Genomic DNA, 45,012 nt, shown 5'->3' with positions numbered 1-45,012 from the left:
ACCGTTGCACCGTGAATGGCACACAATAGCGCTCCACCTAAGACACCTGCCACTCCCATCATGTGGAAGGGGTTAAGTGTCCAGTTGTGGAACCCTTGGAAGAACAGCAAGAAGCGGAAGATTCCGGCGACGCCAAAGCTCGGAGCAAAGAACCAAGAGGATTGCCCCAAGGGATACATCAAGAAAACACTAACAAATACCGCGATTGGCGCACTGAAGGCAATGGCGTTGTAAGGACGAATGCCCACAACACGGGAAATTTCAAATTGCCGCAGCATGAAGCCAATTAAGCCAAATGCACCGTGCAGAGCGGTAAATGTCCAGAGTCCACCGATTTGACACCAACGGGCGAAGTCGCCTTGGGCTTCAGGTCCCCACAACAGGAGTAGGGAATGACCGAAGGTATCAGCGGGGGTGGAAACTGCCACGGTGAGGAAGTTACAGCCTTCCAAATAGGAAGACGCCAAACCGTGGGTATACCAAGATGTAACAAAGGTTGTACCCGTCAGCCAAGCCCCAACCGCCAAGTAGGCGCAGGGGAGCAGGAGTAGACCTGACCAGCCGATAAATACAAAGCGATCGCGCTTAAGCCAGTCATCGAGTGCGTCAAACCATCCTCTTTGGCTGGGAGCGCGTCCGACAGCGATTGTCATAACGTGTAGATCTCCAAGAATTTATAAGTACGAAAGAAAAGACTTCTCACTTGGTCTACTGACTTAGGCAGTGCCTAAGCAGATAATTGACCAGATTGTGAGTAAAGTTTACTTTTCTTTACGGTCTTGAACTTATATTAAAAGAAATTTTCAAATTTTGCCAGTGTTATTCGTCATTCGTCAGGGAACAGGGAAGAGTAGAGACGTAGCATGCTACGTCTCTACACCCTCTCCATCTCCCTCATCTCCCCCATCTCCCTCTACTCCCGTCTAAGATAAGAGGGAGAGTATCGCGCTTGAGAGAAGCATGTTCACGATTGACTTGACTTTGCAAAACACGCCCTTTCCTTTATCCGTGCAACGGAAGTCAGCAGAAGCGGCGGAAAAAACCTACCAGAAAATTATGGAAGCGATGAGTTCTGGGAAACCGGAGTTATTAGAATTAACCTGTGAACACCAGTCCGATAAGAAAATTGGCGTTCTCACCAGTCAGATTAGTGCGGTGATGATTTCTCAGAAATCTGGTGCTGTGGGGACAGGGCGTACACCCGGTTTCTTTGCCTTAGCCGAAGACAAACAGTAGTTAACCCATTGCCAACGTCATGGTTCAAACCGCAATTACGGTACGGGATCTATGCTTCAGTTGGTCTAACGGAGCATCGGTTTTAAACGCTTGCTCTCTTACTGTTCCCAAGGGTGAATTTTGGATGCTCTTGGGGACGAATGGCAGTGGTAAATCGACGTTGCTGCGGTTGCTGGCTGGATTATTGCTACCTGATTCGGGTGAAATAGAGATTTCGGGATTAATGGGATTTGTCTTCCAAAATCCTGACCATCAGCTGGTTATGCCAACTGTCGGTGCAGATGTAGCGTTTGGACTGGTGGAGGAGAAGCTGTCGATCGCCCAAGTTCGTGCGAGAGTTACCGAAGCCTTAGCCGCCGTTAATCTGCTGGATTTACAACGACGCCCGATTTATGCCCTCAGTGGGGGACAAAAACAGCGTATTGCTATTGCGGGTGCGATCGCCCGTCAGTCTGAGATCCTTTTATTGGATGAGCCAACCGCTTTGCTTGATCCCGATACTCAGTTAGATTTGGTCGCTCAAGTGCAGCGCCTCGTCAAAAGTCGCGGATTAACCGCCCTTTGGGTGACCCATCGCTTGGAAGAGTTGAATTACTGCGACGGCGCATTTTTACTGGAAAACGGTCGGGTAGTAGCACAGGGAGAACCGGAGCGACTCAAGCAACAACTCTTGGGTGAGACAAAACTGTCATCATAAATTAACATAAAGAGGAGATTGAGAAAAATTAACAAAAAATATTAAATTAGCCTTGAAAAATGCCCTCTCCCCCACCCCAGGTTGTTTTACTGGTTGATGGTTATAACATCATCGGCACCGAGTCGAGTTTGACTAAGACCCGCGATCGCCATGGACTATTGGCAGCGCGGCAAGAATTAGTTGAGGTTTTAATTAACTATAGTGCCTTTCGCGGCTATAAAACTAGAGTTGTCTTTGACGCTCACTATCAACCGACTGGAACGCGCCACGAAAATATAACCCCCCATGTATCTATCTGCTATACAGACTTTGGTCAGACCGCCGATAGCTACATTGAAAAATTTTGTGCGGCTGTTCGCAGTAAACCGAAGCCATTCAGTCAACGATTAATTGTGGCGACTTCAGACCGGGCGCAACAGCTAACTGTTACAGGGTATGGGGCAGAATGGATGTCCTCGCAACAGTTAATTAGTGATGTTCATTGCATCAGTCGTCGAGTACGTCGCCGACAACGACCGTCAAAACAATCTCGCGGTCGTTTTTTAGTGCATTCCCTTGACAAATCAGCCCAACAACGGTTAGCTCAATGGCGTCAGGGTATTCGCTGATACAGGGAAACGTCGCTCCCTCTTGAATTATGAACAAATCAATGTAGCTATTCAGAGGCTGTCTCGAAAAAGGTTGTTTGGGACGCCGATAGAATCCATTGGCACAAACAATGAGGCAATGAACATTACTCAGTATAATTGGGTAGAACCCCAGCCCCAAAAAAGACATCAGCTAATCTCAGCTATTCTCAATTCTCTAGACGAGATCGTTTGGTCAGCGTCAGCCCACACCTATAAGCTACTGTATATTAATCAAGCTGCCGAGACTATTTTTGGCAGAACCCTTTGTGAACTGTATGATCAACCAACGCTATGGCAGTTAATCATTCATCCCGATGATCGCCAGCGAGTTCAGGAGAAATTTCTGACTCTAGAAGAAAATGGGCATCAAGCCATAGAATACAGAATTGTCAGACCTGATGCACAAGTGCGTTGGATATGTAATCGTGTCTGTGCGATCGCGGATGAAACAGGTACTGTGATTCGGATAGATGGGATTGCTACTGATATCACCGAACGCAAACAACTCGAAGCCCAACTCTGCCCCGAAAATGACCTACTCCAGGGCATCATGCAAACCAGTGTCGCCGCGATTACCGTCGTTGATGCTCAAGGTAACATTATCTTTGCCAACGCGCGATCGCAGCAAGTCCTCGGTTTGACGCAATCGGAATTAGTCGAACGTCAGTACAACTCTCCCAAATGGAAAATTACTGATTTTCAAGGCGGACCCTTTCCAGAGGAACAACTCCCCTTCCAACAGGTGATGGAAACAGGTGAACCCATTTTCGATGTCCAGCACGCGATCGAATGGGCGGATGGAACTCGTAAATACCTTTCGGTTAATGGCGCTCCCTTAAAAGATGCCGACGGAGTTATCACCCATATTGTTTTCTCGGTTACTGATATTAGTCATTACAAAACAGTAGAAGAACAGTTATGCCACGATGCTTTACATGATAACTTAACCAGATTACCGAATCGTAATCTATTTATGGAGCGGGTTAACCATGCGATTAAATTAGCCAAACGGAATCAGGATTATTTATTTGCGGTTCTGTTTCTGGATTTGGATCGCTTTAAAGTAGTGAATGATAGCTTGGGGCATGATGTCGGGGATAAACTCCTAATTGCCACCGCCCGTCAGCTAGAAAAGTGTGTACGCACCACCGACACCGTTGCCCATTTAAGTGGCGATGAATTTACGATTCTCCTAGAAGATATCAAAGATATTAAAGATGCCACTCGTGTAGCTGAGCGGATTCAGGCAACCTTAAAATCCCCCTTTCACCTGAATAATCATGAGGTATTTACGAGTGCTAGTATTGGCATTGCCCTCAGTTCCACAGGATATGAGCGCAGCGAAGATATCTTGCGGGATGCTGATATTGCCATGTATCGAGCCAAAGAACTCGGCAAAGCCCGTCATGAAATCTTTGATAAAATTATGCATGCTCGCGCCCTAGAATTATTGACCTTGGAAAATGACTTGCGACGAGCATTGGAACGGCAGGAATTTGAAGTTTATTATCAACCGATCACTTCATTAGGAACAGGGACGCTAACTGGATTCGAGGCACTGGTGCGTTGGCGACATCCCGAACGCGGTTTAGTCTCTCCAGCCGAGTTTATCCCAGTTGCTGAAGATACTGGACTGATTATTCCTCTGGGAGAGTGGGTACTCTATGAAGCTTGTCGTCAACTGCGGATGTGGCAAACCCAATTCCCCACACCAGAACCCTTGAAAATTAGTGTCAATTTATCGGGCAAACAGATTAAGGAGCCGGATCTAATTGAGCAAATTGATCATATTTTAGCAGAGACAGGGTTAGATGGCAGTTTTTTGAAGCTAGAAATTACTGAAAGTATCTTAATGGAAAATGCTGAAACCGTCACCAAGATGCTGCTGCAATTGAGAGCCAGACATATCCAGTTATCCGTGGATGACTTTGGCACAGGATATTCGTCCTTAAGTTACTTACATCGATTTCCCGTGAATACGCTCAAAATTGATCGTTCTTTTGTTAGCAAGATGAATCCGAAAAATCGCAATACTGAGATTATCCGAACGATTATCACTCTCGCTCATAGTTTAAGGATGGATGTGATTGCTGAAGGTGTAGAAACTCTCGAACAATTGACTGAATTAAAACTATTAAACTGTGAACAAGGACAAGGGTATTTATTTTCTAAACCCTTAACTAAGTGTGCCGCCGGACTTTTATTAGGCGGAATTCCTCAATGGTAAACTTTTATAGAGTGTAGGGTTGTAGGTTGGGTTGACGCAAGGAAACCCAACGGAATATAGGGCTAATGTTCCCTATTACTGGACTGACACAGCTAAAATTGTGGAATAGATTTTACCATCGAATCGGGCGCACGTCTGTGCGCCCCTACGGTTTCCGTGCGTAATTCTAATCCACCAATTAAGGTGTGCCATGCCACTACTGGACTGACACAGCTAAAATGATGGATTAGATGTGACGATTGAATCGGGCGCAAGTCTTTGCGCCCCTACAGTTTCGGGGCTAATGGTTAATTCATCAAATAAGGTGTGCCACGCCACTAATGGACTGACACAGCTTCCCTATCCTCACCGCAATCCTGTTCAATACACCCTATTCTCTTAATCTAAAGAGCGGTTGAATCTCCTGTCCTGATTCCACAGTAATTGAGACAAAATTCGGGCAATATTCGCCGCATCATCAACGCCGCGATGGTGTGTACCTTGCAACGACAGTTTGAGCAAAAACAGGGCTTTTAACATACCAACTTCCTTCGGTAACGAATGAGCCAGCGCAAACCATGTCTTCACATTGATATGTCGTGAATCAAATGGATACTCAACGCCAAAGGATTGGCATTGTTTTTGAAATTGATTTTTATCATACTCCCCATAACTCGCCCAAACTCGTTGATGGGATAAATACCGTTTTTGCAGACGTTCACAGGCTTGAGCAAAGGACATGCCTTGCTCCACTTGTTCCTGAGTTAATGTCGTTAGCTCAGTACAGAATTCACTCACCGTTGAGCGTGCTGGTTTAACCAAGATACTCTCTGTCTTAACAGCGGAATGGGAATGGCAATCCAGCAGACAAACGCCAATTTCGATAATTTCGCTTTCTTGTCCCGGTGGCGGTTTTCCTTGCCAGCACGTCGCTTCGACATCAATAACCAGAATTTGGTCGATTTTTCTAGACATGGTTCTGCTGCTTCTCCCTAAGCTCTTACAGGAGCAAGAGCAATCCGCAAGAACATTCTCTTGCTTCCCCTGCTTTCCCTGCTTCCCCTGCTCCCCCTGCTTTTAGCGCTTAAGTTGACACCAATGCTGTCAACCCCGCCCCGACAACCTGGCTTACTTTGCTTTATTATGTATGTTTTCAGCCAAGTCCGTCATAAACGCCCTCAGACGCTAAGATGGGACTAATTTAACTTAACCGACATTTGAGATTTTAGAGAAATTGCTATCTGAGCCACTGATTTCTACCAAATTTCCGGGTGATATCTTCAAACTCGCCAATGGGTTAACCGTCATTCACCAGCATTTACCGGCAACACCTGTCGTTGTGGTTGATGTCTGGGTGAGGGCTGGGACAATTGTTGAACCCGATGAATGGTGCGGGATGGCTCATTTTTTGGAACACATGATTTTCAAAGGGACACAGCGACTGGTTCCTGGCGCCTTTGATGCAGTGATTGAACGTCATGGAGGGCTGACAAATGCGGCGACGAGCCACGATTATGCCCATTTCTTTATTACCACCGCCGCCCAATACCTTGATGAAACCTTACCCCCATTAGCGGACTTACTGTTATCGCCAGCAATTCCTGACATCGAATTCGATCGCGAACGAGATGTGGTTCTAGAAGAAATTCGCTCTTGTTATGACAATCCTGATTGGTTAGGTTTTCAGGCACTCTCAGAAATAATATACCAATATCACCCCTATAGGCGCTCGGTTTTGGGTAGCGAAGAACAATTGAGGGCGCACACGTCTCAGCAGATGCGCCGTTTCCATGCGAATCACTACCAACCGGAGAATATGACGGTGGTGATTATTGGCGGGGTAGAACAAGAATCAGCGCTAAATTTAGTCAATCAGTCTTTTGCCTCGTTTGTCACTCCTCGTGATTGTCCCCAATTCATCGCCGAAGCTGAACCCCCAATGACGGAGATTCGGCGTCAGGAACTGTATTTACCCCGAATTGAACAAGCCCGTCTATTTATGGCTTGGGTGGGACCGGGTGTAGATCAGTTAAAAGATGCTTATGGTTTAGATTTACTTTCAGTATTATTAGCCGATGGACGCTCATCCCGGTTGGTGAGACAATTGCGGGAAGAAGAACGACTGGTTCAAAATATTGGCAGTGGTTTCTCACTCCAGCGAGATTCGAGCTTGTTTACCATCAGCGCCTACCTTGATCCTGAGCATGTAGAACAAGTCGAAGCCTTGATTTGCCAGCATCTATTAGACCTACAGCAGACACCGATATCCTCTGAAGAAATCCGTCGCTGTCAGCGATTATTGTGTAATGACTATGTTTTCTCTACCGAAGCTGCTGGTCAAATCGCTGGATTGTATGGCTATTACAACACGATCGCATCCGCAGAATTAGCTGTCACCTATCCCGTGCAAATTCAACGACTGACGCCAGTAGACTTGATGCGCTTAGCACAACGTTACCTTTCTCCTTATCATTATGCCGTAACTGTTCTTAAACCCGTGAGTGAAGATTTGCTGATGGGAGAATTGTTTTGAGTAGAGACGCGCCATGGCGCGTCTCTACATGGTGCGTCTGTAGGGGCGGGTTTGACGACTATCGTTTCTTATCCTTACCCAGATGCGACTAAACCCACCCCGACCAAATTTTGAACTTTGAATTATCGATTATGCCTTCTAGTCTAACTGCCTCACCCCAACAGTCCATTATCCATCGCACGGTTTTAGATAATGGTATTGTCGTTATCGCCATCGAGAATTCAGCCGCTGATATTATTGCCTCTCGCCTATTTTTTCGCACGGGTAGCCAAAGAGAACCACGAGATAAGGCGGGATTAACCCATCTCCTAGCGGCTGTCTTGACCAAAGGTACCGACGAACTTTCCTCGATTGAAATTGCCGAACGAGTCGAATCAGTTGGCGCTCAACTGCATACCGATGCTGCCACGGATTACTTTATATTATCGCTGAAAACGGTATCTTCCGACTGGCTGGATATGTTAAAGCTAGCGGGGCAGATTTTGCGATCGCCTAGTTTCCCGGAAACCGAGGTAGAATTGGAACGCTATCTGACGATTCAGGATATTCGTTCCCAAAAAGAACAACCCTTTAGCGTTGCCTTTGAGCAGTTGCGACGGGCATTATATCAGGATCACCCCTATGCTGTCTCGGTATTGGGTACAGAAGCCACGGTTCCTGAATTGTTACCCACGGATTTAAAAGACTATCATCAAACGTATTTCCGCCCAGATAACCTAGTGATTAGTGTCGCGGGGCGAATTTCACCGGAAGCTGCCGTAAAGCAGATTGAGCAAGTCTTTGGCGATTGGCAACCGCCCTCAACTCCGTTACCAACACCCACGTTACCCTTAATTACTCCTCAACCGTGCCGCGTTGTCACCCCCCAGGAAACCCAACAATCGGTGGTAATGTTGGGGTATTTAGCCTCATCAGTTACTGATCCAGATTATGGGGCGCTAAAACTATTGAATACCTATCTGGGGAATGGGCTTTCGAGTCGCTTATTTGTGGAATTGCGGGAAAAGCGAGGGTTAGCTTACGATGTTTCGGCGTTTTACCCGACGCGCCAGTGTGATTCTCTATTTGTCGTGTATATGGGAACCGCCCCAGAAAATACAGTAATCGCGATGGAGGGATTGCGGACAGAAGTAGAACGCCTTTGCAGCTTCAGGTTGAGTGAAGCGGAACTGCAAGCGGCTAAAAATAAACTTCTAGGTCAATATGCTTTAGGAAAACAAACCAATGCTCAACTTGCCCAGATTTATGGCTGGTATGAAACCCTAGGATTGGGCATTGAGTTTGACCTGAAGTTTCAGCAGCAGATTGCCCAAGTGACGCCAGAGATGGCACAAGCGGCGGCACAGCGTTTCTTTGGGGAACCTTATATTTCTTTAGTCGGTCCGACTGAAGCGATTAACCAGATCGTTTGAGATCTGATATTGAGATCCCCAACTTGTCGAAGAAGTCGGGGATCTGTACAATTAGTTGGATACATATTTAAGGATAGTCACCGGACCAGCATCTTTGAGACTCTGCATTTGCTGGGAATTGCGAACCAACAGCGCCCCGGCAAAGCCAAGTGAATTTATTGAAATCGACTCAAACTCTTCTTGCGATCGCGGCACAAGCAGCATCCATTCTCGTGTGGCTAGCAGGTTGTAGGGGGCGGATTGTTTGATTCCCTGGTGTGGCTTACCTACAGCATCTAAAAGCTTGTGATAAGCGTCCAGAGTGGCTTTTGCGGCAACGTCTGGTGTGTCTATCCAACCAGGATCGAATCGAGTTAGGGCATGAACGAAGGGAAAGCTGGGTATTGTACCTATTGAACCCTGAAAATTAGCCGATGCGATCGCGGGTTCGATGGGTAGCTTGGATGTCTCCGGTGTGAAGGGTAAAGGGACAAGTTGTAAATGTTTGTGTCGCTGACTCGCCCCTGCTATTTTGCCGCCGTTATAGAAGGCTAAACCATCAATTTCTGCTAAACTTGCCCACATTGCCTGAAAATCGGATAACGTCAGCCAATTATCTTGGTCTTCATACTCGCGGGTGACGATCAGGAGGTGATAATCAACCACGTTGAATTTATTTAACAGACACAGGTGAGTGTCGGAAATATCCGCCACGAATAAATCCTCCTCATAAGGAAGAAAAGGGTTAAAGTTAGCTTTTTTCTTCTTTTGCTGCTTCTTGTCCTTAGCTTTGCGATTCAGGTTAGAGACAATCCGCACCAGAAAGCGAATTCCATCCTGTTCGACAAACTCACACTCAGTTGCGATGGGTTGCAGTGCGCCGCAGTGGAGGGCGTGTTCGGTTGTCTCTAGAACCTTTAACCATAATGTACCCGGTTTTAGGGTTCGTGTTTTCTGTTCAGTGGGTTTTTCTGGGGGCATAGTCAATTGTTATATCAGCCGTATGCGAATCTAATCTAGACGATTTGATGAATTTTGCCCAGAACTAAGAACAGTTTGTAGTCAGCGCTGTCTTCGCTTCTGGCACGCTTCGTGCCTACTACGAACCTAGATTAAGTCGGGAATTTTAGAGTTGAGAGTTGAGATTTCGGATTTGCTTGCGAAAGGTTCGTAAGGCAGGACTTCTACCGATCGCGCTACTTTGGGTGAGAACCTCTGCTACGAGGTCTAAAATCGGTAGTCCTGGGAATGTAGGACTGGTGGAAACTGACTGATATTGTCCTGATTGTAAGGTGTAAATCTTAAGTTCGCCGCGATCGCACAGCCAAAGTTCGGGAACTCCTAAGCTAATGTAACCCTCCATCTGAGTTTTCGAGGTAACATCTACTTCAATAGCCAGATCGGGCGGTGGATCAACCGATAAATCGATGCGCTCTTTACCCACCATAACTTGATGATTTTGGATGTAGAAACATTCATCCGGTTCAATGCCATAACCCATTTCTTGACATTTGAAGGTGGTTGAACCAAAGCATTCGCAGTCTATTTCTAATTCTTCTAATATAATTTTGACTAGATCACCAATAATCGATTTTTCTCGCTCATATTTGGGTAATGGTATCCGGATTTCTAATGTTTTCTGGCTGTAGGCAATTCGAGCGGTGCGTTTTTCACCCAGCTCGTTCAAGATTTGTTCAAATTCTGACCAATCGACATCATGGATCAACAATCGTTGACCGGGGGGTACGTCGAGTTGTCGGAGTTGGAGCGTGACCATGATGCAAAATCTAAACCTCTATCTTCTAGTGTAAGGAGTCGGGGGTCGATTATTTGAGCAACCGTCAAGAAAATACCCAAGTATTTCTGCCGTGATGCTTAGGGAGCGATCGCGCTTATAATTTAGATGATGGGGAAGCGGTACGGACTAATGAGCAACCATCCAAATTTTGACCAATACGGCTATCATATTATTCAAGAGTTAGGATGCAACCGCGAAGCCGGACGCATTACTTACTTGGCAACTGCCCTCAAACCAGACCAAAAGGTTGTAATCAAAGAGTTTCGCTTTGCCTTGGCGGATGCCAGTTGGTCAGGCTATAAAGCCTATCAACGGGAAATTGAAGTTTTGCAACAACTGGATCATCCCCGCATTCCTCGTTATTTAGATTCCTTTGAAACACCACAAGGCTTTTGCCTTGTGCAGGAGTATAAAAATGCCCCATCCTTAGCCGAACGACGTAGCTTTACTCCCGAACAGATTCAGCAAATAGCGGTGTCAGTCTTAGAAATTTTAGTTGACTTACAAAGGCGGGTTCCGCCAATTATCCATCGGGATATCAAACCCGAAAATATCTTAGTGGACAAGCATTTGAAGGCTTATTTGGTAGATTTTGGCTTTGCTAGGATTCGGGGTGGGGAGATGGCACTCAGTAGCGTGGCAGCGGGAACTCCTGGATTTATGCCACCGGAGGAACAGTTTGGTCGTCCCCTGACGGAGGCTTCTGACCTTTATAGTTTAGGAGTAACGTTAATTGGCTTACTCACAGGCACGCGATCGCTCAATATCAGTAATTTAATTGATGATAACTATCGGTTTGATATCAAGAAATTAGTTCCAAAACTTAATCCTAGCTTTATCGCCTGGTTGGAGAAGATGGTAGCACCGAATGTGAAACATCGCTTCCAGAATGCAGAGATTGCGTTGGAGGCGCTTAAGTCAAAACGGTGGGTTGGTAAAGCTAATCGCGTCGAGAGTTTAGTCGGTATTATTAAAGGGAAAACGCTAACGTATGTTGTGGGGTTAGCCACCTTGGGTATTGTTGTTTGGGTGGGAACAACTGTTATCACTCCTCAGCCAGAAAAGCAGTTGCTGGAATCTCAGCCCGAAAGACAGTTGCTGGAGTCTCAACCAGAGAAGCAGTTGCTAGAAAGAAACAGATGTCTAGGATGTAATCTGCAGGGTGCTGACTTAGAGTATGCTAACCTGACGGGTGCTGGACTTGGGAATGCCAACCTCAAAAATGCCAATTTGGAGAGCGCTGGACTTGGGCATGCCAACCTCAAAGATGCCAACCTGGAGGGTGCTAACTTGGCGAGTGCTAACTTGGCGAGTGCTAACCTTAAAGATGCAAACTTGGAGGGTGCTAACTTAGCGGGTGCTAATTTGATAAACACCTCTTTAGAGGGAGCCAACCTCAAAAATGCCAATTTGATGGGTACCAACCTTAAGTATGCCATCCTGTGGGATGCTGACCTAGAGGGTGCTGATTTGACTAATGCTAACCTGACAGTTGCCCACTTAGGGAATGCTGATCTGGAGTATGCCAACTTGCTGGATGCTAACCTCAAAGGTGCCAACCTCAAAGGTGCCAATCTCAAAGGTGCGATTATGCCTGATGGAACCCAACATCCCTAGATGAAATGTGTGTCGCAAGCAGGGTAATTTAGAAGCAAGTGTTTTGGCTGTCTTGTCAACGTTTTGAGACACAAAATTTGTGTCTTGCTTCTATCGTTTCATTCCTCCCAAATACAACACCGACATTGCTGCGCGATCATCCCATGAGAACTTCTGTTGATGCCAGATGCTGTAATATAACCGGGTATTGCCCCAGACAAAAGGACACATCAACTTATAATTATGCAACCTACTACTAATAACTTAAGGGGAAAAGTTAAAACGACCCTAGTTATCACTAATCGTATTGATCAAGCCAATGCCGAAGAGGGTCTGATTCCTGCTGATCGAGTGCGGTCTATCACCTTAACTAACGTTTTAGTCGATACAGGAGCCACAACCTTGTGTCTGCCTAAATCTATTATTAATCAGTTAGGATTAAAACTCCTTAAAGAAGTCAATGTCGCCACAGCTACAGGAATTGGCAAAGCGAGAATCTTTCAAGATGCCAAAATCTCTCTGTGTGGACGGGAGGGAACGTTTGAATGTTTGGAACTTCTAGGAGGAAGTGATCCCTTACTAGGCGTTATCCCACTGGAAGCATTGGGAATTGAACTGGATTTGAAAAATCAAACCTTAAAACTATTACCCATTAGCCCCACTGAAACGTATTTTACCATCCTTTAAGTAGCTGCGATTGTTAGTAAAGCCTTGAAAATCAAACAAAGGTACGTTGCGCCTGGGTCAAGATGTCTTGGTTAGGGTTAAAAAGACAAGTTGTATATTTTTGTATTACTTATTCTCCATTTTATTCGCTTTCTATTACCTCCTGTAATTGTAAAACCAGCAAGGGAAGATTATTTTTAATCGCTCTCCAAATTATCTCTAATTCTACCTGGAAGTATTCGTGAAAAATAATATTTCGCATATCCCCCATCAATCGCCAAGGGATCTGGGGGTAGCGCGATTGGATTTCAGGGGGAATATTTCTAGCCGCCTCACCAATAATGCCAAAGTCGTAGAGAACAGCTTTAATAATAGTTCGGTTTGCCATGAAATCTTCAAATTCCATTCCCTCTGTCCGTTGTAAAATTTCGGCAATGGATTGCAGAATATCTTGAATGCGTAGCTGCCAATCTCTAGAAGGCACGGATGACATCCTTTAGTACAGGTTCCCGCAAATGTTCCCTTAACGCCTTCTGGGTTCCCATATCTACAGAACACCCCAAAATATCTTCTAAATAAAGTCGCACGGCTATGAATTCAAATAGTCCCACTGGTCGATTAAACTCTACCAAGAAGTCTACATCACTATCTGGACGAGCTTCATCCCGTGCGACTGAACCAAATAACTCAAGAGACTTTACACCCATCTCCTGTAACTGTTCTCGGTGTGCCGCAATAATTGCGATTACCTCATCCCTTTTCATCATGGATTTAAGTCAAATGGCACGGACTCATACCATTATACCAAATTCATCTAAATAACTAACCTTAAATAACTAAGCAACACATTGGGTTTACAGGGATTGAGAGACAGCGTTAGGCGTAGTTACCGCCCGTTAGTCGCCCTTGGTGGAATTGAGCCAGGGCGAGTGAGTGCCGCGATCGCACAAGGAGCAAAAGCTGTGGCTGTGATTGGTGCTGTGATGGCGGCACCAAATCCTGCTCGTGTTGTTCAAACATTACTCCAAGAATGCTGAAATTTAGGAGAAGAATGGCTACGATTAGGTATTAAGGATTTCCATCAAATTAGGTGTACCATACGACTACTGGATTGACACAGCTAACATTGTGGAATAAATTTGACCATTGAATTGGGCGCACGCCATTCGCCCCTACAGTTTCAGGATTTAATTCTCATTTATCAAATGTTGATGAGGGAAACCAGAGAATAATTGAAATAAGCGATCGCGACTCCAAATCCTCGACGGATAATCAAAATCCCCCAGTTGGATGAATCCGTTGGGTGACGTGTTATCACCTATGGAGCTTGTAGATTGAAAATAGCTGATAGCAAGATCCTCGCACCACCCATACCGGGCTGACTATATTTCTGAAATGGATGAGGTACATAAATTTGCACACAAGCCTCTATCCGTATCAAATTAAAGCTGGAAATGCCTTTGTGCGGCTGGAGCCGCGAGCGTCCAAAACCACATTCCCTTCTCCAAACTGGGAACGAGAGTATGCCTATAAACCTTCACGTATGACATTAGCACTCGAAGTAATTTCTCTGAGCAAACGTTACGGTTCTCACCAAGCCGTTAATCGCTTGAGCCTGCAAATTCCCCAAGGCTCATTTTATGCCCTCCTTGGTCCCAATGGCGCTGGCAAAACCACGACATTACGCATGGTGGCGGGACTCCTGAAACCCGATGACGGGGATGCTCTTATTTTAGGTCACAGCATTACCCGTACTCCCCGCGCCGCTAAACAGGAATTAGCCTATCTCCCCGAAGATCCCTTACTTTACGATAAACTCACAGCATTAGAATATCTAGAATTTGTTGCCGGATTGTGGGGTATCCCGGCGAAGGAAGCGCAATCTCACGCCAAAACTCTGTTGCAGCAACTCTCCCTCTGGGATGTACGCACTGACTTAACTGAAACCTTCTCCCGAGGGATGAAGCAAAAACTGGCTCTAGCTGGTGCTTTTATTCACCACCCCAAAGTAATTATCCTAGATGAACCCCTCACCGGACTGGATGCGGCGGCGGCTCGGTTAGTCAAAACGATGTTAGTGGACTATGTGCGACAGGGCAATACCGTAATTCTTACCACTCATATCATGGAAATTGCCGAACGCTTGGCAGAAGATATTGGTATTCTCAATTACGGTCAGTTAGTCGCTGAGGGGACATTGGATGAACTCAGAAAGCGTAGTGGTGAAGCTGGTGGAACGTTGGAAACTGTCTTTCTGGAGTTAACGCAGAATCAGGAGGTGAAAGTATGAACGTTGCCACATTACCCTGGCTATTGCACCATGAATTGCACCTGTGGTGGCGTGAGTTGAACAGTAAACCGGGACTGAAAACCTGGGGAATTGTCCTGGGATTTTTGAGCCTAGTTGTACTGGTTCCCCTGTGGTTTGCTTTAACGGAGATACGCCAAACCCTTTCCGTTTCCTCTATCCCAGCGCCAGCTATCTGGGTAGCTGTCACCGTCTGGCTAATCGGATTTTTCATCGCTTTTACTCAAGCCATGAGTCAGAGTGTGGTGGCTTTGTTTGAGCGAGGAGACTTGGATTTACTGGTATCTTCACCGATGTCCAGTAAGGTCATTTTTGCCAGTCGCCTGTTGGGTGTGGCGTTGAAGATTTTCCTGAGTGATGGTCTGTTCATCGTTCCCATCAGTCTTCTCGCACTCCTCCTCGGCGTTCCTCAACTGTTGGGCGTTTACCCAGCATTTATCGGTCTCGCCTTAGCCACAACCAGTTTAGCCATGCTTCTGACTCTGTGGTTGGTGCGCTGGCTGGGGGCGCGACGGGCGCGAACCTGGTCACAAATTCTCACGGCTAGTTTAACCGCTCTACTGTTTTTGCTGTCCCAACTCCCAAATGTCCTCAGGAGTATAGATGTCCCTACCGCCGGAATCGGGTCACAGCTGCGTCCTCTATTCAGCCCAGGGAATCCTTTAAGTGCAGAGAGTATCGTCTGGTTTCCCGCCAGAGCGATGTTTTTTGAACCCGTTTCCGTGCTGCTGACGCTGTTGGTGAGTGCTGGATTAACCTGGCTGGCGGTGGAGGTTTTGCATCATTCCTTTATCACGGGGACGCAAGAGTCGATGACTCACAAACGTAAGCAACGCCGTCCCCAAGCATCGGTTCGCTTTACCTCGGGTTTTCACCAGATGGCGTTGTTTAAGGAGTGGCGGATTATCTGGCGTAATCCTTATTTGCTCTCCCAAACCTTTCTCCAGATGTTATTTTTAATCCCCGCCCTGATTATTGTCCTGCGGGGTTCCCAGGAACAAATGCTGGCAAGTTTAACCACCTTTGTCGCCACAGTAGTGTCTATTGTCGGGAGTGCCTTAGTTTCGTCCTTAACCCGCATCTGTGTCTCTGGAGAAGAGGCACCCGATTTGTTGAAGGCTTCCCCGGTTCAGGGAACCACGTTGCGCCAGGTTAAATTATTAGCAGCTTTAATTCCCGTCTGGATACTTTTCTCTCCTATTTTTATCATTTTGCTGGCTAAAGGTGAACCCTGGTGGCTAGCGCTGCTGGTTTTTTTGGGAGCGACGAGTTGTAACGCGATATTGCGCCTGTGGAATTCGCACTCTGTACCTCTGGCGAAAATCTTTAAAGGGCATAAGGAACGTCAAGGGGATGTCATTTTAGGGATGCTGGAAGTCGCCTCTGTAATGACTTGGGGGTTTTTGGGCTTTCAAGCGGGTCAGGGGCATATCGGATTAGCGGCGATCGCGCTGGCGGTGATTGGTGGTTTTATTGCGATCGCGTATTGGCGCAGTCGTCAGCTTGGTAGTTCATTAGGGTTTTGACTCAGGTGGTGAGGGAACAGGGAACAGTTTTCTGATCACACCTTGATGGAAAGCAGAAGGCAGAAGGTTTTCAGGAAACAGTATCCCAGGAATCAAGACGGTTGAACCTGTTGCCGTACCCAAGCGCGAAATGCCTGTTCTGCTTCTACCCCATCGTTTTGATTTTTAATCCCATTTCGACCACTAAAATGCGAATAAATAATTCAATGAGTCGAGCCGCAAATTCGTGGTCTTCTAAGGGCATAGTAATTTCCAGAACACCAAGATTGTACGTGAGGCGGGCAGCTCGATTTTCGCCTAAAGCGTGGAGGATTTGTTGGTAAGCTTGCCAGTTGAGATGGTGAAAGGTTACTCGCTTTTCACCAATAGGTTGGGAACGGGTTGGCAGGGGAACTGAACTAACCATGGTAGTCGTTGGATATCGCTTGTTTTCTATTATTTTCTATTTTTTATCTCAAAATAAAACCTAATTCCTACAAAAGGCTTGCCAATGACGAATAATTATTCTGCTCTACCCTTTGCTCTTTTACTCATTACTGACCAAGCTGCTTGTCATCGGGCGGGTCGAACTGTAGAACAAACGCTAACAAGTATCATCAATACCATTAATCCTCAGCGTGTTGCTATACTTATCCGTGATAAAAAAGCGGCAATTTCAGAGATTGCTACCACAATTAGTAACCTGAAACCGCTAACTGACTCGACGGGTGTCTTGTTGCTCGTACACAGCTATCCTCAATTAGCATTAGAATACAATCTAGCGGGAGTTCATCTATCATCAACGACAGCTATTGCACCTGTACGTCAACAACTTCCACCTGAGATGCTTATCGGAGTCTCGCGTCATGGAACCGATGCACTGGATCAGGATGATATTGGTTTGGCTGACTATGCGACGATCAGTCCAGTGTACTCACCTGTGTCAAAACCAGAGGATCGACGCAATACATTGGGCTTACAGGGGTTGAGAGATAGCGTTAGGCGTAGTTATCGCCCTTTAGTTGCCCTCGGTGGAATTGAGTCAGGGCGAGTGAGTGCCGCGATCGCACAAGGGGCAAAAGCTGTGGCTGTGATTGGTGCTGTGATGGCAGCACAAAATCCGGCGAGTGTTGTCCAAACATTACTCCAGGAATGCTGATCAATGTCGCTGCTTTACATGAAAGTTTCGTTCCCCGTTACTATACTGCTCGATCAGTTGAGAAGCACCGCTTACCTTTGACATTTAGCTATCCCTGTTTTGTTGGTTGGAAAACAAGCTGACGATGAATTGGTTTACGCATAAAGGTATAGTCTGAGCTGGAACACTCTGTACCGCTATCATTGAGGGGCTGTTATCTCACTGTTCAATCAAGCTAGGGCGTGGGAAACTGAATGCGCGATCGCGGCTACCTTCATTTATATTAATCAACAGATTTGAGTTGTACCAGTAACGCATTTAGAATCAAATAAAGGGACGCCGCCCCTGGGTCAAGATGTCCCGCACTTCGCTCGGCTAAATAACTGGCTCTTCCTTTCTTGGCGACTAAGGGAATTGTATTTTGTTTCCCAGTTTCAGCCGCTGCTACCGCCTTTTCTAACCCGGCGATCGTTCCATCACCGGAAGCTACCGCTTGCTTAAACGCCTCAGACGCGGGTAAGAGTGCATCCAGCATTGTCTTATCCCCCAGTTGTGCTTTCCCCCGTTGCACCACTCCATCCACGGCTGCTTGAAAAAACGCCACCAAATCCTGATTCGTGAGTTCATGCTTCCCCGCTACCGCCGCACTCGCCCGTAAAAATAGAGTGCCATATAACGGTCCACTGGCACCTCCCACTGTAGAAATTAACGTCATGCTCACGGTTTTCAACACAGTACCAATATCTTTATCCGCCACACCAACTAATTGAGTGAATACTTTTTGGAACCCTCGGTGCAGATTAATTCCGTGATCAGCATCCCCAATTGCTGCATCCAATTCGGTCAGATAGTCTTTATTTTCCTCGATGACAACAGCGACTGACTGTAACCACTGAATAATTTGTGCTTGGCTTATCATATTGAAACCTTAATTAATTAAATTTATAATCGTATAATTAAAATGCTCAAAGGCAACAGGAAATAACTCCTTTAAACGTACATCAACTTTTCTATTTGCGTTCAAACAAGTGAATCATAGGATTGTTATCCTCTAATAATTGCTCCAGTGACTGGGATGCCTCAGCCTTTTGACGAACGTGAGCATCAATAAAAAGACCAATCACTTCAGCCATAACATCACGAATTTTATTTTCTGGTTGAGTTGCCGGAAAATCAAGAAAAGCTTGACCTGTGGTTGAGTCAAAGGGTTCAGCAATAGAAAAATGATTACTCCCTTCTATAACGACTAGATAATTGTCATTTCTTCCTCCAGTAATCGCTTCGGAGAATGTCCGAACAACTGACGTTGTGGCATCTGTTGAGGTGATACCATAACGATGACTACTGTGAGCAATCACGCCATCGCATGTACCGCCCATAAGCAGTAAAGGAGTTAAATCAGGTAACGGTAAAATCGTCCCAGGTTTATACCCCATGTTTACCCCTCCCATGGTATGAACGCCATAGGCAAATGCGGCGACAACTTGGGGAAAAAATTGGGGGTTTGCACTTTCAATAGCGACTCTACCACCAGCGGAATGTCCCCCTAAAATAATCTGCTGGAGATTCAGCATTCCCGCTAGAATTCCTTGAGCTTGTAACTGTTCCAATTCAGCCAACAGCGCTGGTAAAGCCGAAGTTGAGGGACGAGTTCCGTAGGTTTCTGGTGTCCAGGAGGTCAGATCAACTCCAGGAGTCAAGCTGACGATTCCCGGTATATTTTCTGCTACCCAGTTAAATGTAACCACAACCAATCCGCGTTCGGCTAACTTCACCGCCAGCCATTGATAAATCTCTAGGCTACAATTAACACCGCTAAAGAAAATTACCACCGGAAAGGGGGCTTGTTGTGAGTCCACAGGGACAGTTCCCCAGTTGCGTTCTAGTTCACCCCCCGACATCTTGGCTGGATAGGTAATTTTCAGGTGAATTGTATTGTAAGGAGGTTGAGCCGTATCAACTTGTACCGCTCTAAAAAAAGCACGAATTGTCATAATTATTCTTGTCTTATACTTTTGGACGATAACTCTAAATCCCCCAACGCCAACAGGGTGTTTTTACGGGTGCATCCCAATATTTAATCAGCTCATCATCCATCTTAAGTAGAGTAATCGAACATCCCTGCATTTCCAGAGAGGTAATATAGGAACCCACGAAGTTTCTAACAATCTTCAGTCCTTTCTTCTCACATATTTCTGCCAGCTTACGATAGACGATATACAATTCCGACAAAGGTGTACCCCCCATACCATTGACAAATGCCAAAACAGAATCCCCCTGCTCAAAAGGCGAGTCAATCAGTTCTCTGTCTACCCATTCTCCCTGTTGTTGATTCCACTCCCGCACGGTGCGCTGATAGGCTGAATCTTCGATAATTGACAACGCCAACATTTCTGTAATTTCATCCGCCGACTTGATCGACATTCGTTGTCGCCCCGGTTCTCCATGAATCCCAATTCCCACTTCTATTTCTGCTTCAGATAAATCAAACGTAGGACTCCCCTTAGCCGGAGTTGTACAAGAGGTTAACGCCATACCCATACTGCGTCCATTCAGATTCACGCGACGGCAAAGTTCAGCCAATTGCTGTAAATTGTACCCTTGTTCAGCCGCTGCACCACATATTTTTTCCGCTAATACCGTTGTACCAACGCCGCGACGCCCTTGAGTATAAAGACTATCTTTAACCGCCACATCGTCATCAATTAAACTATTAAAAACCGGGATACCTTCTGAATATGCTAGTTCCGCCGCCATCTCGAAGTTCATCACATCGCCGGAATAGTTTTTGACAATATTAAGAACCCCAACGCCACTATTCACTCGTTTGATCGCTTCTAACATTTGATCCGGAGTGGGAGAAGTAAAAATTTCACCCGGACAAGCCGCATCTAACATACCCATACCAACAAAACCACTGTGCATAGGTTCATGTCCACTCCCGCCCCCAGACACTAATGCGACTTTACCGGGAATTGGCGCATCAGCACGATAAATAAAATGTGGATCAAAATCAACCTTAATCAGATCAGGATACGCCAATGCCATCCCTTCTAGACTCTCTCTGACTACATTATCCGGATTATTAATCAGTTTTTTCATCAGCTTTTAACTTTTAAAATTTAATTCTTAATCCTTCACGCACGTCGCTCAAAGACATAGTTTTGAGTTCTATCATTCCCAGTTATTTTTGAATATAAAATTTTGATTCAAATCATTTAACCCCCTCTGCGCCCCTCTGCGCTAACCTCTGCGCCCTCTGCGTTAAAAAACCACAACATTGATAGAATCAGACAAATACCATAAATTAACCCATTATTTTCAACCGCCCCGCCACATAGCTTTTCACCGCCTCAGCCGAATCAAACTGTAACACCTCCGGCGCGATCGCATCAACGTCTGCCATTGTCCAGAGAGCAAGCCCCGCCTTAATTCTGGGTATCGCGGCTGGATTCAGACTCAACTCATCCACACCTAACCCCACTAAAATGGGTATCGCTAAAACATCCCCAGCTAACTCCCCACAAACAGCAACAGAAATCCCCACTTTATGGGCAGCCTTTACCGTCTGCTGAATCATTCGCAGCACCGCAGGTTCAAAGGCATCAGCTAAGGCTGTTACCTGAGTATTCGTGCGGTCAGCCGCCATGACATATTGACTCAAATCATTCGTGCCAATACTGAAAAAGTTTACCTCTGCTGCCAGTTTATCCGCAAGGGCTACCGCTGCGGGAACTTCTACCATAATCCCAATTTCAATGGTCTCATTAAAGGGAATCTCTCTTTCGCGTAAATCAGCCTTCACCTGGGCAATTAGCTGTTTCGTGGCGCGGATTTCCCCGACTGAGGTAACCATGGGCAATAAAAGTTTAATCGGATGTTCATGACTTGCCCGAAGAATGGCACTCAACTGAGTTTTAAATAAGTCGGGACAGTCGAGTAATACTCGAATTCCCCGCCATCCTAAAAAGGGATTATCTTCTTGAGTTTTATCCAGGTAAGGGAGAGACTTATCGCCGCCAATATCTAGGGTACGGATAATCAGAGGATGCGGCGAAATAATTTGGGCGATCGCGCGATAGATTTCTTCCTGTTGTGCGGCTGTTGGTGCTTCCTCTTTCTTCAAATACAGGAATTCACTTCGTAGTAATCCTACCCCATCTGCACCATTGGATTGGGCAAGTTGGGCATCAGTGACATTAGCAATATTTGCCATAACGTTTATCCGATGTCCATCGCGGGTGCTAGCGGGTTGTTGGGCTTTGGCTTTTAACGCTGCTGCGGTGGCTAACTGCTTGTCTCGCAGGGTTTCGAGTTGCTGAATTTGGGCAGTATCGGGTTCTATCCAAATCTGACCCGTTTCTCCATTTAAGCCAATTACTGTACCATTTTCTAGGCGTAATAGGTCATATCCTACACCCATAACCGTGGGAATACCCCGCGATCGCGCTAAAATTCCTAGATGAGAGGTTGCGCCTCCAGTGGCGGTACAAATCCCCATAATGTTTGTTAAATCAAGCTGCATCAGTTGTGAGGGACTTAAGTCGTTTGCCACTAAAATAGTCGGATTTGATAATTGAAGAAGCGGTAATTCTTCCCCGATCAGCAGCCGCAGTACCCGTTGTCCCACATCCGCAATATCAGCCGCCCTAGCTTGTAAATAGGAGTCTTCTATCTCTTGATAAGAAATAATTGTCTCATTGATAACCGCTTGCCAAGCAGCAACAGCACTTTTTTGTTCATCAAAAACATGTTGATGAATCGCATCCAGTAATAGGGGATCAGACAAACAGAGTAAATGAGCATCAAATATGGCAGCTTCGGCTTCTCCAGTTACCTTTGCTGTCTTTTGACGGATTTGCTGAATCTCAGATTTAGCGGTTGAAAGGGCTGTCTGTAATTGTTGCCATTCGGCTTCAGGATTATCCGTGAATTGTGCGGCAACGGGGAGGGAGAATTGAGACAGGATACTCTCATTTTTTTTTCCATCCTGTAAGGAATCAACCGGATAGAATAGAATCGGTGCGATCGCGATTCCTGGGGAGACGGGGATACCGGATAAATTATGGGGAATTGACGGTTGAGAATCGGAATATCGGGATTTGCTGTCTGATTCGGTAAATTGATCAGGGTGAGGGCGCAAGCCTTGCGCCCCTACCGCCCCTACCGCCCCGACATTTTGAATGGAGTCTGACTCACCAAATTTATTCTCCACCAGTTGTTGTAAGGCACTCAAGGCAGCGGCTGCATCACTTCCGGCGGCAGATATGGCTATTTCATCTCCCTGACGCACCCCTAAAGTAACCACCTGATTAATGCTTTTGCCATTAACTTTTTCAGTTCCTTTGGTAATATTTTGTAACCCGATTTGAGACTGAAATCGGGAACTTGTGGTCACAAATTGAGCGGCTGGACGCGCATGTAATCCGAGGGGATTTTGCACCATTAAATGTATTTCCTGGGTGATTTCTGCCGATTCTATCGGTGATGGTTTCGGTGACACTGAACTTGGATGTTCAACCGATAACTGAGAGGCTTTGGCTGTTAAGGCATTCTGGGCTGCTGCGATTACCGCTTCCAAACTTGCTCCCGTAGCGGCTTGCACGGCGGCGGCGATGGTTCCTTCTACCAGGGGGGCTGCACATAATTTTACATTGGCTTGTTGCTCTGTTGTCAACAACTCCCATGCCATTTCTGCACTGAGGACAGCGCTACCCAAGTCCATCAGCACCAAGACCCCATCTTGACTATAAACGGATGCGATCGCCTCTTGAATTGCCATCACATCTGTACCCAAGGGATTTTCAGCATCATCGATTCCGGCTGCACTAGCCAGAGGTACGGCGTTTTGTACCATTTGCCTTGCTAATTCTTGCACTCCTGCGGCGAGGAGGGCACTGTGAGAAACAATGACTATTCCGACCATACTCCTACATAAAAGCTACTCAAAGCCAATTAACCCTAGTCAAACCTAAGCTTAATGTTACCGTCATTTGTCCTTTGAACTGTTGGATGTGATATTATTCATCTCCAGGGGGTAGAGGTTCAGGTCGTACTGTTAATTCCAAGGTTTCACCATTCCGTTGTACTTCTAAGAGTAAAGGATTATCAACACCATTGGCTTCAACTAACTGCTGAACGGTTTCCGCCTCGGTCACGGATTGATTGTCAATTTCTTGGATAACATCACCCGCTTGTAATCCCGCTTCATCAGCCGGAGAATTCGGTACAACCCGAACAATCAGGATGCCGTCGTCTAAAGAGCGGCTGTTCGCTTTTCCGGTTGCTTCTGGCTCAAACGATTGGGATGGCGATCGCAGGATTTTGATTTCATGCTGCTTTATTCTCCTTATGGTGCAAATGAGTCGTATAGTTCTTGTTTAAGATTTAGCGGTTCACCGCCGTATTTGTCATCTGTCTAAAGAGTTCTATAGTCTAGATTAGAGCTAACCCCGTTCAGGGCGATTGAAATCGCGGCTACTTGAGAATTAATTTCTGACTGATTAATTAAATAAAACCGGCTTATCTTGGTTTCCGATGAAGTACAAGTTTTCAGTCCGCGAAGGCGGACTTTGTTTGTGTAGCTGCGAATTCCATTCGCCCAATTTGGTTTAAAATTGTGGGAGAGATTTTATGATTGAATCGGGCGCACGTCGGTTTGAATCGGGCGCACGTCGGTGCGCCCCTACGATTTACGGATTACCCAGCATAGGTAACTAATGTAGCGGATATTCATCAAATTATACATAACAATGGATAAATGACTAATGACCCATAACTGATGGATATCCAACTCCTCCTAATTACCCTATTTGCTGCTACTCTCACCATGCTGGCGACAGGTTTGGGTGCTGTACCCTTTTTCTTTTTTCCTAATCTATCCTCACGTTGGTCTGAACGCGGTTATGCTTTTGCCAGTGGGGTTATGCTTGCTGCATCGGTTTTTGACCTGATTTTTCCGGCAATTCAACGCGGCGGTTATATACAGGGGGTCATTGGGTTAGTTGTTGGTACTATCTTTTTTATTATCAGCGAATCCTGGCTAGGCGATCGCGAACCGAAAATTGGAGAAATCCGGGGAGCTTCCGCACGGCGAGTGCTTTTAATTCTGGGAACGTTGTTTATTCATAGTTTCCCTGAAGGTGTAGCGGTGGGTGTGGGATATGGTGCGGGTAAAACTTCCTCACAATTAGGTCTTTTGTTAGCCCTGGCAATTGGCATCCAAAATATCCCCGAAGGCGTAGCGGTTGCTCTGCCTTTGCGGGCTGAAGGTGTGCCTGTTTCCCGTTGTATTCTTTGGGCAATTTTTTCCAGTTTACCTCAACCGATCGCAGCTATTCCAGCTTTACTCGCGGTGTCGTTATTCCAGCAGCTATTGCCTTATGCTTTAGCATTTGCGGCGGGAGCGATGGGTTTTCTGGTATTTACTGAGTTAATTCCAGAAGGGTTAGAAGGGGGGCGTCGCCAGGAAACAGGAATTATTATTGCGTCGGGGTTTTTGCTGATGATGCTGATTCATACGTTGGTTTAATTGGTCATTGGTCATTGGTCATTGATCCTTTGTCCTTTGTCCTTCGTCAGAGTTTTCGGTGACTCCCTTTTTAAAGTTCAATTTTTCCCTACACCCTACACCCTACACCCTACACCCAGTAGTACCTTCAAGTCCCTTGTCACCCCCTCAGCCCTCACCCTCTCACCCCCTCGCCCTCTCACCCCATCTCCCCAATACTTATTCAGCAGACCCTACTTAGCTTTTTTGTATCGCCGTAGCCCTTTATCCAACTCCATTGCCCAAATCACAATCGTACTCATGGCGAGACTGATGCCTAAATCATACAGTGACAACCCTGTGGTAGTAAAAATATCCTGTAAGAAGGGGACATATACCACCGCCAGTTGTAATAAAAAGGTTAAAATAACCGCGCCTAACAAGGGCTTATTTGAAAGTAAATTTAAACGAAATATGGATTCTCGCTCCGATCGCATGCTTTGAGCCAAACCGATGCGGGAAAATGTCAATATACTAAATACCATCGTTTGCCAAGCCGCTTGACCCGTAAACCAATAGTGATAATCAACGACTAATAAAACCAGTCCCAGCAGTAACCCAATCCAAACAATATCTCGACCAACCCCCCGACTAAAGATACTCTCTTGCGGATTATGAGGTGGACGGGACATGACATTCGGCTCCGCTGGTTCGACGCCTAATGCCAATGCTAACAATCCATCAGCCAATAAATTAATCCAGAGAATTTGTAAGGGAAGCAGCGGTAAAGGCATTCCTAAAAATGGCGCTAAGATAATTACCCACAGTTCACCACAATTCCCGGTTAATGTATATTTAATAAACTTACGGACATTATCGTAAATCACTCGTCCTTCTTGAGTCGCTGCTACAATCGTGGCAAAGTTATCATCCAACAGCACCATATCGGCGGCTTCTTTCGCCACATCTGTACCCGTTAACCCCATGGCTACGCCAATCTCAGCTTTTTTCAAAGCAGGTGCATCGTTGACACCATCCCCTGTCATTGCCACAACCTGTCCCCGATTTTGCAGCGCTTGGACAATTTCTAATTTGTTCTGGGGTGAAACTCTGGCATAAATAGACACCTGATCAACTTTTTCGGTTAACTCTGAGGCGGATAGTTTTGCCATATCCTGACCTGTTAGCATTAAACCATTGGTAGAAATACCTACGTCCGAGGCAATATGGCGAGCGGTTAGGGGATGATCACCAGTAATCATGATTGGACGAATTCCCGCTTTCTGACAGGTCAAAACTGCCTGTTTAACTTCCGAACGGGGCGGATCAATCATGCTAATCATACCGATGAAAATCAGGTCTTTTTCGAGAATATCCTCGTCTCGTTCTAGGGGAAGTGTGGCGAGGAGGTGAGAGTCTACAGGACGAACGGCGATACCCAGGACACGGATGCCATTTTCAGCCAGTTGGTTGTTGGCATGAGAAATTTGCTCATACCAGCTATTATCTAATCGAGTAATCTGATCATCGAGCCAAACCTGGCTGGAAATCTCTAAGAGACTATCAACCGCACCTTTGGTAAAGGCAATATAAGGCGTATGATTAAACCGTAATTCCCAAGGCTGAAGCCAACTTAATTCCTCTGGACGTTTATCGGCGGTGGTGGGGAGTTCGTGAACTGTAGTCATCCGCTTGCGTTCCGCGTCAAAGGGAACCTCGGTGATTCGCTCAAACCCATGATCTATATCCGTTTTCCATAAACCAAAACGGGTGGCGGCGACAATCAGAGCGGTTTCTGTGGGATCTCCGAGAACCTGGATTGGGTTGGCTCGCTCCAGATGGAACTCCACGATCGCATCATTACACAGCGTCGCCGCCGTGAGTAGTAAGGCGGCTGTGGGTTCTTCTTTTAACAGTTGCGACTGTTCATCCTTTTCCGAGGGCATCATTAACGCATCGAGTTCTGGCATGGTTAACTCAATTTGCTGCCCAATCATGTCCAGACGAGTCACGGTCATTCGATTTTGGGTGAGGGTACCGGTTTTGTCTGAACAAATCGTGGTGACTGAACCCAAGGTTTCTACAGCGGGTAATTTCCGAATCAGGGCTTTCTGTTTCAGCATCCGTTGAGCGCCCAATGCCAAAGCAATAGTGACGACGGCGGGTAATCCTTCAGGAATCGCCGCTACCGCTAAACTAACTGCCATGAGGAACATTAAGCGCACCGATTCGCCTTGGAGTAGCCCCAACCCAAAGATAACCAGAACTAGAATTAAAATCGCGATCGCTAATACCCATCCCAGTTGATCTAACCGTTGCTGGAGGGGGGTAGCATCCCGTTCTATCCCCTGAATCGCTTTGGCAATCTGCCCCAGTTCCGTCTTCATGCCTGTTTCGGTGACGACGGCTAATGCCCGCCCATAACTAATAACTGTACCCATATACGCCATGTTCTGTCGTTCTGCCAGAGGCAGATTCGCCGTGGCAATCCGTTGGGCAAATTTATCGATGGGTTCAGATTCCCCGGTGAGGGAGGCTTCTGAGGTGCGGAGGTTGGTACTTTCGAGCAACCGACAGTCAGCCGGGACTAAGTTTCCAGATTCTAGGATAACGATGTCCCCTGGTACCAGTTCACGAGCGGACAGTTGTTCCAGGATGCCATCGCGACGCACTTTCACCGTAGGAACCGCCAGCTTTTTCAGCGCCGCGATTGACTGTTCAGCTTGGTATTCTTGGCGAAAACCGAGGATGGCATTAAACACCACAATCGCAAAAATCGCGATCGCATCCTTATATTCACCTAACACCGCCGAAACCACCGCCGCCACAATCAACACCACCACCACGGTTGCCGTAAACTGCTCCCAGAGAATTTTCCAGGGACTTTCCAGGGGGCGATCGTTTAACTCATTGAGTCCGTAGATGTCCTGACGTTGACGAGCCTCGTTGTGACTTAACCCGATGGCGGCATCGGTATTAAGCTGTTTGAGAACATCGACAAGATTAAGAGTATACCAGGTAGTCATTGGTCATTCGTCCTTTGTCCGTTGTCCTTTGTCATTAGTCCTTTGTCTTTTGTCCGGTTCAAAAATAGCCAATGACCAATGACTAAAGATTTAATCCTCTAAATCTTCATTACTTGCCACACTACCGCCACTAACGGTTACCAAGTCAATTTGCTGACGGTAATAATCCACGCTCTTGACTTGAACTTCGACATGATCGCCCAATCGATACGCTGTGCGGTTTTTGCGACCGACTAAACAAGCATGGCGAGAGCGATATTCGTACCAGTCATCTTTTAGGGAACTGACGTGAACCAATCCTTCCACTAACAAATCTTCAATTTCCACAAAGAAGCCATAGGATTGCACGCCTGTAATCAAACCACTGAAGACATGACCCGTGCGTTCTTTCATCTGTTCGGCTTTTTTCAAGCCCTCTAAATCAATCTCCGCATCTTCAGTGAGTTTTTCCCGGTCATTGAGATGGGGAATCAAGGTGCTTAATTGACTTTCTAACTCCTGTTGAGTGTCAGGGGGTAAAACATTCCAGTTAATATTGCCATGGGCGCTACTATGGTGGAGATTGACCCGATCTTTCGACCGAGTGGTACGGCGATCGCGTCCTTCGCTAAAGGTGTACTCTAAAACCCGTTGAACAAATAAATCCCCATAGCGCCACACGGGGGAGACGGCGTGGCTATAGCTGGTATCCAAGGCTAAACCAAAGTGTAATCCAGGCTTAGAACCATAGGCGATCGGTTTTAAGGTTCCCTCAAGTAAGTGATTCAGAACTTTAGCCGCCGTTGATTTCGCCAAGAGTTGGGTCAAGCGCTGATAATCTTGGGACGTGACATCCTCCTCCAAGGATTGCTCGACATCCAGTCCCAAATTGCTGGCTAACTTGAGTAAATCTTCCAGTCGTTCTAAATCGGGAGTTGGATGAACACAATAAATCCCTGGCAAGGATAAAGCGTGTAAATGGGACGCCACCACTTGATTTGCCAGGATCATCAGTTCTGCTAAGAGCGATCGCAACGGCATCGAACCCGAAACCATGATCGCCCCGTGCCGCCCTTCATCTTTACTGTGGGGAAGGGGTCGGGCAATGGCTTCTTTGGGCAGTGTTCCATTCAATTCAAAGGCGCCTCGTTGCTGTCGCACGGCTCTGAGTGCTGGAGATAAGCTGAAGAAGAGTTGCTTGAGTTTGTCTACAATCGGTGCGAGTTCGGGTTCGCTTTCTTCATGTCCGCCCAACAACGCTTGTGCCTGTTCATAACTGAGTTGGTGATCCACTTGGATGACACTGGGTTGAATTTCAAATTCTACCAGTTGTCCAGATTCGGTTAACGTTAGCAGCACGGACTGGGTTAAGCGATCTTCACCGGGAACCAGAGACACCTGAGATAAAAGTTTTTCCGGGAACAGAGGCAGAACCGTATCACCTAAATAAACAGCCGTTCCTCGCTTGCGTGCCTCTCTATCCAGGGGTGAATCGAGGGGTATCCAATGAGCGACGTCGGCGATATGAATGCCTACCTGCCAATTTCCGGTTTTGGTTTTTTCCAGGGTTAAGGCATTTTCAACAATGGCGCTATCTGGGGAGTTTGATTGGTCTTCAATCGTCATCGTCAGCCGCTGTCGCAAATCCAGGCGCTTTTTTAAGTCGGTTTTGCGGAGGGAGTCGGGTAAGGCTTCGACGGCTTGCACTATGGCGTCAGGAAACTGGCGGCGGAGATCGTGTTTACAACAGACGATATCCGTATCGGCGGCGTCTTCGGCATCACTCCCTAGGACGCGAGCCACTTTACCTTGAGGGGGGTTTTGTCCCAGGGGATAGCGCAGAACTTGCACATGAACCAGATGATCTACCGCGTTCTCCAGAGGGGCACTATTGGGTCGTAAATCCAGTTCAAATAGCAGACGATCATCCAGGGGAACCGCATGATAACTGCCATCTTCCGCCTGTCTGACTCGTGCTAGTACCGAGGGATTCACTCGTTCGAGAATCAACCGTACCTGTCCTTCTGGAGAACGGCGACGACTTCCTTCTTTGGTCACTTTCACCAAAACGCGATCGCCATTCCAGGCGGTACTCAGATGATTCTTTTGAATGTAAATATCATCAGCACCTTCAACATCTTGAATCGCAAAGCAAAATCCCTTACTCGAACAGCGCAGTTTGGCTTCGACCACATCCTCTTCATAGATGCGTCGATACCGACCCCGTTCTTTGACTAAAATGCCCACTTTCTCCAGCACATCCAGAGCAATCTGGAGTTTTTGCAGACTTTCAGAGTCATGACACCCGAGTTTCTTCTCTAAAACTTTGGGGGCGACTGACTTGTCCTCGGTCAAATTGGAGAGTAATGTAGCGATTGAAAATTCCATCCAACAATCCTTTTTCTTTGATCCGGCGTTTACTTGAATTTGCCTAGTGGCAATACGCTGACGTGAAGGGCGCTCCCATTTAACTGGGGTAACGTTTGCCTTGCCAATGTTATGCCTCGGTACTTTCTCCAGCACACTGGCTTAACCCTGTACACCTGTTTAATGCTGAAGTTCTAGCAGCTCAGGGCTGGCACACACCCCAAGGTAGGAACTTTAACTCTTGGGCATAACGTAGACCATGTAGGTCTTAGGCTCGTCAGGTATGGGCTTTTTCAAGCCCACGGCTGTAAGCCGAGAGGTTCCTGACAGAATGGGATCTGTCAGAATCAAACCGTCTTTTGCTGACGCGATCGCGATCAAGCGGATAGTGTTTGAGCTATCCAGTTTCAGGTTGACGGACACCTATTAACCCACGACCTGTTACGGATAATTGCCTCCAGGCTGGTTTACTGCACAGCCCCATAACTCAATCATTTTTGCTCCATTAAAGTCCGCATCCCCTAGCCATCCACACACCAAGTTTGTGCATTTAAACTGCTTGTTAGTTCTCTGTCCAATATGCAAGCAACAATGACAGGTCTGGCTGGTATAGGCTGGCGGTATGGCGATCATCTCAATCCCTTCCTTTATTCCTTTGTACTCGATGTCAGCCCCCATTGGGCTTTGATGTCGTGGTAACAAACTGCCTGGATTGAATTTCGATTCGTTAGCTTTGGGTTAACTGTGGCATTTATCGCGTTACAAGCGGCAGCAAAACTTCCCGCCGTTTCCATGAGCAGCCTTTGTTGCTCTTCGGTGGGTTGAAGTCTTACAACTATTGTCAATACTTGCTTCACGTTTATCCAAAACTCACGAAAATGAGTATAATTCAAACTTTAACAGACTGGCAATTCCTCCCCGCGTTGAATCACAGATTACAATGGGGGCTTCCTTGCCGGAGTAGGTGAGTTACACTCAACTGGGACAGTATGTCATTATTGTAGATTCTCGTGTCCCTACCTTGGAAGTCAACTGTCAAAAGTTATGCATTTGTGGCGTTAAATGTCTGTTGGTATGCCGAAGTGCAACAGACGCCAAGAATTGGTAAATTTGTACTAAATCGCCGTTGATTAAAGGGTAGCTTGCACTTACCCCTTCTTGTCCTAGGGAGTTTCCCAAGCCCCAGGACTGTGCTTCGGGTCTATGTAACATTATGTTACATGTTTGTGCAGACAGGCTCTCATCGTACTAATACGACTGTCGCTGTCTATGCCAACTGTCCAAAATGTACCCTGTCCATGTACCGCGTTAAGTCAGTTTTATGAATCCTACATTGAATAAATTTCGAGTTTCTTATCCTCAAGGGAGCCTGATCAGTGATCTTTTAGCGATCGATCATGGTCAATATATTGTGCGCGTCAGCGTGGAAATTGATGGTGTCACCCGATCAACGGGTCTAGCGGCGGCTCAAACGGTGGAATTAGCAGAAGACCAAGCCAGACAACGAGCGATAACCGTATTAGGGGTTGATCGGGAGAATGCAACAGACACCGAAACATCTCCACCTCATCGCCACACCCAAACGCCAGTGGCGGCGGAACCGGAAATTTCCTCATCTCCTCAGTCGAGTCCCAACTCCGCTCCCGCTTTTGCCGCAAAACGTTTAGCATCAACACCGGAGGTTAAAGACACTTCCAGTCCTCGTCCCCTAGAGACTCAGCCGATATCAGCACAACCCACTTCACCCCCCGAACCGACAGAACCCCTCCCAGAGACGGTTGAACCACCTTCCCCAACGGAGAAAAAACCCACCCCAACCTCTGAACCGACAGTAACGTTTCCAGAGACGGTTGAGCCACCTTCCCCAACGGAGAAAAAACCCACCCCAACCCCTGAACCGACAGTAACGTTTCCAGAGACGGTTGAGTCGCTGTCCATAACCGAGGACGTATCAGCCTCACAGACGCCTCTGTTTCAGGAACAGACACCTACCCCAGTGGACGTAACTCCGTCTTCGTTAGAGCCAGACTCAACACCCCCTCCATCTCATACACCTACACCACAGGAAGCTGAAGCCGATATCCAGAGTCAACCCAAATCCGAAACACCCACTGACATGTCCGATATTATTGCCCGAACCAGTGTGGAAATGAAACGGCTGGGGTGGACGACTCAACAGGGACGAGATTACCTAGTTGAAACTTATGGTAAGCGATCGCGTCAGTTGTTAACCGATGAAGAGTTACTCGACTTCTTGCATCATCTCGAATTAGAACCGACACCCGAATAATCAGATTGAGTTTACAGGGGCGGGTTTAGTTTTCGTCTTGCTGTTGATGATCACGTTGGTGCAAAACCCGCCCAGACCGATGTGTAGGGACGGGTTTCACTCTTGCCATTAAATTGGCTAACCCACCGTCACGGGAGTCCGGGTGGCGGAAGGACGCCGATTAATCACCTGATCAATTAAGCGGTACTCCTTAGCTTCCTCGGCTGACATAAAGAAGTCCCGTTCTGTATCTTCAGCAATTCGATCCAGGGGTTGATCGGTATGTTCAGCCAAAAGCTGGTTGAGGCGTTGTTTGTGATACAGAATTTCTTTTGCCTGAATTTCAATATCACTCGCCTGTCCTTGAGCGCCGCCTAAAGGCTGGTGAATCATAATTCTGGAATGGGGTAAGCTCATCCGTTTACCCTTTTCTCCAGCACTCAGGAGAAACGCACCCATACTTGCCGCCAAACCCACACAGATGGTGCAGACATCGGGACGGATTTGATTCATGGTATCGTAAATCCCCATTCCTGCGGTTACGGAACCGCCTGGGGAGTTGATGTAGAGATAAATGTCTTTTTCGGGGTCATCGGCTTCTAGGAACAAGAGTTGAGCCACAATTAAGTTAGCTAAATCTGAGTCAACCTGTTGTCCTAGAAAAACGATGCGTTCTCGCAGCAGACGAGAGTAGATGTCAAAAGCGCGTTCACCGCGACCCGATTGTTCGATAACTGTAGGAATCATGCCAATTACGCTAATCTTAAGCTGATATTCTTTTAGATTGTAGCGATTCATGAACCGCGCCTTACTTCGTGAAGACGCGGATTGCCAAATGGCTTACGTGTCGCACGGATTTTACCCACTGTCTCGATTGGAGGGCAAGAGGATCAATGTATGGAATTTCCTGAAGCTCTGAGTATTATAGGGTAAATGTAGATGCACCCCAGATATATACACTAACCCAACTCGTTCAGAATGAGATGAGGGGTAATACCCCCACCCCCAACAGAAAAATTCAGGTTCTAATAAGCTGACAACTACCAGACTGCTATGGCTCGCAAAAAAAAATCCAGCCGCAAAAAAACCAACAACGAATCTCTGAGGTCGAATGTTGCTGAAACCACAGAGAAATCCGAATCCAGGGAAACAGTTGAGGAATCACCCCAGAACAGTGAGGTTAATCCTCCTGCTACTGAGGAGTCAACCCAGAGTTCTCAGCCAGCCCGTCCTCCAGCTACAGAAGAAACAACCGAGTCAACCTCGGATTCTGCTCCAGCTAATCCTCCCACAGCAGAAGAAAAGGAACCCGATGAGTCAACTCAACCTTCTGCCCTAGCCCGTCCTCCAGCTAGAGAGAATAAACCGGATGAGTCAACTCAACCTTCTGCCCCAGCTAAAGAGAAGAAACCCTATCTAGTCATTAAACCCAAACCTATCCCCGCCAAATCCGTTGAAAAGAAACCATTACCCCCTCCGGTTACAGAAGCGACAAATGAGGCTGGTGAACTGTTTCACAAAGGCGACTCAATTACGGTAAAAGCGCCTTGGGGAGGTGAGGCAACAGCAGAAATTGTAGACTTTTATCAAACCCACAGTGGCAAGATTTGGGCGCAATACAATCCCTTGGACTCTCAACCGAACTGGACTTGGCATAGCGGATGTATTCGTAGCAATCTTTTGGCAAAAGCCACACAAACTGCTCAAGAATGATGAAAGACGACGGAAAGATTGTTCGCAGGCATGGGATAGATTTGATCCAAGACGAGATGGTGATCTTGGGCGATTGCCACAACATCCTCAAGGTCACGCACACCCCAGTCTGGGTTAGACGCCTGCAATGAGGCATCAAAGGCAGCATTACTGGCAGCAGTATGCTGTCCATTGCGCTTGAATGGTCCATATAAATAGAGAATGCCCCCGGCAGGAAGCAAACGACTTGCCCCAGCTATCAGTCCCCAGCAAGCTGACCAGGGGGCAATGTGAATCAGATTAATGCTGACTATCGCATTCAAGGGTGAGGTGTCCCCATCAACAGACGACTCCTTCTCGACAGACCAACTCGGTGTCCGCACATCGATAGCTAGGGGTGGGTAAAGATTATCCGTAGGTTCATAGGTAGACCATGCGGCAATGCTGGCACGCATCTGAGGATTGGGATCAGAGGGTAACCATTGACGCGGCTTTAGACGTGGGGCAAAGAAAACAGCATGTTCTCCAGTGCCACTGGCGACTTCTAAAACTGTACCTTTTGCGGGCAGTACCCGACGTAGAATTTCCAGAATCGGTTCGCGGTTGCGTTGAGTGGCAGGTGCATATTGCCGTGCATCATTCGTTATACTCATAATTTATGCTTATTGATTAGACTTGCCTCATTTCTATCACTTTCCCAGTTCCTCATCTGTGTTGATCAGCAGCCCAGAAGTACGCATCAGTAAGGTAGAACCGAGATCATGGTATAGAAGTGTTTTGGGAGCCAGCCCGAGGTTGCCGGGGACATTCGATGGGGGCGATCGCGAATGTAGTCTCTATAACAGTTAGTTTATAAGCATCTGGGTCTTTGGCGGCTAGAAATTTATGGTTTTATCAGTTAAAATAATATATATAAAGAGCAGCTAAGGGTAAACACAGCAAGAGTCATCTACCAAACGTTGACCAATACGAACGGTACAGCGTCGGCTTGAGGAATGACCTCCAAGCCTTTCTAAAAAGAGCTTGCTACTAACTGGCTCAACCACAGAACCCCTTGCTCAAAACGATATACCAACTCTTCTGTTACCCCTTTTAGCAGCTAACCCTGTTTAAAGTTGTAGGAAAGCCAATTCTTCATTAAGCCGAGTGACTAGACTGAAAAACTCTCAGAATTGAGTTAAGCGCAGAGAACAACGTTTGACTTGATTCTGTAGATGTTGCCTTTGGGTAGCGTCCAATCAAACAACATCTTTGCTTCTTCCTGATTAAAAATTTTATAGCAATCGATTTTAACATGCTGTAACCGGAATAAACGGCTAGATTCCGGCTCAACTCGGCATTGGGGTGCTGTGATCTACCGATTGGTACGCTATCTGAACTTAAGCCCCCCTATGTAAGATTTGCGATGAAAACGATTAAACCCACTAACTCGGAAACATCAACCTTTCAAAACCCCACTATCCAACCCCGTCTAATTCTCCAAGCCATTGCCTTTACTCTGATTTTGTCCTTTAGTGTGGGTCATCTATCCCCCAAGAATAAAGAAATGACGAATCAGTCTCCTCAGGTAAATCCTCAGCTATCTACGGCGATTGGTCATATTGTTTTGCAACATGCATCCGAGCATACGCGAGTGCCTTCCTCAAAACTTAACCTGGTTGAGGTGCAACCCCATACCTGGTCTGATGATTGTCTAGAATTGGTGGAGGCAGAAGCTTCTTGTCAGCCGATGCCTGTATCTGGATGGCAAGTGGCTGTTGCCAAGGGACAACACCGTTGGATCTATCGCACCGATGCTTCTGGTTCCATCGTCAAATTAGAAAGCAGTAATGTTGATCCGGCGAGGGAACAGGCAACAGGGAACAGGGAACAGTAAAGAATATCCTTTCCCTGCCCAAGGTAGCTGCTATAAGCTGAAAGTCCCATTACCTGCCTCGACAAACCCTACCCGACGCTTCAAACTAATCAGAGACGTCCCAATCTGCTGAAATTTCCGGCGATCGCGCAGGTAGAGGGAAGAGTGCCTGAAACGCCGCCTGACGCTGGGGTGAGGGTTCTGGAGCGTTGTCCCACAGGGTTTCGTAGAAAAAGAATGACACCCCAGCAAATCCTCGCTGACGCACAGCTTCAACTTGCTGTTGAATTTGTGATAACGAAATCGGCTTATTTTTTAATCCGACTAAAATCCCGATCCCCACAGGGATATGGCGTCGCGCCGCCTGGACTTCCGGCTGTTCGAGTTCTGCAATAAACCGATCAAAGTCATTGCGATAAATCTGGACAATCAATTCTTCGACTAAACCCCGGCGTTCCCAGGTATACCAATCAGCAAGAAAGAATTCATAGGAAAAATCTTGAGGATTGGGAGACAGGGAGATAATCACATCCGACTTTTGCGCTTTAATCGCTCGGAAAAGTTGGGTTAAGTAATCGGTAATTTTGTTTGCCCGCCAACGTACCCACTCTGGATCTTTGGGATCACGGGGAGGGGATTGACCTTGATGCTCTTGTTGATAAAGCTTAACTGTCAAGGGATCATAACCTAAGTCAGAGGGCAAGCCGAAGTGATCGTCGAATTGAATCCCATCAATATCATAGTTGTTGACTAACTCAACCACTAAATCCTGGATAAACTGCTGCACTTCCGGGTGAAAGGGATTGAGCCAAACGCGATCGTGACTTCCTTGTTGTTTAATCTTCACACCTTGGCGATTTTGCGTCAGCCAATCAGGGTGACGTTGAGCTAACTCTGAGTCAGCTGGTGCCATAAATCCAAATTCAAACCAGGGAATCACCCTCATCTCTTTTTGATGGGCGTGTTGGATGATTTCCTTGAGCATATCTCGTCCTTGGGTTCCCTGATTGGGATCAAGGGATTCATCTAACGGAGTCACCAGTCTCACGGCACGCCCAATTTCCCGTTCGGCAACTTGACTGGGGTAGAGGGTATAGCCCCAATTCCAAACGGTGGGATAGACAGTATTGAAGTTAAGTTGGTCTAGACGTTGAATGGCGTCGGTAATGCCTTGAGTGGAAAATAAGACTTGGCTATCAATATTCGTCAGCCATACCCCGCGTAACTCAGCTTCAGCCGAATTGGGGACTTGAGTATTGTCTTTAGCAATATACTGGGAGGGGATCAATTCAGCGGTTTGAGTCGCTTGACACAAAAAAGCGGCAATCTCAGCCCGACTGGCGTTTTGGTTTGGCTTGAAGGTTTGCACGTTGGGATAATTGACCACAAGCTTATTTTCTACAGCGGCTGCGATCGCGCCTTGGGAATAATTGGGAATCGTGGTAGCATCCTCAAAGGTTGATTGTAAGGTGGCAACGGCAGGTTGCTGGGGAACATACTTCAACCCACTCGCTAGAGAGACTAAGGCTTGCACACGGGGGATCGGTTGATTCGGTTGAAAGATTCCACCCGGATAACCCGCTAAAAATCCAGTTTGATAGGCTTGGCGAATCGCCTGACTTGCCCAATGTTGAGTTGGCACATCGGCAAATTTTCCGCCCGTGCGTATCTCTGGCGCATCCGGAAAGGCTTTACCTAGCATGGCGGCAAATTCAGCCCTAGTGACAGGCGCATCCGGTTGAAAACGACCATCGGGATAACCGCGAATAATCTGCTGCTGTGCTAACTGCTCAATACAGGGTTGCGCCCAATTTCCTTGGATATCGTTCAGCCGCGTTTGAGCATGAGCTAGGGTGGGCAGCCCTAAGGCGAAACCCAAACCAAACATAAACAGAACCATTAACCAAGCCTGATGCCCAAAAGCACGGCTAAATCCCACTAGCCCATCGGCAAAGGCTGTAAATAACGTTTTGACAAATTTTTTCATAAAGTAGCAAGTCGAGAGATATCGCGATTGACAGGCTGCACTCCTTACTGATCAGGAATGACTGACTGAGTTGGGCAAAGGTTGCCAAAGCGACTTGTCGCCGTTAGCTGTCGGATCACGAATGAGGGCATCGGGTTGAGTTTTGAGACTCTGACTGATTCGGAAGGTTAATCGGAAGATTTTTGTATTTGTTGCTACAAACATTTCTGTATTGTTGGTCAACACCATTAGAAGTTGGCAGATAGTTTAATTTTTGTAACATCATCAGGATGGGGTTCTGCCAAGACTTACCCAAAAATTTCACATTTAAAGTGTATTCTGTGAGTAATACTGTCTTTAGGTCAGGAATCTTAGTCGATCTTCCCCTTATGCTGATGATCGCCCCCAGGCGCTTTTAGGATCAACAGACCTAAACGGCTTCACCCATCTCCATCGGCTAGGTTAACAAAACTGGGCGTTAGATGAGTAGAACGGTTCTGTGCGATAAGACAGAAGAGGATAGGGTATACAGCGAGCGTCAGGGGAGATTGAGCGAGTCAGCCTACCATGCGACACCAGAGACTTCCACCCTAGCCCAGGGAATCTGAACTGGATAGAAGTTTTAAGTTTTATTACAATTGAACGGATTGGGGAACCCATTCCTTGTTGTCCTTTATCGGTTTATACTCCTTCATCCAGATGTATTAGAAATTAGGAAGTGGGATTATTTTTTTATTTAAAAGTACAAATAATGCCAGCGAAAAACTCAGATAAAATCCAAGCATTCAAATTAGGACAAACGGTCAGCATCTTCCTATGACTAATATAGAAGCACAAGCTTTCAACCCCAATAACGGACAATCCCTGAGAAAGCTTGCCAGAGCGATCATGATGTCCCAAGGTCACTTTGCCCTGATTTTGGTGTGCTGCAAGTTTTCACCCCAACCGCTATCCGTATTGAACCAGCTACAAGAACTCTCTTCACTTCCTATTCAAGGTGTGATGTTGCGTCCCTCGGTAGATACTTTGTTTACGGCAATTCTCACATCCTTAGATGAACCACCACCACCAGCCGTAGTCGTCTTTGGTCTTGATTCGGTGGTGGCTGTTGATCAAGTCTTGAGTGCGACTAATCTGGTGCGTGAGGAGTTTCGCAAACAGTTCCCTTTTCCACTGGTTTTGTGGATTGATGATCGAATTTTGCAAAAGATGATTCGATTAGCCCCTGATTTTAAAAGTTGGGCAGCGAATCCTATTCGATTGGAATGTTGTAGTCATCGAGCGTTTCACCACGTTTACAAGATGGCTTGCGCTCATGGGAAATAGCAAAACGCTCAGGATGGGATAGGATAAAAGGTGGCTAACTATTAGGATAATTCGGAAAGTCTAGTTAATTATTTATAATTCCACGCTGCGATCGCTAAACATCCCCATCCTATAATAAAGGCGATTCCCCCCAATGGAGTAATTGCACCCAGCCACTTAATGCCACTTAAACTTAAAAAAATCCGAGTTATCGTTAATTTCATAGGAAAGGGGGAGCCAGGATATGGCTGTACAGGGAGACAAGAAAAAAAGGGAATTGCAGACGTAACATACTATTCGGTCGGGGCGGGTTTAGTTACCTTGGGATGAGGGAAAAAACGATAATAGTGAAACCCGCCCCTACACAAAACTCTCCCTCTTCCCCACGGTTTAACTGTTGATCGTTAGCCCATTGAGAGGGCTGACTAGAATTACTGGACTGACGCGGCAGTCTCTAAGCGCCTTCAGTTGCAAGCTGCTTGGGTAAATAACCTAATTCTTCCAGTTTTTGTAGCACTTTGGTGACACTCTCCGATAACTCTTCGAGATCAGTGCGGCATTCCACTTCGGGGTTGAGTGGCGGTTCGTAAGGATCGTCAATTCCGGTAAAGCCGAGAATTTCTCCAGCACGGGCGCGTTTATATAATCCCTTGACATCTCGTTCTTCACAGGTTGCCAAGGGAGCATTAACATAAACTTCTAGAAAATCACCAACTTTTTGGCGTACCTCTTCTCGAATTGCCCGGTAGGGCGAGATAGCCGATACCAAAACGATTACACCATTGCGGGTCAGTAGGTGAGAGACAAAACCGATGCGACGGATGTTTTCGTCGCGGTCTTCTTTGCTAAAACCCAAGCCTTTGGTGAGATTCTGACGAACGATGTCACCGTCTAAGACTTCTAGCTTACACTCCTTCTCTTGCAAGGTTTTGGCTAATGCTTGGGTAATCGTGGTTTTACCCGCACCACTTAAACCTGTAAACCATATCGTTACACCGCGCTGATTCATGATTATTTCTGTCGCTATCCTAAAGCCTACTGTAAGTACAATTTATCCTGTTTTCTCAGGTGAAACACTAATCGTCAAACGGCTGTTTTCTGGAATAACAGCTTGTTTGATGATCAGACTTAGATTTTAACCTGAGTCAAGGAGTTGACAATAGTTTAACTCTATTGTTTCAAGAACCCAACCGACAAAGGTGACATGCTCCCCAACCGAAAACGTTTTGAGCAACTTACAATCGCGAGGCGCATATTGCTGCACCAATTAGCCCAACCTGGGAGTTGATCACAATATGAACCGGAACCTTTTCCAGCAGGGGACTGACCCGACCTTTTTCCGTAAACGTTCGCAAAAAAGTACCATCCTGCATCAAGGGCAAAATCTTAGCCGCAATCCCGCCAGCAATATATAACCCCCCGTAGGGTAAGAGTTTGAGCGCCAGATTCCCAGCTTCAGCACCGTAAGCTTCCACAAACATTTTTAAGGTCTGTTCACTGAGATAGTCACTCTTTTGCAGTGCTGCTTGAGAAATCTCCGCCGCCGGATCAACGCTTTTCTCACTGCGTCCCATTTCCCGTTCCCAGGTTCTGACGACTTGGGCGATATCTGGGGATTCATGGGCAAATTGCCGATCGCGCAGAAATTGGTAAACGGCGACAATTCCTTGACCAGACACGACTCGTTCGGCGGAAATGCGCTGAATATCGTACTTCTCGCGTAAATATTCTAAAAGTTGGAACTCCAGTTCAGTGCGGGGGGCAAAATCCGCATGTCCGCCTTCAGAAGCAAAAACCTGATACCTGTCCTGGTTCTGAATCAGAAATCCTTGTCCTAACCCTGTACCTGCACCAATTACAGCAATTGGCGCATCCGATTGAGGATTAACCTGTTGCAGGGTACATAAATCATCCGCCTCTAAACCGAGAATCCCGTAGCCAACCGCTGCAAAATCATTAAGTAACGTGGTTTTAGCGATCGCGAGTTCTTCCTCTAAGCGTCTAGCGTCCAACACCCACGCTAAATTGGTCAAGTTAGAGGTATCGTTGACCACCGGACCTGCGATCGCAAAACAGGCTTTGGCGATGGTCAGTTTCCGCTGTAACTTTTGTCCCGCTTCTGATAGAAACGTTTGGACGATCGGTACTAAGTCAGGGAAATCACGGCTAGGATAACGGGCTTCATGGAGAACCGATAACGATTCCGACTCTGAATTTTCCACCAGTCGCAAAATCGTTTTCGTCCCGCCGATATCTCCTGCTAGGATTAATGTCATAGAATTTTAACTTTAATGAAATCGAATCACGTCTTCAGTTTGACTGAGGTGGGAAGTATCCCCATTGAGTTCCATCACCCATTTTTCCTCATGACGCACGAGTTTGACTAAACAGCATAACGCCGCGTTCACTTCGGGTTGACCTGGAATTAATCCCCAGGTTGCACCGACAACTGAGGCACCATGACCCACTAATAAGATATCCTCTGCGAATTCTTTGGTCAGCAGATGTGCTGTTTGAGCGGTGCGTTCTAGCACTTTCTCATTTGTTTCTGGATACTGAGGGATGACGCGGGAGGTATAACCCGAATCAATAGAGGGAAAACGCTGTTGTAATTCCTCAACAGACAGTCGTTCTGGCTCTGTTCTCATCCATTCCGGATTCAGCCATTCACTCAAACCCGCCTCTATCTTAATGGGTAAGTCCAGAATCTGAGCAATTTGGTTGGCGGTTTGTACTGTTCGCAAAAACGGTGAGGCAAAAATGTGCTTAATCGTCTTTCCGCGTAACCGTTGACCTAGTTCCCGCGCTTGAACGACGCCATCGTCCGATAAGGGGGGATCATAAGGATGTGCGGCTGTGTTGAACCAGTCAGGGTTAACAAAGTCGAGGCGATTTCCGTGTCGGGCAATCCAGAGGGTTTGAGTCATTCGTTTATGTCCTTCGTCATTTGTCATTCGTCAGGCAATAGGCAATAGGCAATAGGTAAGGTAGAGTTTTGTAGTTAACTTCCCCTGCTGCCCCTGCTTCCCCTGCTTCCTCTGCTCCCCCCGCTTCCAGACGTAGCATGCTACGTCTCTACATTGCTCTCCCCGCTTCCCCTGCTCTAGATGGACGGCTTTTGGTTAAGATATGTTACAATATTTAACGAAGTGTTAGCTCATGTCAGACATAACCGATGAAATAAGCACAGGAAAAAACAAATCGGATAGATAGCCAATTCTAAATCTGGGTTATGGATGGGGGCTTTGACTCACCCAGTCATACATATTTCGAGTTTTCTAATCAATCTATTCCCCCTATTGAAATAAAAATTAACATCTCTCTCATAGAGAAGCGTTCACCCCAACCTGAGGTGAACCCTCCTGAACAGGAGCCGATTTACTTGAACTCCACTCATACTATAGCGATCGCTATGAAAACTGCTCAGACCTCTACAGATCTTGTCCGGACTTACCTCCAAGAAATTGGTCGTGTACCCCTGTTGACCCACGAGCAAGAGATATTATATGGAAAACAAGTCCAGCGTTTAAATGCCTTAGAGCAAACCAAAGAATCGCTGTTTGAAGAACTAGGTTACGAACCAACGCTGTGTGAGTGGGCAAAAGCCTCGTCCCTATCGGAAGCTGAACTACAAGCCTGTATTCAGGCGGGTCAAACCGCTAAGCGCAAAATGGTGGAAGCCAATTTACGTCTAGTGGTTTCCGTCGCCAAGAAATATATCAAGCGTAATGTAGATCTGCTGGACTTAATTCAGGAAGGTACGATTGGCATGCAACGGGGTGTAGAAAAATTTGACCCGACCAAAGGGTATCGTTTTTCCACCTACGCCTACTGGTGGATTCGCCAAGCGATTACCCGGGCGATCGCGGAAAAAGGACGAACGATTCGCTTACCCATCCACATTACCGAAAAGCTGAACAAAATCAAAAAAGCCCAGCGCCAACTCTCCCAGAAGCTAGGGCGTGCCGCCACTATTTCGGAATTGGCGACAGAATTAGACCTCACCCCAAAACAAGTGCGGGACTACCTGGAGAAAGCCCGTCAACCTCTGTCATTAGATCTACGAGTCGGCGATAATCAAGATACGGAACTCGGGGAACTGCTGGAAGACAGCGGACCTTCGCCAGAAGATTTTGCCACCTATTCAGCCATGCAAGTAGATCTGGAGAAGCTAATGGCGGATTTGAGCGAGCAGCAACGTGAGGTATTAATGCTACGCTTTGGTCTAGTCGATGGTCAACCCATGACACTCGCCAAGATTGGCGATCAACTCAAAATCAGCCGGGAACGAGTTCGTCAAATTGAACGGGAAGCGCTGTCTAAGCTTCGCAAGCGTCAAGCCGATATGCGGGAATATATTGCGGTGAGTTAGTCATTTGTCAAAACACTGATTTCACGGATTTATTAGGAAGATAGGGGTAGGGAGGTGAGAGCTTATTGACACTGATTACACAGAGAATTTAGTTCTCTCATCAAGATAGAATGATTGGGATTTTAAGCGTCATTGGTCTTATGTCATTTGTCATTGGTTAGGCTTGAGGACAATATAGATAACTGAATACAAACATCATCAAATCGGAAATACCACCATTGGGACGAAATCGAAAATCGGCAGGTTCATTCACGAGTCTGCCGATTTCATCTGTAGAAAATCAGCGACAAAGCCTCTTAAACTGGTACGCCAAAGCGGGTCGAGACTTGCCTTGGCGAGGTATCAGTGATCCCTATCGGATCTGGATCTCAGAAGTTATGTTGCAGCAAACTCAGGTGAAAACGGTGATCCCTTATTATCACCGTTGGTTGGCTGCATTTCCCACCATCGAGGCACTAGCGACAGCAGATTTACAACAGGTGCTTCTAGCTTGGCAAGGATTAGGATACTACAGTAGAGCTAGAAATCTCCACAAAGCCGCTCAACAAATCATGGAAAACTATGGGGGAATTTTTCCTAATCAACTGAGTGAAGTTTTAGCATTACCCGGAATTGGTCGAACCACTGCTGGTGGAATTCTCAGCGCCGCCTTTAATCAACCTGTGCCAATTCTGGATGGGAATGTGAAGCGAATTCTGGCACGATTGGTGGCTTTACCTGTACCCCCTGCTAAAGCGACGAAACAGCTTTGGCAACTTTCGGAAACATTACTTGATCCCGAACATCCTGGCACGTTCAATCAGGCGTTAATGGATTTAGGGGCGACTCTCTGTACTCCTAAAAACCCCGATTGTTCCCATTGTCCTTGGCAAAGTCACTGTCAGGCGTACAATCTAGGTATTGCATCTAAGTTACCCATGCGTGAAGCTTCTACTCCCTTACCTCACAAAATCATTGGTGTTGCCGTGATTTGGAATGACCAAGGACAA

Annotated in this window: 39 protein-coding genes and 4 pseudogenes; 19 read left to right on the top strand and 24 right to left on the bottom strand. The window is 46.6% G+C overall.

Annotated elements, in window-relative coordinates:
* Positions 1–653 (bottom strand): annotated as a pseudogene (locus RIE73_RS01360) (photosystem II D2 protein (photosystem q(a) protein)); the annotation flags it as partial.
* A 307-nt stretch (positions 654–960) separates the two neighbouring features.
* Here RIE73_RS01360 and RIE73_RS01355 point away from each other — a divergent pair.
* From RIE73_RS01355 to RIE73_RS01340, 4 genes are all read left to right on the top strand, one after another.
* Positions 961–1,236, top strand: a complete 276-nt coding sequence (locus RIE73_RS01355) for a hypothetical protein (protein ID WP_446399464.1) — start codon at positions 961–963, stop codon at positions 1,234–1,236.
* A 19-nt stretch (positions 1,237–1,255) separates the two neighbouring features.
* A complete protein-coding gene (locus RIE73_RS01350; protein ID WP_446399463.1) occupies positions 1,256–1,933 on the top strand; it encodes an energy-coupling factor ABC transporter ATP-binding protein in 678 nt (225 codons plus the stop codon).
* A gap of 59 nt (positions 1,934–1,992) precedes the next feature.
* On the top strand, positions 1,993–2,541 hold the full coding sequence (locus tag RIE73_RS01345; RefSeq protein ID WP_446399462.1) for an NYN domain-containing protein: 549 nt from the start codon (positions 1,993–1,995) through the stop codon (positions 2,539–2,541).
* A 118-nt stretch (positions 2,542–2,659) separates the two neighbouring features.
* On the top strand, positions 2,660–4,789 hold the full coding sequence (locus RIE73_RS01340; RefSeq protein ID WP_446399461.1) for a putative bifunctional diguanylate cyclase/phosphodiesterase: 2,130 nt from the start codon (positions 2,660–2,662) through the stop codon (positions 4,787–4,789).
* A 378-nt stretch (positions 4,790–5,167) separates the two neighbouring features.
* On the opposite strand, the gene RIE73_RS01335 is transcribed toward RIE73_RS01340, so the two are convergent.
* Complete coding sequence (locus tag RIE73_RS01335; RefSeq protein WP_446399460.1) at positions 5,168–5,743, bottom strand: exonuclease domain-containing protein; 576 nt, start codon at positions 5,741–5,743, stop codon at positions 5,168–5,170.
* A gap of 259 nt (positions 5,744–6,002) precedes the next feature.
* Here RIE73_RS01335 and RIE73_RS01330 point away from each other — a divergent pair, with 259 nt between their 5' ends.
* Both RIE73_RS01330 and RIE73_RS01325 read left to right on the top strand, forming a co-directional pair.
* Positions 6,003–7,301 (top strand): M16 family metallopeptidase, encoded by a 1,299-nt coding sequence (locus RIE73_RS01330; protein ID WP_446399459.1) that lies wholly within the window; start codon positions 6,003–6,005, stop codon positions 7,299–7,301.
* 131 nt (positions 7,302–7,432) lie between these two features.
* Positions 7,433–8,713 (top strand): M16 family metallopeptidase, encoded by a 1,281-nt coding sequence (locus RIE73_RS01325; RefSeq protein WP_446399458.1) that lies wholly within the window; start codon positions 7,433–7,435, stop codon positions 8,711–8,713.
* Between the two features lie 51 nt (positions 8,714–8,764).
* On the opposite strand, the gene RIE73_RS01320 is transcribed toward RIE73_RS01325, so the two are convergent.
* Entirely contained in the window at positions 8,765–9,673 is a 909-nt protein-coding gene (locus RIE73_RS01320) for an ATP adenylyltransferase family protein (protein WP_446399457.1), read from the bottom strand.
* 145 nt (positions 9,674–9,818) lie between these two features.
* Positions 9,819–10,469 (bottom strand): Uma2 family endonuclease, encoded by a 651-nt coding sequence (locus tag RIE73_RS01315; protein WP_446399456.1) that lies wholly within the window; start codon positions 10,467–10,469, stop codon positions 9,819–9,821.
* A gap of 150 nt (positions 10,470–10,619) precedes the next feature.
* On the opposite strand from RIE73_RS01315, the gene RIE73_RS01310 reads away from it, so the two are divergent.
* Positions 10,620–12,107, top strand: coding sequence for a pentapeptide repeat-containing protein (locus RIE73_RS01310; protein ID WP_446399455.1), 1,488 nt, complete (start codon positions 10,620–10,622; stop codon positions 12,105–12,107).
* A 222-nt stretch (positions 12,108–12,329) separates the two neighbouring features.
* On the top strand, positions 12,330–12,773 hold the full coding sequence (locus RIE73_RS01305) for a retroviral-like aspartic protease family protein (RefSeq protein WP_446399454.1): 444 nt from the start codon (positions 12,330–12,332) through the stop codon (positions 12,771–12,773).
* A gap of 121 nt (positions 12,774–12,894) precedes the next feature.
* On the opposite strand, the gene RIE73_RS01300 is transcribed toward RIE73_RS01305, so the two are convergent.
* Together RIE73_RS01300 and RIE73_RS01295 are read right to left on the bottom strand one after the other, a co-directional pair.
* Positions 12,895–13,236, bottom strand: a complete 342-nt coding sequence (locus RIE73_RS01300; protein ID WP_446399453.1) for a HepT-like ribonuclease domain-containing protein — start codon at positions 13,234–13,236, stop codon at positions 12,895–12,897.
* Positions 13,226–13,516, bottom strand: a complete 291-nt coding sequence (locus RIE73_RS01295) for a nucleotidyltransferase family protein (RefSeq protein WP_446399469.1) — start codon at positions 13,514–13,516, stop codon at positions 13,226–13,228. Before RIE73_RS01295 ends, RIE73_RS01300 begins: the two co-directional genes overlap by 11 nt.
* A gap of 84 nt (positions 13,517–13,600) precedes the next feature.
* Here RIE73_RS01295 and RIE73_RS01290 point away from each other — a divergent pair, with 84 nt between their 5' ends.
* From RIE73_RS01290 to RIE73_RS01280, 3 genes are all read left to right on the top strand, one after another.
* Positions 13,601–13,789 carry a thiamine phosphate synthase gene (locus RIE73_RS01290; RefSeq protein ID WP_446399452.1) on the top strand — a complete coding sequence of 63 codons (189 nt, stop codon included), beginning with the start codon at positions 13,601–13,603 and terminating at the stop codon, positions 13,787–13,789.
* Between the two features lie 506 nt (positions 13,790–14,295).
* Positions 14,296–15,042, top strand: coding sequence for an ABC transporter ATP-binding protein (locus RIE73_RS01285; RefSeq protein WP_446399468.1), 747 nt, complete (start codon positions 14,296–14,298; stop codon positions 15,040–15,042).
* Positions 15,039–16,586 carry a hypothetical protein gene (locus tag RIE73_RS01280; protein ID WP_446399451.1) on the top strand — a complete coding sequence of 516 codons (1,548 nt, stop codon included), beginning with the start codon at positions 15,039–15,041 and terminating at the stop codon, positions 16,584–16,586. Before RIE73_RS01285 ends, RIE73_RS01280 begins: the two co-directional genes overlap by 4 nt.
* Positions 16,587–16,734: 148 nt before the next feature.
* Here RIE73_RS01280 and RIE73_RS01275 read toward each other — a convergent pair.
* A pseudogene (locus tag RIE73_RS01275) lies at positions 16,735–16,992 on the bottom strand (Uma2 family endonuclease); the annotation flags it as partial.
* 84 nt (positions 16,993–17,076) lie between these two features.
* Here RIE73_RS01275 and RIE73_RS01270 point away from each other — a divergent pair.
* Positions 17,077–17,724: a thiamine phosphate synthase gene (locus RIE73_RS01270; RefSeq protein ID WP_446399450.1), complete on the top strand. Its 648-nt coding sequence runs from the start codon at positions 17,077–17,079 to the stop codon at positions 17,722–17,724.
* Between the two features lie 262 nt (positions 17,725–17,986).
* Here the strand turns inward: RIE73_RS01270 and dhaL are convergent, their stop codons facing one another.
* The 5 genes from dhaL to RIE73_RS01245 all read right to left on the bottom strand — a co-directional run bounded on the left by dhaL (position 17,987) and on the right by RIE73_RS01245 (position 24,023).
* The gene (gene dhaL / locus RIE73_RS01265) at positions 17,987–18,622 is read right to left on the bottom strand and encodes a dihydroxyacetone kinase subunit DhaL (protein ID WP_446399449.1); all 636 of its coding nucleotides are present in this window, start codon (positions 18,620–18,622) and stop codon (positions 17,987–17,989) included.
* 91 nt (positions 18,623–18,713) lie between these two features.
* Positions 18,714–19,697: an alpha/beta hydrolase family protein gene (locus RIE73_RS01260; RefSeq protein ID WP_446399448.1), complete on the bottom strand. Its 984-nt coding sequence runs from the start codon at positions 19,695–19,697 to the stop codon at positions 18,714–18,716.
* Positions 19,698–19,731: 34 nt separating this feature from the next.
* Positions 19,732–20,805, bottom strand: coding sequence for a dihydroxyacetone kinase subunit DhaK (dhaK, locus tag RIE73_RS01255; RefSeq protein WP_446399447.1), 1,074 nt, complete (start codon positions 20,803–20,805; stop codon positions 19,732–19,734).
* Positions 20,806–21,010: 205 nt separating this feature from the next.
* Complete coding sequence (gene ptsP, locus RIE73_RS01250) at positions 21,011–23,629, bottom strand: phosphoenolpyruvate--protein phosphotransferase (protein WP_446399446.1); 2,619 nt, start codon at positions 23,627–23,629, stop codon at positions 21,011–21,013.
* A gap of 94 nt (positions 23,630–23,723) precedes the next feature.
* Positions 23,724–24,023 carry a PDZ domain-containing protein gene (locus RIE73_RS01245; protein WP_446399467.1) on the bottom strand — a complete coding sequence of 100 codons (300 nt, stop codon included), beginning with the start codon at positions 24,021–24,023 and terminating at the stop codon, positions 23,724–23,726.
* A gap of 461 nt (positions 24,024–24,484) precedes the next feature.
* On the opposite strand from RIE73_RS01245, the gene RIE73_RS01240 reads away from it, so the two are divergent.
* The gene (locus RIE73_RS01240) at positions 24,485–25,234 is read left to right on the top strand and encodes a ZIP family metal transporter (protein WP_446399445.1); all 750 of its coding nucleotides are present in this window, start codon (positions 24,485–24,487) and stop codon (positions 25,232–25,234) included.
* A 212-nt stretch (positions 25,235–25,446) separates the two neighbouring features.
* Here RIE73_RS01240 and RIE73_RS01235 read toward each other — a convergent pair whose 3' ends face one another.
* The 3 genes and pseudogenes from RIE73_RS01235 to RIE73_RS01225 all read right to left on the bottom strand — a co-directional run.
* Positions 25,447–28,218 (bottom strand): cation-translocating P-type ATPase, encoded by a 2,772-nt coding sequence (locus RIE73_RS01235; protein WP_446399444.1) that lies wholly within the window; start codon positions 28,216–28,218, stop codon positions 25,447–25,449.
* A gap of 90 nt (positions 28,219–28,308) precedes the next feature.
* A complete protein-coding gene (locus RIE73_RS01230) occupies positions 28,309–30,585 on the bottom strand; it encodes a ribonuclease R family protein (RefSeq protein WP_446399443.1) in 2,277 nt (758 codons plus the stop codon).
* Between the two features lie 420 nt (positions 30,586–31,005).
* Positions 31,006–31,230, bottom strand: a pseudogene (locus tag RIE73_RS01225) (zinc ribbon domain-containing protein); the annotation flags it as partial.
* 655 nt (positions 31,231–31,885) lie between these two features.
* Here RIE73_RS01225 and RIE73_RS01220 point away from each other — a divergent pair.
* Complete coding sequence (locus tag RIE73_RS01220; RefSeq protein ID WP_446399442.1) at positions 31,886–32,854, top strand: hypothetical protein; 969 nt, start codon at positions 31,886–31,888, stop codon at positions 32,852–32,854.
* 117 nt (positions 32,855–32,971) lie between these two features.
* On the opposite strand, the gene clpP is transcribed toward RIE73_RS01220, so the two are convergent.
* Positions 32,972–33,580: an ATP-dependent Clp endopeptidase proteolytic subunit ClpP gene (gene clpP / locus RIE73_RS01215; RefSeq protein ID WP_446399466.1), complete on the bottom strand. Its 609-nt coding sequence runs from the start codon at positions 33,578–33,580 to the stop codon at positions 32,972–32,974.
* A gap of 306 nt (positions 33,581–33,886) precedes the next feature.
* Between clpP and RIE73_RS01210 the strand changes: the two genes are divergently transcribed.
* On the top strand, positions 33,887–34,546 hold the full coding sequence (locus RIE73_RS01210; protein ID WP_446399441.1) for a hypothetical protein: 660 nt from the start codon (positions 33,887–33,889) through the stop codon (positions 34,544–34,546).
* Here RIE73_RS01210 and RIE73_RS01205 read toward each other — a convergent pair.
* Entirely contained in the window at positions 34,537–35,178 is a 642-nt protein-coding gene (locus tag RIE73_RS01205; protein ID WP_446399440.1) for a DUF938 domain-containing protein, read from the bottom strand. The genes RIE73_RS01210 and RIE73_RS01205 overlap by 10 nt on opposite strands.
* Positions 35,179–35,930: 752 nt before the next feature.
* On the opposite strand from RIE73_RS01205, the gene RIE73_RS01200 reads away from it, so the two are divergent.
* Positions 35,931–36,401 (top strand): hypothetical protein, encoded by a 471-nt coding sequence (locus tag RIE73_RS01200; protein ID WP_446399439.1) that lies wholly within the window; start codon positions 35,931–35,933, stop codon positions 36,399–36,401.
* 85 nt (positions 36,402–36,486) lie between these two features.
* Here the strand turns inward: RIE73_RS01200 and RIE73_RS01195 are convergent, their stop codons facing one another.
* Positions 36,487–38,367 (bottom strand): glycoside hydrolase family 10 protein, encoded by a 1,881-nt coding sequence (locus RIE73_RS01195; protein ID WP_446399438.1) that lies wholly within the window; start codon positions 38,365–38,367, stop codon positions 36,487–36,489.
* Positions 38,368–38,418: 51 nt separating this feature from the next.
* On the bottom strand, positions 38,419–38,571 hold the full coding sequence (locus tag RIE73_RS01190) for a hypothetical protein (protein WP_446399437.1): 153 nt from the start codon (positions 38,569–38,571) through the stop codon (positions 38,419–38,421).
* Between the two features lie 591 nt (positions 38,572–39,162).
* On the opposite strand from RIE73_RS01190, the gene RIE73_RS01185 reads away from it, so the two are divergent.
* Positions 39,163–39,672 (top strand): hypothetical protein, encoded by a 510-nt coding sequence (locus RIE73_RS01185; protein ID WP_446399436.1) that lies wholly within the window; start codon positions 39,163–39,165, stop codon positions 39,670–39,672.
* Positions 39,673–39,740: 68 nt separating this feature from the next.
* On the opposite strand, the pseudogene RIE73_RS01180 reads toward RIE73_RS01185, so the two are convergent.
* The 5 genes and pseudogenes from RIE73_RS01180 to RIE73_RS01160 form a co-directional block, all read right to left on the bottom strand.
* Positions 39,741–39,848, bottom strand: a pseudogene (locus RIE73_RS01180) (DUF423 domain-containing protein); the annotation flags it as partial.
* Positions 39,849–40,105: 257 nt separating this feature from the next.
* On the bottom strand, positions 40,106–40,660 hold the full coding sequence (cysC, locus tag RIE73_RS01175) for an adenylyl-sulfate kinase (RefSeq protein WP_446399435.1): 555 nt from the start codon (positions 40,658–40,660) through the stop codon (positions 40,106–40,108).
* Between the two features lie 226 nt (positions 40,661–40,886).
* The gene (locus tag RIE73_RS01170; RefSeq protein WP_446399434.1) at positions 40,887–41,927 is read right to left on the bottom strand and encodes a glucokinase; all 1,041 of its coding nucleotides are present in this window, start codon (positions 41,925–41,927) and stop codon (positions 40,887–40,889) included.
* 12 nt (positions 41,928–41,939) lie between these two features.
* Positions 41,940–42,578, bottom strand: a complete 639-nt coding sequence (locus RIE73_RS01165; RefSeq protein WP_446399465.1) for a histidine phosphatase family protein — start codon at positions 42,576–42,578, stop codon at positions 41,940–41,942.
* Positions 42,579–42,594: 16 nt separating this feature from the next.
* On the bottom strand, positions 42,595–42,717 hold the full coding sequence (locus RIE73_RS01160) for a hypothetical protein (RefSeq protein ID WP_446399433.1): 123 nt from the start codon (positions 42,715–42,717) through the stop codon (positions 42,595–42,597).
* 346 nt (positions 42,718–43,063) lie between these two features.
* Here RIE73_RS01160 and RIE73_RS01155 point away from each other — a divergent pair, with 346 nt between their 5' ends.
* Complete coding sequence (locus tag RIE73_RS01155) at positions 43,064–44,023, top strand: RNA polymerase sigma factor, RpoD/SigA family (RefSeq protein WP_446399432.1); 960 nt, start codon at positions 43,064–43,066, stop codon at positions 44,021–44,023.
* A 218-nt stretch (positions 44,024–44,241) separates the two neighbouring features.
* On the top strand, positions 44,242–45,012 hold a 771-nt coding region (gene mutY / locus RIE73_RS01150), incomplete at its 3' end, for an A/G-specific adenine glycosylase (RefSeq protein WP_446399431.1).

Source organism: Coleofasciculus sp. C1-SOL-03 (assembly GCF_040220555.1).
Lineage (GTDB): Bacteria > Cyanobacteriota > Cyanobacteriia > Cyanobacteriales > Coleofasciculaceae > Coleofasciculus.
The sequence above is the reverse complement of the archived record's forward strand: the minus strand, read 5'-3'. Positions and strand labels throughout refer to the sequence as shown.

Bases quoted from the DNA above. Each gene is read 5' to 3' on its own strand.
- RIE73_RS01295 (WP_446399469.1), bottom strand. From the start codon at position 13,516: ATGAAAAGGGATGAGGTAATCGCAATTATTGCGGCACACCGAGAACAG.
- RIE73_RS01310 (WP_446399455.1), top strand. From the start codon at position 10,620: ATGAGCAACCATCCAAATTTTGACCAATACGGCTATCATATTATTCAA.
- RIE73_RS01240 (WP_446399445.1), top strand. From the start codon at position 24,485: ATGGATATCCAACTCCTCCTAATTACCCTATTTGCTGCTACTCTCACC.
- dhaK (WP_446399447.1), bottom strand. From the start codon at position 20,805: ATGAAAAAACTGATTAATAATCCGGATAATGTAGTCAGAGAGAGTCTA.
- RIE73_RS01165 (WP_446399465.1), bottom strand. From the start codon at position 42,578: ATGACTCAAACCCTCTGGATTGCCCGACACGGAAATCGCCTCGACTTT.
- RIE73_RS01320 (WP_446399457.1), bottom strand. From the start codon at position 9,673: ATGCCCCCAGAAAAACCCACTGAACAGAAAACACGAACCCTAAAACCG.
- RIE73_RS01210 (WP_446399441.1), top strand. From the start codon at position 33,887: ATGGCTCGCAAAAAAAAATCCAGCCGCAAAAAAACCAACAACGAATCT.
- RIE73_RS01170 (WP_446399434.1), bottom strand. From the start codon at position 41,927: ATGACATTAATCCTAGCAGGAGATATCGGCGGGACGAAAACGATTTTG.
- RIE73_RS01160 (WP_446399433.1), bottom strand. From the start codon at position 42,717: ATGCTACGTCTGGAAGCGGGGGGAGCAGAGGAAGCAGGGGAAGCAGGG.
- RIE73_RS01305 (WP_446399454.1), top strand. From the start codon at position 12,330: ATGCAACCTACTACTAATAACTTAAGGGGAAAAGTTAAAACGACCCTA.
- RIE73_RS01280 (WP_446399451.1), top strand. From the start codon at position 15,039: ATGAACGTTGCCACATTACCCTGGCTATTGCACCATGAATTGCACCTG.
- RIE73_RS01185 (WP_446399436.1), top strand. From the start codon at position 39,163: ATGACTAATATAGAAGCACAAGCTTTCAACCCCAATAACGGACAATCC.
- RIE73_RS01230 (WP_446399443.1), bottom strand. From the start codon at position 30,585: ATGGAATTTTCAATCGCTACATTACTCTCCAATTTGACCGAGGACAAG.
- RIE73_RS01325 (WP_446399458.1), top strand. From the start codon at position 7,433: ATGCCTTCTAGTCTAACTGCCTCACCCCAACAGTCCATTATCCATCGC.
- RIE73_RS01270 (WP_446399450.1), top strand. From the start codon at position 17,077: ATGACGAATAATTATTCTGCTCTACCCTTTGCTCTTTTACTCATTACT.
- RIE73_RS01285 (WP_446399468.1), top strand. From the start codon at position 14,296: ATGACATTAGCACTCGAAGTAATTTCTCTGAGCAAACGTTACGGTTCT.
- RIE73_RS01355 (WP_446399464.1), top strand. From the start codon at position 961: ATGTTCACGATTGACTTGACTTTGCAAAACACGCCCTTTCCTTTATCC.
- RIE73_RS01195 (WP_446399438.1), bottom strand. From the start codon at position 38,367: ATGAAAAAATTTGTCAAAACGTTATTTACAGCCTTTGCCGATGGGCTA.
- dhaL (WP_446399449.1), bottom strand. From the start codon at position 18,622: ATGATAAGCCAAGCACAAATTATTCAGTGGTTACAGTCAGTCGCTGTT.
- RIE73_RS01345 (WP_446399462.1), top strand. From the start codon at position 1,993: ATGCCCTCTCCCCCACCCCAGGTTGTTTTACTGGTTGATGGTTATAAC.
- cysC (WP_446399435.1), bottom strand. From the start codon at position 40,660: ATGAATCAGCGCGGTGTAACGATATGGTTTACAGGTTTAAGTGGTGCG.
- RIE73_RS01200 (WP_446399439.1), top strand. From the start codon at position 35,931: ATGAAAACGATTAAACCCACTAACTCGGAAACATCAACCTTTCAAAAC.
- RIE73_RS01315 (WP_446399456.1), bottom strand. From the start codon at position 10,469: ATGGTCACGCTCCAACTCCGACAACTCGACGTACCCCCCGGTCAACGA.
- RIE73_RS01350 (WP_446399463.1), top strand. From the start codon at position 1,256: ATGGTTCAAACCGCAATTACGGTACGGGATCTATGCTTCAGTTGGTCT.
- RIE73_RS01235 (WP_446399444.1), bottom strand. From the start codon at position 28,218: ATGACTACCTGGTATACTCTTAATCTTGTCGATGTTCTCAAACAGCTT.
- RIE73_RS01220 (WP_446399442.1), top strand. From the start codon at position 31,886: ATGAATCCTACATTGAATAAATTTCGAGTTTCTTATCCTCAAGGGAGC.
- clpP (WP_446399466.1), bottom strand. From the start codon at position 33,580: ATGATTCCTACAGTTATCGAACAATCGGGTCGCGGTGAACGCGCTTTT.
- RIE73_RS01335 (WP_446399460.1), bottom strand. From the start codon at position 5,743: ATGTCTAGAAAAATCGACCAAATTCTGGTTATTGATGTCGAAGCGACG.
- RIE73_RS01155 (WP_446399432.1), top strand. From the start codon at position 43,064: ATGAAAACTGCTCAGACCTCTACAGATCTTGTCCGGACTTACCTCCAA.
- RIE73_RS01205 (WP_446399440.1), bottom strand. From the start codon at position 35,178: ATGAGTATAACGAATGATGCACGGCAATATGCACCTGCCACTCAACGC.
- ptsP (WP_446399446.1), bottom strand. From the start codon at position 23,629: ATGGTCGGAATAGTCATTGTTTCTCACAGTGCCCTCCTCGCCGCAGGA.
- RIE73_RS01190 (WP_446399437.1), bottom strand. From the start codon at position 38,571: ATGTTTGTAGCAACAAATACAAAAATCTTCCGATTAACCTTCCGAATC.
- RIE73_RS01260 (WP_446399448.1), bottom strand. From the start codon at position 19,697: ATGACAATTCGTGCTTTTTTTAGAGCGGTACAAGTTGATACGGCTCAA.
- RIE73_RS01340 (WP_446399461.1), top strand. From the start codon at position 2,660: ATGAACATTACTCAGTATAATTGGGTAGAACCCCAGCCCCAAAAAAGA.